Raw genomic sequence first — 57,529 nt, 5'->3', positions numbered from 1 at the left:
CTTGATCCTCTCGTTGCAACGCGCGCAGGGGTTCGGCGTCCTGCCGGCCCTGTATTCCGAGATGAAGTCGTTGATGACCAGTTCCTGGAAGCGCTGGCGCAGGTCCACCACCTGGAACGGGATACCCAGGCGCTTCGCGACGCGCGCGGCGTCCATGACGTCGGTGAGGGAGCAGCAGGTTTTCCCGCCCGACGGCGTCTGCTCGGGGCGCTCGTAGAGCTGGAGGGAGACACCGATGACGTCGTGCCCCTGTTCTTTCAGAAGAGCGGCGGTCACCGATGAATCGACGCCGCCGCTCATTGCCACAACAACTCGCTTTTTACCTGACATCGTCTTCTTTCCGTCGATCCGGATGTTTCCGCACTGCGGCCGGATCATTCATAAATCATCTCTCCACACGCCCTCTCCCTCCGGGAGAGGGCGTGGGTGAGGGCGTTGCGGCATGCCGGGATTTCGCTCCGTGGTGTTCCCCTCACCCGCCCTTCGGGCACCCTCTCCCGGTGGGCGAGGGGATGGTGGCGGAGGTGGGGTTTATCCCCCGTAGCCTTGGCGCAGGGGAAAGGGGGCGGGCTACTCCGCCCCCTTTTCCAGCGTGAGCACGTAGTAGCCGTCCTTTTCCTGCAGGCCGAGCAGCTTGTGCCCCTCGTCCTTCAAGCTCCTGGGGACGTTCTTGACCGGCTCGCCGTCGTCCAGGAGGAACTCGACGGTGGTTCCCGCCTCGATGTCCTCGAGTTCCAGCTTGGCCATCACGAAGTTGGTGGGGCAGGTGACCCCCCTGAGATCGATGCTTTGCATGGTATTCCCTCGTTTTCTTCTTTAAGCCTGCTGGCCGGGAAGCGGCAGCTGGGTCTGGATGATTTGCGGGGCGATGGTTTCCTGCACCACGTACTCCGGGAAGTCTGCGCGCAGGCGCTCAAGGAGCGACTGCCAACCCTCCCGGATGATGATGTCGCCCAGGCGCACGCGCCCGGCTCCCTCCGCCTTCTCCTGGTACCAGGCGAGCACCACCGCGATGAAGTCTACCACGCGCTCCTCCGGGACAAAGGTGGCGTAGAGCGTTCCCACTAATGGCTGGCGCCCCCACTTGCCGCCGATCCTTACCGTGTACCCTTTCTTCTCGGCGCTCCAGGCGCCGGTCGGACAGACCTTGATGCAGTCACCGCAGTAGATACACTTGGCTGCGTCGAAGACCGGCTTGTTGTCGGTGCCCATGGAGAGGGCCCCCTCGGTGCAGGACTTGGCGCACAGACCGCAGCTGATGCAGCCGTCCGCGTCCAGCTTTGGCCACACCGCTCCCTGGAAGCCGACGTCGTTGATGGCGGACTTGGGGCAGTCGAAGGGGCAGCCGGCGAAACAGACCTTGAACTTGTGGTGCCCGGTGGCGGTGCCGAACAGCTTCTGATCCACCTCCAGCGCGGACTTCTGGGTGTCGACCAGCCCGTTGGGATTGTACTCGCAGCCGCCGCAGGCGGTGGGGACGCGCACGCGGGCGCCGCAGGAGGCGACCTTCTGCTGCTCCTCGCCCAGTTCGGCGACCACCGCGTCGAAATCGGAGAAGTTGATGTTGATCAGCTCGATGGACTGGCGCACCGACAGGTGCACGTACCCTTTGCCATATTTCTGCGCCACCGCCGCGATCTTGGACAGCCGGTCCACCGACATCCTGCCGCCAGGTACGCGCAGGCGCACCGTAAAGAGGTCCTTGCCACGCTCCTTGATGAAGCCGCCGGCCTTCAAGTTTTTCAGATCGATCTTCGGTTCTGCCACGTTTTCTCTCCTAGGTTCAAAAGCAGTTACTGGGATAAAGGGGATACAAGGGTTAAAAGCCTTTCGGTACCGGGTGTTGCCGTTATCCCCTGTATCCCTTTTATCCCTGTTGAATGATGTTGATGTCCACCGCTTCAACCACGCCCGCTGCGATCCTAAACGCCTTGGCCACCGGCAGTTCCCGATTTTCGAGCGACACGATCAGGTGGCAGACGTTGGGGGTCAGGGCGAGGCGGATATCCTCCTGCGAGGGGCGGGCGGGGGACTCCGGGTGGGAGTGATAGATGACCAGCATCTCCTCGCCGGCGGCGCGCATCGCCTTCACCGCCGCGAACTGTTCCTTCGGGTCCATCATGAAGTGCTCGTTGCTCGCATCCGTGTTGGTCATCGGGTAGCGGGAGGCCACGCGGTGCGCCGTACCTCCCATAAGGCCGCACACCTCCAGAGGAAACCCTTCCTGCGCCTGGGCGATTACCGCGTCCAGTATCTCCTTCGGGATCTCCAGCATCTCAGTGTCCGAGGTCGCAGACGGTCATGGCGTCGAGCTCGTCCTTCACTTCGGTGATGGTCGGGTTGTCGCCGCAGATCGGGCACTTCGGGTTTTTCCTGAGGGGGACCTCGCGAAAGCGCATGCGCAGGGCGCTGTAGGTGAGCAGGCGCCCGTGCAGCAGGTCGCCGGCGCCGAGCAGGAACTTGATCGCCTCGGTGGCCTGCAGCGTGCCGATGACGCCGGGGAGGACGCCGATCACGCCGGCGCGCGAGCAGGTCGGGATGACGTCCTTCGGCGGAGGCTCCGGGAACACGCAGCGGTAGCACGGGGACTGCCCCGGGGCCACGGTGAAGGTCTGTCCGTCGAACTGCAGGATGCCGCCGTGGGAGTAGGGCTTGCCCGCCAGGACGCAGGCGTCGTTGATCAGGAACTTCGCCGCGAAGTTGTCGGTGCCGTCGATGATGAAGTCGTAGTCGGCGATCATCGGCAGGATGTTGGCGGCGTTGACCCAGGTCTCGTAGGTGACCACGTTCAGCTCGGGGTTGATGGCCAGCATCTTCTCCTTCGCCGAAAGCACCTTGGCCTTACCCACGTCGGGGGTGCTGTGAATGATCTGGCGCTGCAGGTTGGAGAGGTCCACCTGGTCGGCGTCCGCGATGCCGATGGTGCCTACCCCGGCAGCGGCGAGGTACAGCGCGATAGGCGAACCGAGACCGCCGGCGCCGATCACGAGCACCTTGCCGTTGATCAGCTTGAGCTGCCCTTTGCCGCCGACTTCCTTGAGAAGGATGTGCCGCGAGTAACGGTTAATCTGCTCTTCGGTGAGCTTCACGATCTACCTCCACCCATGAAATAGAGAAATTCGATGTTGTCGCCGTCCTTGACCGTGGTCGCCTCGAAGTCGCCGCGATCCATGATGTCGCCGTTGAGTTCCACGGTGACGTACTCGCGCTGCTCGACCTTGAGGGCCTCGAGCAGGTGGTTGAGGGAGACGGGCGTCTCCTCGGCGATGGTGGCGGGCTTGCCGTTCACAGTCAAATTCATTAGATGTGCTCCTCGTTTAGTAGCATAGATGCTGGGTAAAAAACAGTCTTAAACCCGTTCCAGGGCGGCACGGAAGTCCTCGATGATGTCGGCGGGGTCCTCGATGCCGGCGGAGACCCTGACCAGTTCCTCGCCCACGCCCATGAGCGCCTTCACCTCCGGCGTGTAGTCGGCGCAGATGGTGCTGGCGGGATGGATCACCAGGGTCTTGGTGTCCCCGATGTTGGCGAGGTTCTTGGCGAGCCTCAGGCCGTTGATCAGCCGGAAGGCCGCCGGCTTGTCGGCCAGGCCGAAGGTGAGCAGTCCGCCGAAGCGACCGCCGAACTGGCGCCCGGCAACTTCGTGGAACGGCGAATCCGGCAGGCCCGGGTAGTTGACCCACGCGACTTTCGGGTGCGCCTGGAGAAATCGCGCCAGCTCGAGGGCGTTGGAGCAGTGGCGCTCCATCCTGAGGGCGAGCGTCTCAAGCCCCTCGCCGGACAAAAAGGCGTTGAGCGGCGCGGCACAGGCGCCGAAGTCCTTGTGGATCAGTTTCCTGACCCGCGCGGTGAACGCGAAGTTGCGGTACAAGCGGTGAAACTGCTCGAAGTGGGGGAACTTGTCGCTGCGCCAGTCGAAGCTTCCCGCGTCGATGATCGCGCCGCCGATGGAGTTGGCGGTCCCGTTTATATATTTACTGGTCGAGTGGATGATGAGGTCGGCCCCGAGCTCCCGCATCCGGGCGAGATAGGGTGTGGAGACCGTGGCATCGACCATGAGCGGGATGCCGTGCCTGCGGGCGATGGCTGAAAAGGCCTCGATGTCGGGAACATCCATCTTCGGGTTGCCGATGGTCTCCACGAAGATGAGACGCGTGCTCTCGTTGATCCCTGCTGCCAGGGCCCCAAGGTCGGTCGGGTCGAAAAAGTGGGTCGTGATGCCGTAGTTGGCCAGGGTGTCGTGAAAGAGCGAATAGGTGCCCCCGAACAGGGATGCCGAGGAGAGAATCTCGTCCCCGCTGCGCACAACGGCCATCACCGCGGTGGTGATGGCGGACATCCCGGAGGAGGTGACCACAGCCGCGATGCCGTCCTCTATCACCGCCAGCCGTTTCTCCAGTCCCTCCAGTGTCGGGTTCCCGATCCTCGTGTAGACCGGGCCGACTGCCCGCCCTTTGAAGACGTCCTCCAGTTCTTCAGCGGTCTGGTAGGCGAAGGCCGAGGCCTGTACGATTGGAGGCTTGGTGGCCCCGGACGGACCGAGGCAGGTTCCGCCGTGGATCAGTTTTGTGTCGAATTTCAGTTCCTGTACCGCCTCTGCCACATCTCCTCCGTTTTGCCGATGACCGGTGCGTTGGGCGCCCGCCGATACTGTTGCCGCCCGATGACTGCGGGGGAGATTAATTTTTAAAAGTTACTTTGTCAAGAAATAAATAGTGATTGTCGCAGTTGATTGGTGTTGTTTTTGTTGCGCATTTGTTGTCTCTGATAGCACTTCTGGTCAGGCCGACACTGTAGAGGGTGCCCCAGGGGGCGAGACAGGTGTATGCCGGGCAAAGTGACGGTGTCTCAGGGCGTTGTGCTTTTTTGTTTACTGTAAGGGTATGGTGGGGTTGCCAATGTTCTCTGACATATTTGACGGGGTAGTGCGAGAATTCGATGATGTGGCGGGGGGCGTGGTTCTCTCGCAGGGGCGGGTGTCAACGGCGACAGGTCACAGCGGAAGGGTGTCGATTTTGACAAAACACATCGCCTGGATCAAGTACCGAAATAAAATAGTTGACAATGTTGCAGGTTAAATATAAGAATGTCCAAAACGCACAGAGATTGCACACCATTGCACGGATGATACAGTTGGCCAGGCCAGCGAAGGTAACCACCCGAAAGGAGAACAACCACCATGTCCCGTATCTACCAAGATAACTCCCAATCCATTGGCAACACACCGTTGGTGAGGCTGAACCATCTGACCAAGGGGGCCAAGGCCACCGTCCTCGTCAAGGTCGAGGGGCGCAACCCCGCTTATTCGGTGAAGTGCCGTATCGGCGCCAACATGATCTGGGACGCCGAGGAACGTGGCGTGTTGAAACCCGGGGTCGAGATCGTCGAGCCGACCAGCGGCAACACCGGCATCGCTCTCGCCTATGTCGCCGCCGCGCGCGGCTACAAGCTGACACTGACCATGCCGGAAACCATGAGCATCGAGCGTCGCAGGGTCCTGGCCGCTCTTGGCGCCAACCTGATCCTCACCCCCGGTTCCGCAGGTATGAAGGGCGCCGTCGCCAAGGCCGAGGAGATTGCGGCTTCCGATCCCGCCCGCTACTTCCTGCCGCAGCAGTTCAAGAATCCCGCTAACCCGGCCATTCACGAGAAAACCACCGGGCCAGAGATCTGGAACGATACCGACGGCGCCGTCGATGTCATCGTTTCCGGCGTTGGAACCGGCGGCACCATCACCGGTATTTCCCGCTATCTGAAGCAAACCAAGGGGAAACCGGTCGTTTCCGTCGCGGTCGAGCCGAAGGAAAGCCCGGTCATCACCCAGAAGCTGGCCGGCCAGGAACTCAAGCCCGGTCCGCACAAGATCCAGGGCATCGGCGCGGGATTCATACCGGAAACCCTCGACCTTTCCCTCATCGACCGCGTCGAGCAGGTCGACAGCAGCGAGGCGCTCGAGTTTGCCAAGCGCCTGACCAAGGAGGAAGGACTCCTGGTCGGTATCTCCAGCGGCGCCGCCGTCGCCGCCGCAGTGCGTCTGGCCAACTTGGACGAATTCGCCGGCAAGACCATCGTGGTCATCCTCCCGGACCTCGCCGAGCGTTATCTCTCCACCGCGCTCTTCGAAGAAGCGTAGCCGCAACAACCTCACGTCTGTCCCTCGCCCCGTGTTCCCCCCGGGGCTTTTTTTTGCCTCCCGCTTGCAGAGTGTTCCTCGGGGCAATCGAACTCCCTGCCGGATCGTGGCGGAGTTGGCCGCGAATCACTTAAGATGCCCAATAGTTCCCCCCTTTGCGAAGGGGGGCAGGGGGGATTTGCTTTTTGGACTCATGATTCCCCCCAACACCAAATCCCCTCTGTCTCCCCTTCGTAAAGGCGAGGACGCGGATTCTCAGGTGACACTTCGTGGCGAGCAGATACGACTTGCCCAGAGTTCCCAGTGAACCTGCTAAGGGGAGGGCAGATCTGGATGTAATGATGCCGGTATACGCAACTGTTGACAGCTGCCCCTCTCACCCCGTACACTTGCCACGCTTCATTAGCGTAAGGCGGCAGGGACAGAGATGATCGGTCACAGCACACGCCCCGGTGGCAACGGAAATATCTTCACGAAATCGTTCTTCGTGCTGTCGTCCCTGTCCCTGGTCGGCCTTTTCTTCACCGCGGTCCGCTTCACCAAGGGGATCGGTGCCGTTTCCAACCTCAGCGACGGCTATCCCTGGGGCATCTGGGTCGCCTACGACGTCGCCATCGGTACCGCCGTCACCTGCGGCGGCTACACCGTCGCGTTGTTGAGCTACATCATCAATCGGGGCCAGTACCACACCCTGGTGAAGTCGGCCATCCTCACCAGCCTGTTCGGCTCCTTTCTCGCCGCCTCCTCCATCGTCGTCGAAATTGGCCGCCCCTGGAACGCCCACGGTCTCCTCTCCGCCACCAGCTGGCAGCCACGCTCCGCCTTCTTCGAACTCATGCTCTGCCTCTTTGGCTACCTGGTCGCGCTCAGCCTGGAATACCTCCCCAACCTGCTCGCCTTGATGGGGCGCGGCACGCCGACCGCACTGCGCACCCTGGCGCTGAACGTCCTTCTGCGCAGGGGGCTCGTGTCCTGGCAGCAGGCCGGGGAGGGGAGCACGCCGGTCGCCTCGCGCAGGCTCGGCACCATCATCAACCGGGTCCTGATCTGCTCCGCCGTGGCGGGCATCATCCTCCCCACCATGCACCAGTCCGCGCTTGGCTCGCTGATGCTGATCGCCTCAACCAAGCTGCACCCGCTGTGGCACAGCCCGTTTCTCCCCCTGCTGTTCCTCATCAACTGCATCTACTTCGGCTACGCGATCGTCATCTTCGTCTCCATCCTCTCCTCATTCGTCTTGGGGCGGGGCTTTTACGACGAGGAACTGGCCACTGTCGGCCGGGTCATCCCCTGGCTCACCATGGCGTGGCTCGTGATACGCATCGGCGACGTCATGCGGCGGGACCAGGTGCCCGCGGTCTTTCACGGCGATTTCTACTCCATCTTCTTCCTGGCCGAGTGCTTCCTGATGGGGATCGGCGCCATCCCGCTCTTCCGGGTCGGCAGCAAACATTCGCCGCGCCGACTGTTTCTGGCCGCCGTCGTGATGCTTCTAGGAGGCGGGTTGTATCGCTTCAACGTCTACCTGATCGGTTTCAACCCCGGCACCGGCTGGCACTATTTCCCTTCCTTCGCCGAGGTGATGATCGCCGTCGGCATAGTATCCGTGGAAATACTTGCGTACCAGTTGCTGATCAAGCTTCTTCCGCCACTTCCCGCGCAACGGGCGCGCTATTGAGCATTGCTTTGCCTATTTTCTTTTGCTACCATGGCGCACGGATTCGCAATCAACCGGTCGTGACGGTGGGAGGGGGGGTGTAGTTGAAAAAAGCCGGCTGTTTATTGGCGCTATGGTCGTGCCTGCTTCTTGTCGTTGTTCCGGCCCATGCCCAGAACGACCCGCACCATTCAGGTCACATGATCGAAGGACTGGTGGTCGGGGTCAGCGAAGGCGACCGCCTCACCGTCAACTCCTATGGCACCGAGATTCCGGTACGGCTCTACGGCATCGCGGCACCGCAAACCGCCAAGATCGACAAGTTCACCGGCTGGTACCGGCCGGGCCAGCCTTACGCGGAGGACGCCTTCCGCGCCCTCTCCCTCAAGGTGTTGCACCAGGTGGTGCGCATCGATATCCGCGAGACGCTGGTCTTTAAGACGGAACCCACCCAGGTCGCCGTGGCCGTGGTCTATCTGGACGGCCGCAACATAAATCTCGAGATGATCAACGACGGCTGGGCCTGGGCCTACCGCAGGATCCTCAGCAGGGCCGATCATCCGCACTACATGGGCACGGAACGGATGGCGCGCGCCAAGCGCAACGGCCTCTGGGTCCAGGAAAGTCCCCAGCCGCCGTGGGAGTTCAAGCCGCAACTCAAGGTGAAGGCCAAGCAGAACTGATCTCCAAACAGCCGCCCCCTTCCTGAAGCCACATCGTCGTCCCCGGTCGATCGGCCATCCCCCTGTTTACACTTGAATAGAATGCGCGCCCCCCACCGCCCGCGTCGATACCGCATTTATCCGCCCCAGCGCCGCAAACTCCCATTCCCGCGAGGCTTTCTCCACGCACCTGCCGCGTCCGATGCAGGCACTCAATCCGCACTGGTACAAAATAGTACGATTTTTGTGTTCCAAAAGATGACGGTTGTTAGATATAGTGACACTGTCACCGTTTGGTGCGGCGCGGTGTTCCAAATCGAGTCGCTTTTTTTTGCAGATCGTAAAAAGCCGTCTCATTGTTTTGTATTCAACGGATTACCCGTCTTCCTCATTAAATATTCCGGCGCCGCGCACCCCGCTGGGGGCGGCTTGGTATCGATCTTGCCTGTGTATACGTTGTCCAAGGGCGCAGCCGCGCCCCAAGCAGAGCACGTTTCAGGAGTCACAGCGAAATGGAAATCAGCAAGTTCGTAGCACCGGAAATTATCTTCGGCAGGGGATCCCTGAGCCAGATCGGGGAAAGCGTCGTACGCCTTGGCGTCTCCAAGGTTTTCCTGGTAAGTGACGACGACGTCATCTCGGCCGGTTGGGTCGACGCCGCGGTCGAGTACCTGCGCGCGGTCGGGCTCGATACCGTCATCTTCTCCAGCCTGACCACCAACCCCAAGGATTGCGAGGTCACCGAGGGGGCCGCCAAGTATCTCGCCTCCGGCTGCGACGGCATCGTTTCGGTCGGCGGCGGCAGTCCTACCGACGTCGCCAAGGCCATCGCCACCCTCGCTTCCAACGGCGGACGCCTGAAGGATTACGAGGGGATCAACAAGATCTCCACGCCGCTTCCTCCCATGGTCATCGTACCGTCGACGGCGGGGGCGGGGTCCGAGGTGAGCCAGTTCACCATCATCGTGGATACCGACCGCAAGCTGAAGATGTCCATCATCTCCCGTTCCCTCATCCCGGATATCGCCATCGTCGACCCGGAACTGCTCAAGACCAAGGACGCCAAACTCGCCGCGGCGACCGGTGTCGACGCGCTCACCCACGGCATCGAATCATACGTCTCGCTGGCCGCGACGCCGCTCACCGATATCCACGCCCTGAAGGCGATCCAGCTCATCTCCAGGAACCTGAGAAGGGCGGTCGCGGAGCGCGGCGACATGGAGGCCAACACCAACATGGCCATGGCGAGTCTCACCGCCGGCCTCGCCTTCTCCAATGCCATCCTCGGGGCCGCCCACGCCATGACCCACCAGGTCGACGGCCTGCTCGACCAGCACCACGGTGAAACCAACGCCTCCATCCTCCCGCACGTGATGCGCTTCAACCTGCAGGCCTGCCCGGAGCGGTTCCGTGACATCGCCGTCGCCATGGGGGAGGACGTTTCCGGCCTCGACCTCACCGCCGCCGCCGAGCGTTCCATCGATGCGGTGCAGCGCCTCATCGAAGACATCGGTCTCGCCAAGGGGCTCTCCGAACTCGGGCTCAAGGAGGAATTCATCCCGCTCTTGAGCGAGAACGCCACAAAGGATGCCTGCCTGGTCACCAACCCGCGCTACGCAACCCGCGAGCAGATCGCGCAGATCTACCGCAACGCCATGTAGGCCTGGAGCCGCAAAGGAAATGCCGTGAAAAACAGGGGCAAACTCCTCGAACAGCTGACGGGTGTCGACTCCTCCAAGCTCAACTACTACGTCGAGCTCAAGAAGAGGAACCAGGACGTGCTGAAGCAAAACAGCCGCCTGGAGATACTGCAGCAGCTCACCCGCGACATCAACATCGACATGTCCATCGGCGACATCATCGAGAGGGCTTTTCGCAAGCTCCCGGAGGCGCTCCCCTGCGACTTCCTGGCACTGGCCAAGCTCACCGAGGGGAAGCTCAAGCTGATCGCCGTGACCCCGCGCGACTTCACCGATCTCGGCTACATCCCGAAGCAGTCCATCCTCTGGAACGCCTTCAGGGCCAAGGGGGCCACCAGCTACAATCCGATGCTCGACCCGCTCTGCCTGGCCCAGGTGACCAGGAAGCACACCGAACCGCTGCGCTCCCTGGCGGCGGCGCCCCTGTTCGAGCGCTCCTCGGTGACCGGCCTGCTCCTATTGGGAAGCACCATCGATGCCGCCTACGCGCGGGCGGAATTGAACTTCGTGCAGCACCTGGCCGACCAGCTCGCCATCAGCATGCAGAACGCGCGGCTTTACAAGCAGGTCTCCCGCGCCAAGAAGGAGTGGGAGGCCACCTTCCGCGCCGTGACCGATCCCATCTTCCTGATCGACACGGACTACAACGTGTTGCTGCATAACGGTCAGCTCCCCCCGGGCATGAGCGACGCCTTCAATCAGGCCATCAGCAACAAGTGCTTCGCCAAGTTGAGGGGCGGGACCGAGCCATGCCAGAACTGCCCGATCCAGGAGATCAAGGAGACCGGCAAGCCGGTGTTCCAGCAGTGGAACACCCCGGAGGGGGAGTTCCTGGAGCTTTCCTACTACCCCGTCTTCAACGAGGATAAGCAGCTCGCCGCGGTCACCATCATCATGAAGGACGTGACCAAGAAGCTTAAGATGGAGGCGCAGCTGGTGCAGTCCGCCAAGATGGTGGCGCTTGGCGTCATGGCCGCCGGGGTCGCGCACGAGCTGAACAGCCCCATGACCGTGATCATCGGTACCGCCCAGATGCTCGCCCGCGACCTGCAGGGGGAGGATGATTCCGAGCACGGCGAGGCGCTCTCCGACATCATCAACTGCGGTCTGCGCTGCAAGCGCATCATCCAGAATCTGCTCACCTTCTCGCGCCAGGACCAGGCCCCCTTCTCGCCGGTGGACCTGAACGCCGAGGCCGAGCGGGTGCTCGACATGATCCAGTACCAGATCAACCGCAGCCAGATAGCGATCTTCGAGCACTTCGACCGCGACCTCCCCAAGATCAACGCCAACGGGCCCCAGATCCAGCAGGTGCTGACCAACTTCCTGATCAACGCCCGCGACGCGCTGACCGAGGTGGACGGCAAGGAGAAGGTGATCGAGGTGTCGACCTCGCTGCGGGTGGACGGCACGCGGCGCTGGGCCGTGCTGAGTGTCAGCGACAACGGCATCGGCATCGCACCCGAGAACGTCTCCAAGATCTTCACGCCGTTTTACACCAGCAAGGAGGCCAGCAAGGGGACCGGACTCGGTCTCTCGGTCAGTCTGGGCATCGCCGAATCGCACCACGGCGACATCGAGGTGGAGAGCACCTTGGGGCAGGGGAGCCGTTTCAGCCTCGTACTGCCGGTAGATGAACGCAACGACTAATAGTTGGGAGCAGGCCGTGACAGAATCTCAAATGCAAATCCTGATAATCGATGACGAGAGGGACGTGTGCACCTTCTTCCGCCGCCTGCTGACGCGCAAGGGGTACCAGGTGGTCACCGCGGCCAACGAGCCCGAGGCCCTGGCCGCGCTGGAGGCGGGACGTTTCAGCGTCGCCCTGGTCGACCTGAAGCTCCCTGACACGGACGGCATCACCCTTCTCGAAATCATCAAGTCGAGGCAGCCCTCCTGCGAGGTCATCATCATGACCGGGTACTCGACGGTGAAAACCGCGGTCACCGCCATGCAGCTTGGCGCCTACGAGTACCTGGAGAAGCCCTTCGACGACATCGACCAGATCGAGCGGATGATCGAGCGGGCGGCGGGGGCGGGGACCGTGCACGGCAGGGGGCTTGCCGCTGCCGACGAGTGGGCCGAGGTTGCCCAGGGGGTCGGTTTCCGGGTCGGCGTCTCCGCGCCGATGAAGCGCATGGTGTCCCTGGCCTACAAGGTGGCGGGCAAGGACATTTCCGTGCTGATCCAGGGGAAGACGGGGACCGGCAAGGAGGTGCTGGCGCGTTTCATTCACGCCGCCTCCGCGCGCGCCGGCCAGCCCTTTATCCCGGTCAACTGCGGCGCACTTCCCGAGAACCTTTTGGAAAGTGAACTCTTCGGTCACGAGAAGGGCGCCTTCACCGGCGCCAACCAGACCCGGCGCGGCATCTTCGAGCTTGCCAACAACGGCACCCTGCTTCTGGACGAGATCGGCGACGCCACGCCGCAGATCCAGGTGAAGCTGTTGCGGGTGCTGGAAACCGGCGAGTTCATGAGGGTGGGGGGGGAGCGTCCCATCAAGACCGATGTCCGGGTCATCGCCGCCACCAACGTCGACCTGGAGCAGGCCATCAGGGAGAAGACCTTCCGCGAGGATCTCTTTTACCGGCTCAACGTGGTGCGGCTGGAGATACCGACACTCGCCGAGCGTTACGAGGACATCCCGCTTCTGGCCGAGCACTTCGTACAGCAGTTGAACCGTGACCTGCGGCTTTCCCCCAGCACCGTGCGTCTGCTGCAGGGGTACTCCTGGCCGGGGAACATCCGCGAGCTTGCCAACGTGATGCGCCGGGCTGTGGTGATCTGTAACGGCGACACCATCCTTCCCGAGCACTTGGGGGGGACCTTTCTGGCGGGGCCTTCGGCGCCGGTGCGTTCGGCCAACCAGCCGTCATTGCGCGCCGCCGAGCCGGAATCGGTTCCTGCGGGTGGCGACCTCATCGAGCAATGCCGAAGTTGCGACTGTCTGGAGCGGTTGGGGGCCGACGAGTTGAACGGGATGCTCACCTCCCTGCGCCAAGCCCAGTCCAACCTGCTGGCGGTGATGCGCAAGAAGAAGATTGTCCCGCCGCTACACGCACTGAAAGATTCCGAGGCCGAGACCATCAAGGAGGCGCTGGCCCAGTACGACGGCAATATCACCGAAGCCGCCAAGGCCCTCGGCATCGCCCGCAACACTCTCTACAGGAAGATGAAGGAGCTGGAGCTTCCCGGGCGGTAGGGCGACCAACCATTCGCCCTTGCCCTGGCCCGTTCCGGATGCACGGACCAGGGGTGGTTGGTGACTGACACCGTCCACTCCACCCTTTTGTTGCCGCCCGAGGCCTGTCCTGGCTTCGTCACTTCGCCTCACATCGGCGACGTTGCATCGATCACCATTGCCGGGCGAATGATTATTCGCCCCTACAGCCCGCAACCTTGGCAATCTCCACGTCTCTCCGGTTGCAACAAACTCCCTGTTTCATGTATAGATGAAGCCGTACCGGCGGCTGTCTGCCGGAACCCCTCTGAAGGAGTGCGGCCTTGCAGGCAAACCAATTGAAACGCTTTGACGCCCTTGCCGGCTCGCTGCTGGTCCGTCTCATGCCGCGCCGGCGCAAGTTCGCTCCGGCGGAAGCGCCTCGTTCCGCCCTGGTGATTCGTCCCGGCGGCATCGGCGACGCCGTGCTGCTCATCCCCGCGCTGCGCGCCCTCATGGCCGCCTATCCCGCGTGCCGCATCGACATCCTCGCCGAATACAGAAACGCCGCGGCCTTCGACTTTTGCCCCGGGGTGAACGCCGTGCATCACTACGACGAGCCGGGCGAGCTGCGCGCCGTCCTGAAGAGCCGCTACGACCTCGTCATCGACACCGAACAGTGGTACCGGCTTTCCGCGCTGGTCTCCCGCCTGGTGCGCGCCCGCCGCTCCATCGGCTTCGCCACCAACGAGCGCAAGCGGCTCTTCACCGATGCCGCCCCCTACGACATGGGGGAGTACGAGCCCTTTTCCTTCTTCCGGCTGCTGGCCCCGTTGGGGATCGAAGCGCCGGCCGAGCTTCCGGTCCCTTTCCTGGAGCTGCCGCCCGCGGCGCTGGAGCACGCGGCTCGCCTTGTGGCCCGCCTGGGCGAGCAACCGTTCGCCGTCATCTTCCCGGGCGCCAGCGTGCCGCGCAAAGAGTGGGGGGGCGTGAAGTTTCGTCAGGTGGCCGCGTCCGTTGCGCTGGCGGGACACGCGACGGTCGTCGTCGGCGGCAAAGAGGACGTTGACGTCGCCGACGCGATCGCCCGGGCCACCGGCGCCATCAACCTGGCCGGCGAGACGAGCCTCGCCGAGACCGCGGCGGTCATCGCCGCCGCCAAGGTGCTCCTGACCGGCGACTCGGGACTCTTGCACATCGCCGCAGGTCTCGGCACGCCGACCTTGGCGCTCTTCGGCCCGAGCGACGCCGTCAAATGGGCGCCCAAGGGGAACGGTCACCGCTATTTCGCCTCGTCGCTTCCCTGCGCCCCCTGCGCCAGGTGGGGCACCATCCCTCCCTGCGCCCACGAGGGGAGCTGCATCGACGCCGATCCCTCAGAGGTGGCGAGGACGCTAATTCAGATGCTTAGGGAGGGATGACCCGGGGGGCGCAACTCTCCAATGAGAAAAATTCATGTGCGTGAAACAAAAGCCTTGACTTTGAAATGGCGAATTGGTACAAAGTCCAAGTTCCACGAAGCAGCAACAAAAACAGGCGCGTAGCTCAGGGGTAGAGCACTAGCTCGACACGCTAGGGGTCGGCGGTTCGAAACCGCCCGCGCCTACCAATCAAAAGAGACCTTCAGTACGAGGTTCGACGGAGGCATCGAGTTTCGATGCCTCTTTCTGTTTTGTCACCAGTTTTTCAAAAAGGGGTCTTGCATGAACGAGATTAAGGTCACGCTCCCGGACGGTTCCCAAAGGCCCTTGCCTGCAGGCTCCTCCATCTTCGATCTGGCCGCTTCCATCGGAGCGGGTCTCGCCAAGGCTGCCATCGCCGGCAAAATCGACGGCAACCTGGTCGATCTCAACACCAAGCTTGCCGACGGCGCCAAGGTCGAGATCATCACCGAGAAGAGCCCCGAGGCCCTCGAGATTATCCGCCATTCCACCTCGCACCTGATGGCGCAGGCGGTGAAGGCCTTGTTCCCCCAGGCCAAGGTGACCATCGGCCCCGCCATCGAGACCGGTTTCTACTACGACTTCGACGTCGATCACCCCTTCACCCCGGAAGACCTCGAGAAGATCGAGGCCAAGATGCGCGACCTCGCCAAGGCCGATCTTAAGATCGAGCGCTCCGAGCTCTCCAGCGCCGAGGCGATCGAGCTGTTCAAGAAGATGGGTGAGGATTACAAGGTCGAGCTGATCGAGGATCTCGGCGCCGACCAGGTTTCCCTGTACACCCAGGGCGACTTCGCCGACCTCTGCCGCGGCCCGCATCTCCCCAAGACCTCCTACTGCAAGGCGTTCAAGCTTACCTCCATCGCCGGCGCCTACTGGCGCGGCGACGAAAAGCGCGCCATGCTGCAGCGCGTCTACGGCACCGCCTTCGCCGACAAGAAGGAGCTGGACGCCTACCTGGAGCGCATCGAGGAAGCCAAGAAGCGCGACCACAGGAAACTCGGCAAGGAACTCGATCTCTTCTCCTTCAACGACGAGGTCGGCGCGGGCCTGGTGATCTGGCACCCCAAAGGAGCCATGCTGCGCACCATCCTCGAGGACTTCGAGCGCAAAGAGCACCTAAAGCGCGGCTATGACATCGTCCTTGGCCCGCAGATCCTGAAGACCGAGCTCTGGCAGCGTTCCGGCCACTACGAAAACTACCGCGAGAACATGTACTTCACCACCGTGGACGAGCAGGGCTACGGCGTCAAGCCGATGAACTGCCTGGCCCACATGATGATCTACCGCTCGCAGCTTCGTTCCTACCGCGACCTGCCGCTGCGCTACTTCGAGCTCGGCACCGTACACCGCCACGAGAGGGCGGGTGTTCTGCACGGTCTTCTGCGCGTGCGCGGCTTCACCCAGGACGACGCACACATCCTGTGCACCCCGGACCAGCTCGATGCCGAGATCAAGGGCGTCATCCAGTTCGTCACCGAGGTGATGGGAATCTTCGGCTTCGAGTTCGAAATGGAGCTTTCCACCCGTCCCGAGAAGTCGATCGGCTCCGACGAGGCGTGGGAAATGGCCACCAGCGCACTCCTGAACGCGCTCAAGGACTCCGGGCGCCCCTACGAAATCAACGAAGGCGACGGCGCATTCTACGGTCCCAAGATCGATATCAAGCTGCGCGACGCACTTGACAGAAGATGGCAATGTGCTACTATCCAGTGCGATTTTACCCTCCCGGAGCGTTTCGACCTCACCTACGTGGACGCGGACGGTGAGAAAAAGCGCCCCGTCATGGTGCACAGGGTCATCCTGGGCGCCATCGAGCGCTTCATCGGTGTCCTCATCGAGCACTTCGCCGGAAACTTCCCGACTTGGCTGGCACCGGTTCAGGCGACCGTTCTCACGGTTACCGACAACCAGATCCCTTACGCGCAGGCCGCGTTCGACAAGCTGCGTGCGGCGGGCGTCAGGGTGCAGAAGGATTTCAGAAACGAAAAGTTGGGCTTCAAGATCCGCGAGGCACAGCTGCAGAAGATACCGTACATGCTGGTGGTGGGCGACAAGGAGGTCGAAGGCGGCCTGCTCGCGCCGCGCTTCCGCGACGGCAAGAACCTCGACGCGATGACTCCCGAGCAGTTCATCGCATTCATAGAGAACGAAGTTAAAACCTACAAATAGGAGGTGGCGTCATAGCTAAACCTACAGTCAACATCAATCAGACCATCAGGGCCAAAGAGGTAAGGGTAGTAGGTGCCGATAGTGAGCAGCTTGGTATTCTTCCGCTTCGCGAGGCTCTGGCGTTGGCTGAGAGTCAGCAATTGGATCTGGTAGAGGTTTCGCCGACAGCCGTTCCCCCTGTCTGCCGTATCATGGATTACGGCAAGTTCAAATATCAGCAGGCCAAGAAGCAGGCTGAGGCGAAGAAGAAACAGGTACAGGTCGAGCTCAAAGAGGTTAAGCTCCGTCCCAAGACCGATACGCACGACCTTGAATTCAAGGTTAAGCACGTTCGCCGCTTCCTGGAAGAAGGGAACAAGGCCAAGATCACCGTCGTTTTCCGCGGGCGTGAAATCACCCACCAGGAACTCGGCATGGCCGCACTGGAAAAAGTAGCCGCCGAACTGGCCGACATCGGCATAGTAGAGGTACGGCAGAAGATGGAAGGGCGCAGCATGTTCATGATCGTCGCCCCCAAAGTAAAAAAATAAACACCACCAACAAAGGAGTAGTAAAACAATGCCTAAAATGAAGACCCATAGGGGCGCCGCCAAGCGTTTCAGCAAGACCGGCACAGGCAAAATCAAGATGGCTCACGCCTTCACCAGCCACATCCTGACCTCCAAGACCAGGAAGACCAAGCGCAACCTCCGCAAGAGCGGCATCGTGGCGGCTTCCGACCACAAGAACATCTGCTGCCTCATCCCCTACAAGTAACCAGGGGCTAGGGACTAGGGACCAGGGGCTAGCGCAAACTAGCGACCGGAACTAGAACCGGAGACAAAAAAACTTATGACCAGGGTACGCGGCGCGGCGGTGCCGGGATGCTTGATTTCACCAGCACCTAGCCCCCAGCCCCTAGTCCCTGGTTTTGCCGAAGTCCGAGAACCGTGAGGAAACGTCTCCCCTTGCGGATCCGGCTAATTTAAAAACCAGAAGGAGTTCGTATGCCAAGAGTAAAGCGCGGTTTTAAAGCGAGACAGAGAAGAAACAAGGTATTGAAACTTGCCAAGGGCTACCGCGGCGCAAGGAGCAAATTGTTCAGGAGCGCCACCGAAGCGGTGGACCGCGCACTGAACTACGCGTTCAGGGACAGAAGGGTGAAAAAGAGGGACTTCAGGGCTCTCTGGATCACCAGGATCAACGCAGCGGCGAGGATCAACGGCCTCTCCTACAGCAAACTGATCCACGGTCTCAAACTCGCCAACGTCGAGATCGACAGGAAAGTGATGGCCGACCTGGCCGTTTCCGATCCCAAGGGTTTCGCAGCTATCGCGGCAGCAGCCAAAGCAAAATTTTAATACATACCGCGGGCATAAAAAGAAATGGGATAGCGATGTCCCATTTCTTTTTTTTATCCGCAATAGGGCGATTGCAATGAAGGAACAACTGGAAGCACTTTTACAAGAGGCACTCGCCGAGCTGGGTCAGGCCTCCACTGAAGAGGGGCTGCAGGAACTGCGGGTCAAGTACCTGGGCAAGAAGGGAGCCGTCACCGGCCTGATGAAGGGGCTGGGCGCCCTCTCGGCCGAGGAGCGTCCCCTGGTGGGCCAGGTGGTGAACACCGTCAAGGCCAAGCTCGAGGAGACCCTGGACGCGCGCAGCGCCGAGATCCGCGCCGCCGTCAAGGCACAGCGCCTGGCCGCCGAGAAGATCGACGTGACCCTGCCGGGCCGCAAGCGCCCCCTGGGCTCCAAGCACCCGATCACCCTGGTCACCGAGGAGATCTGCTCCATCTTCGCCGCGCTCGGCTTCGCCGTTGCCGAAGGCCCCGAGATCGAGCTCGATTTCTACAACTTCGAGGCGCTGAACCTCCCCAAGGACCACCCCGCGCGCGACATGCAGGACACCTTCTACTTCGGCGAGAGCGTGCTGCTGCGGACCCACACCTCCCCGGTGCAGATCCGCACCATGCTGAAGCAGCCGCCGCCGGTGCGCATCATCGCACCCGGCACCGTGTACCGCTGCGACTCCGACGCCACCCATTCGCCCATGTTCCACCAGATCGAGGGGCTCATGGTCGACAAGGGGATCACCTTCGGCGACCTGAAAGGGATCCTGACCCTGTTCATCAGCCAGCTCTTCGGCAAGGACATCGGCGTCAGGCTGCGCCCCTCTTTCTTCCCCTTCACCGAGCCCTCCGCCGAGGTGGACATCGCCTGCGTCATCTGCCGCGGCAAGGGGTGCCGGGTCTGCAAGGAGACCGGCTGGCTCGAGATTCTCGGTTCCGGCATGGTCGACCCCGAGGTGTACCGCCACGTCGGCTACGACTCGGAGCAGTACACCGGGTTCGCCTTCGGCATGGGGATCGAGAGGATCGCGATGCTCAAGTACGGCATCGCCGACATGCGGCTGCTCTTCGAGAACGATCTCAGGTTCCTGAAGCAGTTTTAAAAGGCATTGAACAGGGATAAAAGGGATACGAGGGATGAAAACGGAAATGCCTTCATCGTTTCTGCCGTTATCCCCTGCATCCCCTTTATCCCTGTTAATTGATTTTCCAATTTAAGGAATCGCTATGATAGTTACCTACAACTGGATCAAGGAATTCGTCGATTGCGACCTGCCGGCTGCTGAACTGTCGCACCTGCTCACCATGCTCGGCCTCGAAGTGGAGCGCATGGAAGAGGTGGGCGGCGGCATGGACGACGTGGTGGTGGCCCAGGTGGTCGAGAAGAACCAGCACCCCAACGCCGACAAGCTCTCCCTGTGCAAGGTCGATAACGGCAAGGAGATCCTCGACGTGGTCTGCGGCGCGCAGAACTTCAAGGCCGGCGACAAGGTCGCCCTGGCCCAGATCGGCGCGACCCTACCCGGCGACTTCAAGATCAAGCGCTCCAAGATCCGCGGCGAAGAGTCCTGCGGCATGCTCTGCTCGGAGAAGGAGCTCGCCCTCTCGGCCGAGTCCTCGGGCATCATGATCCTCCCCGAGGAGTTCAAGCTCGGCACGCCGCTCTTCGACGCGCTGGGTACCAAGGACGTCATCTTCGAGATAGGCCTCACCCCCAACCGCGCCGACTGCCTGAGTGTGGTGGGCATCGCCCGCGAGGTCGCCGCGAAACTGGGCAGGAAGGTGCACTACCCGGGCCTCGACGTCGCCGAGACCGGCGCCCCCATCGAGGGGATCGCCAGCGTCGAGATCCTCGCCCCCGAGCTCTGCCCGCGCTACACCGCGCGCCACATCACCGGCTGCACCCTCGCGGATTCCCCCGCATGGCTCGCCAACCGGCTCATGGCGGCCGGGATCCGTTCCATCAACAACATCGTTGACGTGACCAACTACGTGCTGCTCGAATACGGGCACCCGCTGCACGCCTTCGACTTCAAGCTCCTGGCCGGCGGCAAGATCGTGGTCGCCGCAGCGGGCGAAGGCGAGAAGTTCGGCACGCTGGACGGGCAGGAGCGCGAGCTCACCGTCACCGACCTCACCATCCGCGACGGGGAAAAGGCCGTGGCCCTGGCCGGTATCATGGGGGGCGGCAACTCCGAGATAGGGGAGGGGACCACCGAGGTGCTCCTGGAGAGCGCCTACTTCAACCCTTCCGCCATCCGCAAGACCTCCAAGCGCCTGGGCATCCACACCGAGTCCTCGCACCGCTTCGAGCGCGGCGCCGACATCGCCGGCCTCACCCGCGCCCTGGACCGGGCCGCACAGCTGATCGCCGAACTCTCCGGCGGCAAGGTTGCCAAGGGTGTCATCGACGTCTACCCGGCGCCGGTCGAGCCCCGCGTCATCAGCGCGCGTCTCACCCGCATCAACGCGGTCTCCGGGTTGGCGCTCAGCGCCGGTGAGGTGGAAGACATCTTCCGCCGCCTCGAATTCGAGGTGACCCAGACCGAACCGGGCGTATTCCAGGTCAAGGTGCCGCTGTTCCGGGTCGATCTTGAGCGCGAAATCGACCTGGTCGAGGAAGTGGTGCGCGTGAACGGCTTCGAGAAGGTCCCGGCCACCCTGCCGCAGGCCTCGGTCTTCTCCGATCTCCCCTCCGACGCCCAGCGGCTCGCCGCGAAGGTGAAAGAGCTCCTGGTCGCCCATGGCCTCAACGAGGTGATCAACTACAGCTTCGTGGCCCCCTCCTCCTGCGAGAAGATCCTGTTGCCGCACAACGACCCGCGCAGCAACGGCATGGTGCTTTTAAACCCGATCTCCGACGAGCTCTCGGTGATGCGCACCACCATGCTCCCCGGGCTTTTGGACACCGCGGTCAAGAACATCAGCTTCCGCACCCTGAACCTGCGTATCTTCGAGATGCGCCGCATCTACCTCCCGGTGGAAGGGGAGGAACTGCCGCGCGAGCCGCTCTACGTCTCAGCGCTCCTGACCGGCAGGCGCGACCCGGAAGGGTGGAACCAGGGCAAGGAGGAGATCGACTTCTTCGACGTGAAGGGGATCGCAGAGAACATCCTCGCCGAGCTGAAGGTCGGCGGCATCAACTTCAGCACCGACGAGCTTGATCCGTACTACCACCCGGGCAAGGCCTGCCGCATCCTCTCCGGCAAGAAGGTGCTGGGCTCGCTGGGCGAGCTGCACCCGACCGTACAGGAGAACTACGGCATCGCGACGCCGCTGTACTACCTCGAACTGAACTTCGAGGCGCTCATCGCCTGCCGCAAGAAGGAGGGCGCAGCGCAAGTGCCTTCGCGCTTCCCCTCCACCTTCCGCGACATCGCCATGCTGCTCCCCAGGGAGCTGCCGGTCGCCGACGTGATTTCCTGCGTCAACGGCATCAAGGCGCCGGAGCTGGAAGGGGTGGAAATCTTCGACCTCTACATGGGCGGCAACATCGCGTCTCATGAAAAGAGTGTTGCCGTTCGCGTCCGTTACGGTTCCAAGGAACGGACCCTGACCGACGACGAAGTGACCCGTCTGCACCAGAGGGTTATCGATGCGCTGCAGAAAAAATTAAATGTTTCGTTCAGATAAAAACGGTTGCGAAATCGAAAACGCTATGGTATTAGATTAAGCCGCTGTCGAGAACACACTGAAATGTTTCACCTGTTGAGGGGATTATGACCAAAGCGGACATCGTAGAAAAAATTTATGAGAAGGTCGGTTTCTCCAAAAAAGAATCCGCCGAACTCGTTGAGACGGTCTTCGACCTGATTAAGTCCACTCTTGAAGACGGCGACAAGATCAAGATTGCCGGCTTCGGCAATTTCGTAGTGAAAGAGAAGTCTGATCGTCGCGGCAGGAACCCGCAGACCGGCGAGGAGATCACCATCGTGGCTCGCAAGATCCTCACCTTCAAGCCGAGCCAGGTTCTCAAGAGCGCCATCAACAGCCAGTAACCATGATTACCGGGATCCCGGATAAGCACTACCTGAGGATAGGCGAGGTTTCCGCCCTGACGGGACTCCCCACCTCGGTCTTGCGCTTCTGGGAAACCGAGTTCTCCTCGCTGGCACCCAAGAAAAGCAGCAGCGGCCAGAGGCTCTATACCAGGAAGGACGTGGAGCTGGTCGCACAGATCAAAGAACTCCTGTACGCCGAGAAGCTCACCATAGAGGGGGCGAGGCAGCGACTGGAGGGGAAGAAAAAGTACCGAAAATCTGACCTTTCCGGTGAAGCGCTCGCGGCGCTCCTTCACGATGTGAAGCTGGAACTGACCAGTTTGAGGGATCAGTTGTAATTATCAGGTTTAATCGGTGCGTAGCGCAGCCTGGTAGCGCACTAGACTGGGGGTCTAGTGGTCGCTGGTTCGAATCCAGTCGCACCGACCATTTCAATCAGCCGCTTGGGAGACTTCCTGGGCGGCTGATTTAGTTTCAGGCGACAAATGTGGTATGTTTTCATCTGTCATTTTGACTAAAGGGGACTGGCTCCGCCAGGTACCTGTTCCCTTTAAGGCACAGTCCCTTGAACCAGGGAGCTCTTCTCCTGATGGCCGATCGATCCGCACAACTCATCGCCTGCCATGAATGCGACCTGCTGCAGCGCGACATACAGTTGAACCCCGGTTGCTATGCCAGTTGTCCGCGCTGCGGGGCCGTGCTGTACCGAAACGCCACCGACAGCGCCGATCGGACCCTCGCCTACACCCTTGCCGCCGCCATGGTATTCATTGGCGCCAACGTGTTCCCCATCTTCAGCATCGAGGTGCAGGGGGACCGTAGCGCCATCACCCTGTTCGAAGCGGTTCTCTCCCTTTGGGACCAGGAGATGAGGAGCATCTCGCTGCTCGTGTTCCTCACCGCGATGCTGGCTCCGGCCCTGGAGCTCGTCTCCATCACCTACCTCCTGTTGCCGCTCAAACTGGGCAAGGTGCCCCCGAGCTACCCGCTTTTCATGCGGATCCTGCAGTTCATCGAGCCGTGGGGGATGGTGGAGGTGCTCATGTTGGGGGTGCTGGTATCCCTGGTTAAGCTGACCAACAACTTCCGCGTCATCCCGGGGATGGCCCTGTGGTCCTTCGCGGTTCTCACCCTGCTCCTCGCCGCCGCGGCCGCCTCCTTCAACGCACGCGACATCTGGGCGCAACTGGACGCGCGGTGGAAAGAGCAGGTGCCCCGGTGACCGCCGACGCTCCCATCGCGGCGGCCCGCGGCCTGTGCTCCTGCCATGTCTGCCAGCTCGTCTCCCGGCGCACCCGCGGGACCGGCAAGGCGCATTGCCCGCGCTGCGGCGCGCGACTTCATTTCCGCAAGCCGGGAAGCGTGCAGCGCTGCTGGGCCCTGGTGATCGCCTCGTACATACTCTACATCCCGGCCAACGTCCTGGTCATGATGGAGACCGGCTCCCTTATCACCTACCGCAAGGACACCATCGTCAGCGGCGTGGTGCACCTGTGGAAGACCGGCTCCTGGATGATCGCCGTGATCGTGTTCATAGCGAGCGTGGCGATCCCGTTGCTCAAACTGTTTTCACTGACCCTGCTGCTCATTTCCGTGCAGCGGCGCTCGACCTGGAACCCGCGCCAGCGCACCCGCCTGTACCGTCTGGTGGAGGCGGTGGGGCGCTGGTCCATGCTCGACATCTACGTGGTGACCCTGCTGGCCGCGCTGGTGCAACTTGGCACCATGGCCACCGTCAAGGCCGGACCCGCCGCGGTCGCCTTCGGCGCGGTGGTCGTTCTCACCATGTTCGCCACCATGGAGTTCGACCCGCGCCTGATCTGGGACCCGCTGCAGAAAGAGGAGTTTCATGACTGACAGACAAGACGATAGGCAGGACGTGCCGGAAGCCGTCAGCGAACCCAGGCGCCGCTTCTCGGTCCAGCTGGTCTGGATCATCCCCATCGTGGCCGCCATCATCGGCCTTTCCATCGCCGCTAAGGCCTGGATCGACCGCGGCGAGACCATCACCATCTCCTTCAAGACCGGCGAGGGGCTGGAAGCCGGCAAGACCAAGCTGAGGTACAAGGACGTCATGATCGGCGAGGTGAAATCCATCGCCATCTCCAACGACCGCTCCCACGTCGTCGTTACCGCCGAGGTCTCCAAGGACGCCAAGGGGCTCATGGTCAAGGACACCCGCTTCTGGGTGGTGCGCGCCCGCATCTCCGGCGGCAACGTCACCGGCTTGACCACGCTCCTGGGGGGATCCTACATCGGGGTCGAGGCGGGCGCCTCCACCGAGCCGCGCGACCAGTTCGTCGGGCTTGAATCACCGCCGGCGGTCTCCATGGACGTACCGGGGCGCCAGTTCGTGCTGCACACCGACGACGTCGGCTCGCTCTATACCGGATCCCCCGTCTTCTTCAGGAGGATGCAGGTGGGGCAGGTCATCGCCACCGACCTCGACAGCGACGGCAAAGGGGTCTCCGTCAGGGTATTCATCCGCTCGCCCTACGACCGTTTCGTCACTGCCAACACCTTCTTCTGGCACGCCAGCGGTGTCGATCTCACGGTCTCCCCGAACGGGGTGAAACTGAACACCGAATCGATGCTGGCTGTCCTTTTGGGCGGGATATCGTTCGAACAGCGCCCCGACGCGCCGGACGCGCAGTCGGCGCCCCCAAATACCGCCTACACCCTCTACGCCACCCACGACGAGGCGCTGAAAAACTCGGCGACCTCCGAGAAGTTCGCACTCCTGTTCCGCGAGTCGGTGCGGGGGCTCGCCGTGGGCGCACCGGTCGACTTGCGCGGCGTCACCGTGGGCGAGGTCAGTAACATCGACGTGGCGCTAAACAGTTCCCGTTCCGAGTTCTCGGTGACGGTGGAGATCCAGTTTTATCCCGAGCACCTGCTCTCCCACCTGCACCAGGGTAGGGACGGGCAGATGCCCCCCGCCGGCAGCAGGCAGACCAGAAAGCTCCTCGACGACCTGGTGGCGCACGGTTTCCGGGCTCAGATCAAGAGCGGCAGCCTCCTGACCGGCCAGCTTTACGTCGCCCTCGATTTCGTTCCCGGCGCGCGCCCGGCGAAGATCGACTGGAACGCCGCACCGCCGCGTTTCCCGACCGTGCCCGGTTCGATGGAGAAGCTGCAGAAGAACCTGACCGAGATCGTCCAGAAGATCGAGAAGCTGCCGCTGGAGAAGCTTGCCGGCGATGCCGGACACACCCTGCGTACCCTGGACGATACGCTGAAGAGCGCGGACCGGTTGCTGCAGAACATGGACCGTTCCCTGGTGCCGGAGGCCAAGTCGGTGCTGAGCGAAACCAGGACCACCCTCGAGGACGTCAGGAAGACCCTGACCGAGGCGAGAGGCACCCTGGGGGGCGCCAGCCAGGTTCTCTCCGCCGACGCCCCGGTGCAGGTCGATCTGCGCGACACCATGCGCGAGGTGTCCCGCGCCGCCCAGTCCCTGCGCGTGCTCGGCGACTACCTGGAACAGCACCCCGAAGTGCTGATTCGCGGCAAGAAGGAGGATAAGTAACCATGCGCAGGATATTAGCCGCCCTGGCCATCGTCGCCGCCCTGCTCCTTAGCTCCGCCTGCAGCAGGTCGCCCCGGGTCACCTTTTATACCCTGACGCCCGCGACGGCCGCGGGTGCTGTGCAGCAGACCTTCTCCAGTGCCGTCGCCGTCGGCCCGGTTACGATCCCGGAACTGGTGAACCGGCCGCAACTGGTCGTGCGGCTGACGCCCAACCGCGTCGCCGTCCTCGAGTCGCACCGCTGGGGCGAACCGCTCAAAAACGAGATACCGCGCCTTTTGGCGCAGAACCTGGAGCGGCAGCTCGGTTCGAGCCGCGTCTTCGCCTACGACCAGGTCTCCGCCGCTGCGGCGCAGTACCGGGTGCTGGTGGATATCGTGCGTCTGGACACGGTCCCGGGCGAAAGCGTCACCGTCGAGGCCGGCTGGGTGGTGCGCGGCGCCGGAACCGCGAGAAGGGAAGGGCGTGCCGAGGTTCGGGAGAAGGTGACCGGCGCCGATTACGAGGCGGTCGTCGCTGCTATCAGCCGAGCCCTTGCCGGTTTGAGCGCCGAGATGGCCAAGAGCGTCAGGAGCGAGGCTGCCGGCATGAAGTAGCGCCGGCCACGGGCCGTGGTATCCTGAGACGTGGCCGGCGCCGAGCCGGAAGGAGGCGGTATGCTGATTCTGGCAGGAGACGTGGGAGGGACGACGACGCGGCTGGCGTACTTCGAGGCCGATGCCGCCGGGCTTACCGTGCTGGCTCACGGGCAGTACAAAAGCGCCGCACACGGCAGTCTCGCCGAGATGCTGCGCCACTTCTCCCTGCAGCACGGCATCGCGGCCGAGCGCGCCTGCCTCGGCATCGCCGGGCCCATCATCGAGGGGCGCGTCCGCACCCCGAACCTTCCCTGGACCATCGACAGCGCCGATCTTGCCCATACCCTCGGTCTCTCCCAGGTCCGCCTCATCAACGACCTTGAAGCGAACACCTACGGTATCGCGGCGCTGAAACAGGATGACCTTTTCACCCTGAACCCGGGGACTCCCAACCCTGACGGGACCATCGCCGTCGTTTCCGCCGGGACTGGGCTCGGTGAATCGCTGGCCTACTGGGATGGCGGTACGCACCGGCCGCTCCCCTCGGAGGCGGGGCACGCCGATTTCGCGCCGCGCAACGATCTTGAGGCCGAACTGCTGCTGTACCTGCAGGCGAAACACGGCAGGGTGAGTTACGAGCGGGTGCTCTCCGGGCCGGGTCTACACGACATCTACCGCTTTTTGCGTGACCGGCGCTACTACGATGAGCAACCCGCCGTTGCCGAGGCCATGGGGGGGCAGGACCCGCCTGCGGTCATCACCGGGGCCGCCCTGAAAGGAAGCTGCCCCATGTGCGTCAAGGCCGTCGACATGTTCATCGGCGTCTACGGCGCCGAGGCCGGCAACGCGGCGCTCAGGTTTCTCGCCATCGGCGGGGTCTACCTTGGAGGCGGCATCGCTCCCAAGATACTGGACCTGCTCAAAGGTGCCACCTTCATGGTCGCCTTCACGGCCAAGGGAAGACTGAGTCCCCTGGTCCAGTCGATACCGGTGCACGTTATTCTCAACGAGGAAACCGCGCTTCTAGGCGCGGGCCGCGCCGCTTTTTACGCCCCTTGATCTTTTTCGAACTGTTCCCTTCGCAAAATATCCTTCCCGCGATGGATCCGTCATTGTTTACTACAGCGGCACTCCTGATCGTTTCCACGTTACATACAACCTAGCCACCAACGAAAGCGGTTTTGCTTCTTCAGGATGACAATCTATGTAAGAAATAGTGAGTTTAGCCGAACATTATTTGTACTTTATTATTGACAATATTTTTGTCTCTGCTATTAATCACTCAATCATATTACCGAGGAGGATGATTAATGGCGACATTGGTAGAAATAGCGGCACAACTCGTCTCATCGCACGCCTCCAGCACGCCGATGACGTCGGACGAGCTTCTTGCGGAAATAGCCAAGGTTCACGCAGCACTGAAAAACCTCGAAGCCGGACAGGCTATCGAAGGTGTGGAGGAGACACGTTCTTCTGTTTCCGTGAAGGACGCTTTCAAGAAAAACGAGGTGGTTTGCCTTCTGTGCGGCAAGGGGGGCTTCAAGACCCTGGCCCGTCACCTCAGCACCGCCCACGGCATGAAGCCGGGTGCCTACAAGAAACAATTCGGCATCTCCAGCAAGCAGGCCCTTTCCGCCAAGAGCTACTCCGAGGCCCGTCGCAAGATGGCCCAGGACCGCGGCCTCGCCGACAACCTCGCCAAGGCCCGTGAAGTTCGCATGGCCAACATAGAGGCCAAGAAAGAGGGCGCGGCCAAGCCCGCCAAGGCGGCCAAACCCGCAAAGGCTGCACCTAAGGCGCCGGCCAAGACCGCCAAGGCCCCTAAGGCTGCCAAGCCGAAAGCTGTCACCGCCAAAGCCAAGAAGTAAGGCGAAGAGCACCATCATTCAAAACAGCACCTCTACCACGAGGTGCTGTTTTTCATTTAGATGGTTTCACGAAAGCATTGGATGCACGTTGTTTGATAACTGGTATAGTTGTACCTTCGTAAAAAACACTACAGGAGGAGTACTATGAGCAGACTTTTGATTGTTGCATTGGTAGCGCTTTTCGCTTTACCGGCCTATGCGGCCGATGAGAAGAACGCAGACGAGCAGAAGACTTTCTATGCTATCGGGCAGGTCATGGCCCGTCAGCTTGCCGTGTTCGACATGTCCCAGGATGAGATGGACCAGGTGCTCAAGGGTGTGAAGGACGGCGTAGCGAGCAAGACCCCGGGCTTCGATGTCGAGCCGTACAAGGCGAAGATCCAGCAACTGGCCCTGGCGCGTCGCAACGCCCAAGGGGAGAAGCTCGCGGCGAAAACCAAGGAGTTCGTCGAGAAGGCCGCCAAAGAGAAAGGCGCCGTCAAGACCGAGTCCGGTCTCATCTACAAGTCGCTCAAGGAAGGGACCGGCGCCAGTCCGACCGCAACCGACAAGGTGAAAGTCAACTACCGTGGCACCCTGATCGACGGTAAGGAGTTTGACAGCTCCTACACCTCCGGGCGTCCCGTCGAGTTCGGGCTGAACCAGGTGATCAAGTGCTGGACCGAAGGACTGCAGAAGATGAAGGTAGGCGGCAAGGCCCAGCTCATCTGCCCCGCGGATCTCGCCTACGGCGAGCGCGGTTCCGGGCTGATCCCCGCCAACGCGACACTGGTATTCGAGGTTGAGCTTCTGGATATCGTGAAGTAGATAGCATCGTTGTTGTGGTTGATAGAGATGAAAAACTTTTAGCATAGTTTTTTATTGACAAAAAAGACGCTCTAGAATATAAAGGGTGTCTCTTGAGGCGGCGCGAAAGAGTCGTTGAGGGTGTAGTAGGTAGTCGAGATCATTAACAAATTAAGAGCTTGGCGGTGTAGCTCAGCTGGTTAGAGCACACGGCTCATATCCGTGTTGTCCGGGGTTCAAGTCCCTGCACCGCCACCATACAAAAAGAGCCTTTCGGTTATGCCGGAAGGCTCTTTTGCTTTGTCCCCGCAAGCGCCTCCTCCTTCCGCCAGTGCAGTCTCCCCTTGTGTTTTGCAGTTCCTCCCAAACGTCCTGCGCAGAAAATGTTGTCCACGAAGCGGTACCCATGAATCAGAGGCTCCCCCTTTGCGAAGGGGGACAGCAGGGATTTGCCTTGTCCACCACCACAGACCTCTATCCCATCTTTGCTCATTCTTATTGCCGTACCTGTGTTGTCAGCGGTTGAGTCGGAAGTCGGAAAAACCCTTGCTTGTGGAACAGCGCGCATGATTCAGCTTGCTAATGTTGTTTAATGGGACTAACTTGTTCCGTCAATGATATTAGTGTGATAGCTGAAAAAGGAGAGTGCATGTTTCGCAGGGTAGTTGGCTTTTTGATTGGTTTTCTTGGTTCTCTTGTTTTGTTCGCACTGGCTACCGCGGCTTTAAATGTGGCTCCTAGAGGTCCGGGTTGGGTCTTCATCATGATCGGTATAGGTGCTTGGTTTTCGAGGTTATTCTCTAATCCTAAGAAGGTTATTGCCGACTCTGTTGACAAGGTGTCTGGTCCAAGAGAGGCAGTCAGTAATGTCTGGTGGTCTTTCGAACCAAAGCTAAGGCTAGCTCTTGTTGTAAGCGCTGTATGGATTGTTGCATCTTTCAGCATACAAGACGAGTACGAGAGAAATGTTAAAGTAATACTGCTGCCAGCTTTCGCTGTTATAGCTTTTTATTTCGGACATCGTTTTCTGGTTCAGGAAAGATCATAACCGCGTGCAGAAGCGGTAGAGGGACAACCATCAAATTATGCGTTATCCTCTGCCGTAGTCTCTGAAGAAACGCATAAACAGTACAGACGAATATGATGAAGTGAAAAGGCCACGAGAGATCGAGGCCTTTTTTACTACCCGCTGCCTGCTGGGGGGATCACTTTAGTTGACTATCTTTACTACCTCTTCGATTGAAGGGTGCATCTGCTTTCAGCCTTTTTTCCAACTCGGATTGGCAGCTGACACAATACCGAACCCCGGGCATCGCTTTGCGACGCGCCTCAGGAATGGCTGCCTCGCACTCCTCACAATGGGTTCGGCTTTCGCCCGCCGGCAATCTGCTTTTAGCCAACTGGACTGCCGATTCCACTGTCGCATCTATCTGATCCTGTACCGCACCATCGCGGGACCAACCAACTGCCATGATTTATGCCTTATTTCCAGGACGTCATGATTTTCGAACGCCCGCTTTTCTGAACCGCTCCTGGCCCCACATTGAGAGTTCAGTATATCCTTTCCCCGGACAGATTTGGGTTTAATTCCTCCCATTTACAACCTGTGGGGGGAAACCAGGGGCAGGCAGCAAAGTTTGAAGATAGGGCGGATCTGCGGGGCAGGGGGCAGGCTTGCGAAGTTGCAATCTCTGATGCTCTAGCAGTTAAGTTTGCAACATTGCAAGCCTGCCCCAGAATTGATCGGCTGGGATCAGGTTACTACGATATCGAGGGTACCTTCCCATAGACCATGGAGGTTGCAGTGCTGTTTCGCCACCAGGGTCACCTTACCGGTTGGCGCGGCCTCTTTGGGGACCACTACGGTGAAGGCAACTTTCGGTGCCAGGTACCCCCGCGGCTGCAGGTCCACTCTCCCTGCCGGCTCATTGCCAAGGCTGAGCTCGATAAAGCCGATCCAGTGGGCCGGCACCATGCCGTGGAGCACTTCGCCGACCGATACTTCCACGGTGAAAGGCTTGCCGGCCGTTACTGAGGCGGGAGCGGTGATGACTGGCGCATGGCTTCTCTCGATCGGAGTCTTTTTGGCTGGGTCCTTTACCCTGTTGATTGTCTCGAAAAGCTTCATGTCCACTTGGTCCGGAAAATAGCGCTCGGCCGCCGCAACCGTTCCAGCGAAACCAGCGACAAGGGAGCCGGTAACTGTGGTTTTCAGAAAAGCCCGTCTGTTCACCTTGCACCTCCTCTTGGTATTGCCACCCGTTTGTTAACCTCGGTAACTCACCTGAGTCTAATGGCTGATCGAGACAAGTCAACGGGATACCGCTCAAATGGCAAAGCGGGAGGCGCTGTGCAGGGGATACTGACAACCGCCCCACAAAACAAAAAGAGCCTTCCGGTTTAACCCAGACGGCCCTTTTGCTTTGTGTATGGCTAGAGGTAGTTTGATACTTCGATCAAATTACCATCCGGGTCTCTGAAGTAGATGGAATTTATCGGGCCGGTTGCGCCGGTCCTTTTTATGGGACCCTCTATAATGACCACGCCGCATGATGAGATATGCCGTTCCAGTTCCGCTATGGGTACGGTGCTGACCAGGCAAATGTCCTGGGTTGCCGGGGCCGGTGCTTTTGCTTTTGGCTCGAACTCCTTGCCGAACTGGTGCAGGTTTATCTTCTGACGCCCAAAACAGAGGGCCTTGCGCCCCTCACCGAACGTTTCCACCCTCATTCCTAGTACCCGCTCCTAGAATTCGCACGTCTTAGCGACATCAGCCACCGTGAACACCAAATGATCAATCCGGTCAATCATGAAGTGCCTCCTTAAGGTATTGGGCCCCTGCCACAGGTCACGATGCTTATCGATTCAATTAAGGCGCCGCCGGCCTGTTTTATAACTCCCACGACCTCACGTAACAAGGCTGCCGGCTTGGAACGTTTTGCGCCATTCGGTGGGGGTGACGTCGAACTTTGTCTTGAAGTGCTGACGCAGAGACGCGGCGGATTGGAAACCAACCAGCTCGGCTATGGTTTCTATGGAGTGGCTGGTGGTCTCCAGCAGCTCCTGGCTCCGCTGCAGGCGCTCGCTCATGAGCCAGGCGCCGACGGACATGCCGGTGGCTTTCTGGAAGTGCCGCGTGAAGGTGCGGCGGCTCATCAGGCTGTGATCGGCCAACTCGTCCAGGCCGTGCACCTTGTCGAGGTTGTTCCTCAGGTATTCGAGCAGCTTGTTGACGTTGGCGTCGCGGGTGGAAAGGGGGACGGGTCGCTCTATGAACTGCGCCTGCCCACCTTCGCGGTGCGGCGGGATGACCATGCGCCTGGCAACTTTGTTGGCGACGGCCCGGCCATGTGCCCTGTGCACCAGGTAGAGACAGCAATCGAGACCGGCAGCGGTTCCGGCGGAGGTCACCATCCGGTTGTCTTCGACGTAGAGGGCGTTGGTGTCCAACCGCACGTTCGGGAAGCGGGTGAGAAAGTCCTGCTCGAATTCCCAATGCGTGCCGGCCTTAGACCCCTCCAGCAGACCTGCGTAAGCGAGCACGTAGGTGCCAAGGCACAGCCCAACCACCAGGGCCCCACGCCGGTGCGCCGCCACCAGTGCGTCGAGCAATGCCTGGTTCGGCCGCTCCGCGGGATCGCGCCAATAGGGGACGATGACGATGTCCGCCTGTTCCAGCGCTTCCAACCCGAAGGAGGTCTCGATGCTGAAGCCCTGCCGGGAGCGCAAGGCACCTGGCTCTCCCGCGCAGATCTTCAAGTCGAAGAGCTTTTGTCCGGGCAGGATGTCGCCGAAGATGATGCACGGCACCGAGAAGTGAAAGGGGCTGAAGTGGTTGATGGCGACGACTGCTACCGACGGAACCGACATGGTACCTCTTACTCCTTCCGAACTAAGCTTGCCTGGCCCGGCTCACAACACGCAGGACTCGCCGTCCTCCGGGACCAGCACTCGCTGCATCATGCCATTTTCCTTGAGGAAGTCACGCAATTCTTTTCGTGACAGCACCGCGTGGTTCATAGCCTCCATGTGGCTCGCTATGATGGTGGCGCCCGGTGCCGCTTTCCACACTTCATGAACGTCCCGCTTCCCCATGATGATGGACCCGATTCCGATGATCTGGGCATCGCCGCAGTTCAGGATGACAACGCCCGGCGTGTACTCCCGCAGTGCATCGGCCACATGCCGGTTCCAGACCGTGTCGCCGGCGAGATAGAGGGTTTTCTCGTCGGGATGTTGTAAGACCACCCCGCATACCTCTCCCAAACGATCTCCCAGTTTCGCCATGGCCTCGTCGTTGCCGTGCTGACCCGACGTTTTGATCAGGGTGATGCCGGCGAATTCGGTGTGCCCGGTTATAACGGTGACGTCCCTGAATCCCGCCTCCCGGAGTACGGCGGCATCTTTATCGTTCTGCGCGAAGACAGGCATCTCCTTTGGGATCCGGTTCTTGGCAGCTTCGTCCCAGTGGTCGAGGTGGGTGTGGGTGACGATGACGGCGTCCACATCGAGCAGCGTCTCCACGGGAACCGGCAGTTCCACCAGCGGGTTCCGCAGATGGGCGTTGATTGTTCCGGCAAAAGCCGGGTATGCCCCTTTCTTCGCCAGGACCGGGTCGATCAGCAATCTCTTCCCACCATATTCGATCCTGGCTGTCGCATTGCGAACTTGCATGAATATCATATTCAGCCTCCTAGTGTAGGTATGGGGCATTATCGTCTAATGTGCCTCTCGATGCGAGTGGCCCGAAGGACATTTATCGTAAAGATTGGGACAAAGACTAACCGGAAATGGCTATTCCACACAGGATTTTGCTGGCCCACCTGGGCTCTGAATTTACAACCTGCGCGTGCTAACTTGCAACATGCCCGTACCAACTTGAAACATGCGCGTACAATTTGCGTCGTGCGCGTACTTTGCATCGTGCACGTACCAACTTCTTGACAACTCCTCTCCGATTAGCACACTTAAGCTGCTTCTAATCTATCTAGCGGAGGCAGCATGGACAACCTTCTCGCCGCCCGGGCCCTCATGGGTGTATCCTTTGTCTTCCATATCATCTACGCCACCATGGGCATCGGTCTGCCGCTCCTGCTCATGCTCGCCGAAGGACTGGCGCTGAAAACCGGCGATGAGAGCTGGCACCGGATCGCCAGGCGCTGGGTGCTGCCGGCCGGGGTCGTGTTTGCCATCGGCGCGGTTTCCGGGACCATCCTCTCCTTTGAACTTGGTCTGCTCTGGCCTCGCTTCATGGCCTTCAGCGGCGCGATGATCGGCCTCGCCTTTTCCATGGAAGGTTTCGCCTTCTTCACCGAGGCGATCTTTCTCTCCCTGTACTTTTACGGTGAACGACGGCTTTCCAGGCGCGCTCTTTTCCTTTGCACCATACCCCTCACCCTCGCCGCGTCCATCTCCGCCATCTTCGTAATCAGCGCCAACGGTTGGATGAACACACCCTCCGGCTTCCAGATGGTGAACGGTTCGCCATCGGACGTGCTGCCGCTGCGGGCATTCGCCAACGAGGCATGGCCGCACGAGGCGCTGCACGGAACTCTCGCCGCCTACGTCGCCACTTCCTTTGCCATTGCCGGCTACTACGCTGCCATGGTCCTCAAGGGTAGGGGTGCGGTCGAGGCGAAAAAGGCGCTCTCGTTGTCACTTTCGGTGGCGGCGGTGACGGCGCCGCTCATGCTGGTAACGGGCGACTGGGCGGCAGATTCCGTCGCCAAGTTCCAGAAGGCGAAGCTGGCGGCGATGGAGGCGCATTTCAAGACCTCGGCAGCAGCCCCGCTGGTGATAGGCGGGTGGCCGGACCCGGACACGGGGCGGGTCCGGTATGCCGTGCGCATCCCGAAGCTATTGAGTATTCTCGCCCACGACGATCCCAACGCCGTGGTGCAGGGGCTCGACGCCTTCCCGCAAGGGACGACGCCCGACCCGAGGCTGGTGCATCCCTTCTTCGACCTGATGGTCGGATCCTTCTTCGTCATGGGGATCGGCCTGGGCTGGTTCTGGTGGCTGCGCTGGCGCCAAAAAGAGGTGCCGGATCAACCGCGCTTGCTGAAGTATCTCATGTTCGCCTCTCCCTTCGGCATCATCGCGCTTGAGAGCGGATGGCTGGTGACCGAGTTTGGCCGGCAGCCCTGGGTCGTGCAGGGATACCTGCGCACCTCGCAGTCGGTTACTCCCAACGGCGGAGTGGTCTCGGTGTTCATCACCTTCGTCGTGGTCTATCTCTGTCTGACTGCCGGGATGCTGAAACTCCTGTTGCGTCACCAGGGGCGCCACGGGGGGGAAGGGAAGGAGGTGGAACATGCCTGATCCGGTATCGCTGGCCGCGCTGGTGGCAGCTCTGGCCCTGGTGCTGTACGCTCTGTTCGGCGGCGCCGACTTCGGTGGAGGCATCTGGACTGCGCTGGCGTTCGGGCCCCGGGCCCGGGAACAGCGAGAGGCGCTTTTCAATGCCATCGGTCCCGTGTGGGAGACGAATCATGTCTGGCTTATCTTTGTCGTGGTGACGCTGTTTACCGCCTTTCCCGCCGGTTTTGCCGCTTTGTTCATCGCGCTCATGACACCGCTGGTGGTCGCCCTGGTCGGTATCAACTTCCGGGGCGCCGCCTATGCCTTTCGCCACTACGGCAGGGCATCCGGGCGGGAGGTGCCCTTCAGCGCGCGGGTTTTCGAGATCGCCAGCGTGCTCACCCCCTTTGCCTTGGGCATGGCCGTGTCGGCGACTGCTGCCGGCAGCATTACCATTGAGAACGACGTAGTTTCCACCGGAACCGGCATCTGGTTCAACCCCTTCACCGTGATGGGTGGGGTGATCGGGCTCTGCATCTGTGCCTACCTTGCACCGGTGTACATGACGGTCCGGGTGAAGGGCGCGCTCCAGGAGGATTTCCGCAACGCCTCGATAGCCGCCGGCGTGGCCCTCGGTGTGGTGACGGCGGTGATGATCCCGCTGGCCCTGCAGACCGCGCCCGAGTTCTCCCACCGGTTGCTCGGCTCCTGGCCGATGCTCTGCGTGATCCTCGCGGTACTGGCCGGCGTCACCACGCAGCTTTTGCTGCTGTTGAGGCGCTTCCGTCTGGCGCAAGTGATGACCGGCGTTACCGTCGTCCTTACCCTGGCCGGATTCGCGGCCGCGCTCCATCCCGATCTCATCATACAGGAGCTGCCCCTGCGCGCCGCCGCCGCACCTCGCAGTACGCTCATTGCCTATCTCACCGTCCTTCCCGTCGGTGCCGCCGTACTGGTTCCATCCCTGTGGTTCCTGTACTGGACGTTCCGTGGCGAGCCGGCGCCTGAACTCCCCCCGGCGGGTAAGGAGCCCTAGCGAGGATATGATGTGAAAATTTTAACGCTGTGCTATTCTGGTCTGGGCGATGTGCCCGCTACTACGACCAAAGGAGTGCAGCGATGAAAAGGATACTTCTTATTATCAGCATGGTGTTGAGTGCGTTCGCCTCCGGGTGTGCCTCCCGTGAAGGGAGCGCGGTCGGCGGCGCCCTGGGCGGCGCGGCGGTAGGCGTCGGTGCTTATGAATACAGCGCCCATCGGCAGATGGAGCAATTGGACGCTGACTACAGAGCCGGCAGAATCGACAGACGAGAGTACGAGATTCGCAAGAACCAGATCCAAAAAGGATCTCTCTTCCAAAGGTAGCCTCACCCCAAACAGTATAACTGCGCAAAGCCGCCCCCAAAAAGGGTGGCTTTTTGTTTGCCCTGATGAACTTTTTGACTGTCGTATACAAACAGGTATGGCATCCGGATCGGAAAAATAGTAAAGTTGCTGGTCTTGTGACTGGACCAGGCTGAGGGGCGTCATGAAACCTTTTCACACCGAAACAGTTCTGCAGACGACCAGGGAGAGGGTATGGGAACTCCTTAGCGACTTTTCCCTGTACCCGCAGTGGAACCCGCTGTTCCCGAAGCTCACCGGGCCCGGGACGGTAGGGGAGGGGCACGAGATCGTGGTGCATCTCCCCGGCATCGACCCCTTTACCGTGCAGGCGACCCTGGACGGCAACGGGGATGGGGTGCTCTCGTGGCACAGCACCTTTCTGGGATGGCCTTTCCTCGTCTGGGCCTTTTCCTGCCGCATCGAGCCCGTCGCTACCGAGCGCCTTAAGGTGCGGCTGGACTCCGAGTTTCGCGGCATGCTGGCGCCGTTGTTCCGCTTCGCCCTGGCCAGGTCCATGGAAGAGGGGATGGAGCAGTTGCACCAGGCGCTGCGGCGCTGGGGTGAAAAGGGGAACGTGCGCTGCATGAGGTGCTGAGAGCTGAACTGAATCATGATTTTCGCCAGGAGGGATCTATGAACGAGTGTTGCAACGCGGACCATCATGCGTCCGTTCTTAACCTGCCGCCGGTACAGGGACGCTGGCCCGGCTCCTGCTTTGTCTGCTCCGAAGGGCATCCCCACGGCCTCGGGCTTCGCTTCCACCATACCGCTGACGGCGTCGCCTGCCTTACCACCGTCCCCGCGAGTTACTGCGGTTTCGACGGCATGGTGCACGGCGGGATCATCTCGGCGCTGATGGACGAGGCCGCCGCCTACGCGCTTTTCGCCCGCCACGGCAGGCTCGGGGTGACCCGCGAGATCACGGTCCGCTTCTTGAGACCGGTCGCCACCGGCACCGAAATCAAGGTGGTTGGGCAGGTGCTCACCTTCGATCCGCCGGAGGCGGAGGTGGTCATGGCGATCTACGACGCCGCCGGCCAGCGTCTCGCCGAGGGGCGTACCCTGTGGTCCTTCCCGCGCCTGTCCCGCATCGCGGCACTGGCCGGGGTCGAGGAAGGGGTGCTGCAGACGTTCCTTGACGACTGCCAGAAGGTTTAACCATTGCTTCAACGAGGAGGCCATAAATGAGTGATTTGCTGATACCCCGTACCCAGTCCGCGTACGACTACCCGTTGCTGATCAAGAACATGCTGCTCTACCCGGTGGTCGACAACCCGGACCAGGAGATCGTCTACCGCGACCTCTACCGGGGCGACTATCGTCAGCTCAGGGAGAGGGTCGGGCGGGCGGCCAACATGCTGACCCGCCTCGGAGTGCGCCCCGGGCAGACGGTCGCGGTGATGGACTGGGACAGCCATCGCTACCTGGAACTCTTCTTCGCCGTCCCCATGATCGGCGCCGTGCTGCACACCATCAACGTGCGACTTTCCGCGGAACAGATCCTCTACACCATCGACCACGCCGAGGACGACGTGCTGCTGGTGAATGCCGAGTTTCTCCCCATCCTGGAACAGATCCGCGGCAGGATCGACAACGTGCGCACCTATATCCTGATCAGCGACGAGGAGGCGAAGGATGACGACACCGTCCCCTTCGCCGGAGAATACGAGTCGCTCCTGGCAGACTGCTCGCCCGAGTTCGACTTCCCGGACCTGGACGAGAACACCCGCGCGACCACCTTCTACACCACCGGCACCACGGGGATGCCCAAGGGGGTTTATTTCAGCCACCGGCAGCTCGTGCTGCACACCATGGCGCTGATGACCACGCTCGGTACCGCCACCGCGCACGGCTGCCTGCACCGCGACGATGTCTACATGCCGATCACGCCGATGTTCCACGTCCACGCCTGGGGCGTCCCCTACATCGCCACCATGCTGGGGCTCAAGCAGGTCTACCCGGGGCGCTACCTCCCGGAAACCCTGCTGGAACTGAAGGAGAGGGAAGGGGTCACTTTCTCGCACTGCGTGCCGACCATCCTGCACATGCTCCTGAAGCACCCGCACGCGTCACGTATGGATCTCAAGGGGTGGAAGCTCATCATTGGCGGCGCCGCCATGTCGCGCAACCTCTGCGTCGAGGCGCTCAAGGCGGGCATCGACGTCTTTACCGGCTACGGCATGTCCGAGACGTGCCCCATCCTCACCATCTCGCAGCTGACGCCCGAGATGCTGGAACTCTCCCACGAGGAACAGGCGGAAATCCGCTGCAAGACCGGTCTCACCCTGCCGCTCGTGGATCTGCGCGTGGTCGACGCCGAGCTCAACGAGTTGCCGCGCGACGGCGTCAGTGCCGGCAACGTCGTTGTGCGCTCCCCGTGGCTCACCCAGGGCTACCTGAAGGATCACAAGGCCTCGGAGCGCCTCTGGCTGGGAGGCTACCTGCACACCGGCGACGTCGCGGTGCGGGACGAGCTTGGCTACCTGCGCATCACCGACCGGAGCAAGGACGTCATCAAGGTGGCGGGGGAGTGGGTTTCCTCGCTGGAGCTCGAGGACATCATCGCGCACCATCCCGCCGTGGCCGAGGTGGCCGTCATCGGCAGGGCCGACGAGAAATGGGGCGAGCGTCCGTTGGCCCTCGTGGTGCCCAAGCCGGCGGTGAAGATCACCGAGAAGGACATCTCCCACCACGTCAGGCAGTACGCCGACAAGGGGGTAGTCAGCAAGCAGGTCGTGCTGGTCAAGGTGAAGTTCGTCGACGTTATCGACAAGACCAGCGTCGGCAAGATCAACAAGGTGGCGCTCAGGGATAAGTATTTGGGGTAGTCGAACCTGAGATGGTAAGGGTAAAAAGGGGGACCGCCGGCGCGGTCCCCCTTTTTTTTGCAGCAGCTACTGCCGCGCTAGCGGGCGGACAGCTCCGCCATGCAGTCACTCCACACCTGCACCAGGGTGTCGATCTGGGCGTCGGTCGCCATGGGTGGGATGAGCATCATGTTGTGGAACGGGGTGATCAGTATCCCGCGGTTGGCCAGGTAGAGGTGGGTGTAGTAGATGAGCTCCCAGTCGAACTGCGCCTTGGCCTCGGAACCGTTCCTTGGCAGACGCGGCATGAACTGCAGTTCGCAGCGCGCCCCGCTCCTGGTAACGCTCCAGGGGATGTCGTACCGTTTCAAGGCCGCGTCGAGCCCGTCGGAAAGCCGGTTTTGCCCGGCGATCATCCGCTCGAAGGCCTCGTCGGTGGCAACGTGTTTCAGGGTGGCTTCCATGGCACGGATGGCGAACATGTTGCCGGACAGGGTGCCGCCGATTCCCATCGGGTCGGAGACGCTCTTCTTGCCGAACGAGGTGTTGATCCGCTCCGCGATCTCCCTGGTGAACCCGTACACGGCGACGGGGATACCGCCGGCGATGGACTTGCCCAGTGTGACGAAATCGGGCTTGAGGCCGTAGGCCGCGGTGTAGCCGCCGGGCCCCGTCGAGAGGGTGTGGGTCTCGTCGATGATCAGGATGCAGCCGTACCTGGTGCACAGCTCCCTGAGCGCCTCGTGGTACCCTTCCGCCGGGAGCACCATACCGCAGTTGGTCATGACCGGTTCGGCAAGGACACAGGCTACGTCGCCGTGGGCGAGTTCCCGTTCCAGGGCGGGAATGTCGTTGAATTCGACCACGCGGGTGAGCGCGTCCTTGGGGATGCCGGGGTTCATGTCGAAGTCGGAGCGGAGCTCCAGCTTTCCGGTGGGGCCTATGTGTGGCAGGGTTTCGTCGATGGAGCCGTGGTAGCACTCGTTCATGACCAGGACCTTGTGCCTGCCGGTGAGCGCGCGGCAGATCCTCAGGACGTAGCGGTTGGCCTCGGTAGCGGTCATGGCCACCTGCCAGAAGGGGAGGCCGAACCGGCGTCCGAGCTCGCTGCCGATGGCCAGGGCGCTCTCGGAGGGGAGCATGGTGGTGATCCCTTGGCGCACCTGCTCGGCAACAGCGGCGGCGGTCGGCTCCGGGGAGTGGCCGAACATGGCGCCGGTGTCGCCCAGGCAGAAGTCGAGATACTCGTTGCCGTCGATGTCGATGATCCTGTTGCCGCACGCCTGCTTTACGAATATGGGATGGGAGGTGCCCCAGTCACCCATCCACGGCATCGGTACCCCGTTCAGGAGCATTTCGTGTGCGCGCGCGAAGGTCTGTTTGGAAACGGGCGTGCGCCGGGCAAAGAGCTGGTCCTCGCGAGCCCTGAGTTCGACCAGCCGCGTATCGGACACCACACGGTATGCCGTCTTCATTTCTGTGATCATGGTTCCTCCATTAGCTAGTTATAGGTTGCCCGACTGGTTCAGGCGAGGAGCCCTTCCATCTCGGGTTTGAATGCATCCCAGACTCTCATTTTCATCTCGTCGAGGAACTGCTGCGTGACGAAGCAGGGGAGGGCGATGTTCGGGCTCGGGTCGCTGAAGACCTGCTGCGGCAGCGTGTACTCGTCGTCCTGGTATCCCTGGCGCAATTCCAGGGCGAGGCCCCTGAGGTAGGCGCGGCGCACAGCGGCAACGATCTCAGCCGAGGTGACCTCGAGGCCGGTCGCGGCCTTCACTGCCCGCACCACGAAGTCGTGACTCATGCCAAGCCCCACGAATTTGCACAGCCCGATCATGTCGTAGCCGACCTGGAGCAGCCCCATCTGGGTGATGGCACGGACCCAGTCGTCCATGCCGACCTTTCCCTCCCTGGCGAACATCATGTGGGTTCCCATGGACATGTGCCCGCCGGCGATCGCAAAGGCGTAGCCGGGGTTGGTCTCCGGCAGGTAGGCGGGGAGTTCCAGTCCCTTGACCTGCATGGCGTAGGCCGTTTCGCCAAGACGCGTGGAGAGACGCTGCACGCCGTGGCCGATGAGGTCGCAGCTCCCCGCACCGGTCGCGAGCACCAACTCCCGCACCTTGTCGTAGTCACCGAAGGTGGCGCCGTTGAGGATCGCCTGTTCCGGGTGGCGCGCGTTGTAGTCGAGGACGTAGGCGATGGTGGTGCCCAGGGAGATGGCATCCATGGCCAGGTTGTCGCACAGCCTGATCAATTCCGCGACCTTCTCACCCTCGTGGATTCCCAGGTTGGTGCCGAAGAGGTTCAATGGTTCGAAGTCGAACTTGGCGATGAACTCGCCCGGGCTGCCGTCTTCGTTTTTGCGGTAGAGATTGTTGTGGCAGCGGACCCCGCAGCGGAAGCAGGCCTCGCTGCGCACGTGGAGCGACTTCTCCACGTTGTCGCGGTAGAGCCCCTCGATGTCCTTGCCGGCTATGGAGCGGAAATTGTTCTCCGGCACCGCCTTGAACACGTCCAGCACCTCGAGGTTGGCCCAGGTCCCGCCTCCTCCCCCCTGTGCCAAGGGCTGGAACCGGCTGGAACCGCCTGCCTTCACCACGTCACGGTTCACGTCCCTCATCTCGGCGCAGATCGGCGGGAGTCGGTCCTCGCTCTGCGCGACGATGGCGAGCAGGTTCTTGTAACCCATCAGGCTCCCCATGCCGCCACGACCGGCGAAGCGGCACTTGTCCTCGCCCGATTTCAGCTGGTTTTCCGTGCTGAGCGCGACCGCGCCCATCAGCACCTGTTCGTACTTTTCCCCCGCGGGGCCGATGGCCGCGAAATGCGCCCCGGGATACTCCTTTTGCAGGGCCATGATCTTGTCGTGGCTGCTGAGCCCCAGCAGGTGTCCTGCGGGCTTGAGCTCCGCTTCCGGGCCGGTCGCCCCCACGCGGAACACGGCGTAGACAGGCGCGTCGGCACGCCCCTCGAAGACCACCTCGTCGATCCCGGTCCACTTCAGCTTGCTGCCGAACTTGCCGCTTGCCGCGGACCACATGGCGGCGGGGAGGCCTTTGCCGGACTGCTTGAGCGGACTGTAGGCGGAAAAGTAGCTGCGCAGTCCGGTCATCACGTTGCTGCCGGTGAGCAGACCCGTGTTCAAGATGAGCGGGTTCTCCGGTGTGTACGCCTGACGCACCGGCCGACTGGCCAGCAGCTGGAAAGACCTTCCGAAGCCTCCCAGCACCTCCTCGAGGTTGCGGCAGGGAATCTCTTCCATGGTTATGGTTCCGTTCCCCAGGGAGACCGTGCAGCGGTTGTAGAGCACCGCCGACGGATCGCTCCCCGGGGTCGTGGTGTTAAAGCGCATCTTTGCCTCTCTCCTTCGATGTAGTGTGTGCAGCCCGCGTCCGGAGCCGAAGCTGCGGTTCAGCAAAAAAACTTGACCGCTTCTCAGGCGGAGAGCCGCTTCAAGTGGGCCTCTAGGAGTTCCCGGTAACCGTCATTCACCTTTTCACCGCGGTAGACCATGGAGGAGGCGATCTCGCTGGAGAGGATGGCGTACTTGTACTTGGGAGGCAGTCCATTGGTTCGCATCCGGTAGGCGGGCTTGCCGGCGAGCATCCCCGGCAGGTGCGCCAGGATCGCCTTCCGGTACAGCGGCCGGTCACACAGCTGCGGGTTTTTCTGGAAGAAGTTGAACAGTTGGGCGTAGTGAGCGTTGATCTCGGTGCTGATGGCGTCGGAGATCTCGGTGAAGAGCTGAGTGCCTCCTGCCTCGCGGTGGCGGCGGAAGATGAGCCTCGCTTCGTCCTCCGCTCTCTTGTTCAGGATCCGGATCACGTCCCGCACGTAGGGCTCTTTCTGCTCAAGGAATTCCTTCTCGGACAGGAGCAGGTTGGCGATGATCTCGTAGGAGGAGGATATGACTCCGCACTTGTTGGCGGAGGCGTCGCGCATAAGCACGATGCCGCGCCTTTGCAGCTCGACCCGTGCCTTCGGCGTGATGAAGGAGTTGGCTCCCTCAACGATGGCGCGGGTGAGCGGGGTGCCGTCCCCGGTGAAGAAGCGGTCGCAGTCATGCTCCCTGACCGTCTCCGGCCTGCCCCCGGCCGGTATGAAAAGGTCGGCCGCGACGGTGAAGACCAGAGAGTTGTACTCCCGGTAGAACTCGTCATTGGAGACCCAGAGTTCCTTGAGCCCTTCCTGGTCGCGCGCGACCTTGCAGTAGAGCTCCTTCATCCCTTCGCGGCGGGTCCGATTGCGGTAGAGTATGAAGCCGCCCGGATGCAGTGCGCTGGCGTCGAAGGCGTCGATGTCCGCCTGCAGCACGATCTTTCCCAGTGCGTCCCGGTCGGCTCCGGCCGGGTCGTAGAGCGCGCCGGTGCCGTCGATGACGAGCCGGATGGCCACCTTGGGACACCGTTCCAGCAGAAGGCGCATGGAGTTTCCGGCAACGTCGCCGTTGGGGCCGCCGGTGAACTTCACCGAGAACGGGTCGCGGTGCATGTCGATCCCCAGTTCGGCCATAGTGATCTCGGCGAACCGGATCACTCCCGCAGAGGTGACTCCGTATTCCTTGTGGTTGATGCCCACCTTCTTGCTGGACATGATTCCGATGCCCAGGAGATAGCCGCGGCGCACCGACTGGGCGGCCACCAGCTCGACCATGGCGTCGTGCATGTTCTCGTCAGGGCCGAGTTCGATGGGCTCGTCCTCGCCGTAGTAGTCAACCACGCGCGTGTCCTTCGCTTTTCCCTTCTCGGTCACGAAGATGTCCAGGAAGGCGTTGATCAGCGAGTACTGCAGCTTGTACAGGCGCTGGGTGACCAGGTCGCGGTCCTGGATTCCGGCCGCGTCCAGCACGACCACCATCTTGGACCCTCCCTCGTAGATGTCCTTGTTCTTAAGGTGCTGGGTGTGGGCGAGCACGTAGTTTTCTCGGAAGAGCGAGTTGGCGCAGGTCACGTAATCGTCGCGGCCGTTGGTGATCAGCGTGCGCCAGCCGCCGCGGGCGATGTCGGAGAAGCCTATGTGGTAGCCCAGCCCGTAGCGGGCATGGAAATAGGTGATCCTGAACGGGCGCTCGGGGGGGAGGTCCGCCGAGAACTTGGGCTCCAGTTCGGACATGTAGCCGGGGTCGAGGCGAAAGGCGAGGGCGCTCTTCTCCAGCACGTAGAAGTTGGTCTTCAGCGTGTAGCGGATGAAGAGCAGGGCGCAACGGAAGATGGTGCGCCGGAACTCGTCCAGGAAGGCGTGCCCGGTGTTGTAGCTGTCCACGACCCGCGTGGTTTCCGCGAGCACAGCGGCATAGTTGGTCTCCCGGTCCGCGACGGCCGGATCGAAGCGGGCACGGAACAGCTTCACCAACTGCTGGGCGATGTCCGGGTGGTTGTGAAAGGCGCGCATGATTCCTTCCAGGTCGAAGCTGTCGGGATGGGTGTGTGCCAGGTTGGTGTGGCAAAAACCGATCATGGCGTTGACCAGGAGCGCATCCTCGCCGCTCATCACTCCCTTAACCACGAGCTCGGCGTAGGAGGGGGAGGCGGTGGAAAGGATCTGGGTGTTGTAGAGCTCGCTCTGCAGCCGCAGGAAAAGTTCGGATCCTCGGGTCACCTCCGCACCGTCGCGGGTGGTCACGTAGAAATTGCCCAGGAAGTAGGGGTGGAGCTCGTTGCTGATGGTGAGGCAGTAGGCCCTCTTCACGCTGACTTCGAGGCGGTTGAAAACCTCCATGATCTGCTGCAGGAAGTCGCGCTGGGGCGGGTTGCCGACCGCGAACATGAGCCTGGTTTCGCCGGTGTTGGCGGGTTCGGCGTCGAGGTAGACCCCGCCGTTGTTCCTGGTCTGCTGGAACAGCGCGAGCGTACGCGCCACGCGCGTGGCGGGAGAGATGCGGACGTAGTCCTGGTTGTTGATCCAGAGTATGTTGAGGAGGTAGTCGAGCCTCTTGTGGTCGAAACCCGGGTAGTCGCGCCTGAGAGCGGCCGCGATGCGGCGTTTGACGGCCACGGGAGCCTTGTCCGTGCTCGCGGCGACCTCCTGCGGGGTCTTGCGGTCGAATTCGAAGCGTTGCAGTTCCAGGTGGTGCTCCGAGTCTGGGAGCGGTCCGTTGGAGACGGCGAAATGAGCGTAGGATATTTCGCGTTCCTTGAGGGTGCGCAGCGTCTCGTACAGCGACCCGGGGCGATTGAGCACTGCCTGGATAAGCATCCGGTCGCGGTCTGCCAGGATCATGCGTCGGTTGCGGGACAGGTTGTGCAGGCCGCCGGCCAGGATGGCGATGGCGTCAATCTCCTCCTGCATGGTGATGAAGAAATAGGGATGGATTCGGGAGTGAATCCATGCGAGGTTCCGGTCGGCGAGAGAGCGGTTCTGCTTCATGACGCGCTGCACCTTCCCCGAAATGCGGTCATCAACAATATCCATCGGTAACTCCCCTAGTACGGCCCGTGGCCGGGATGAAATGGCAGCTCTGCCACCTTGATGCCTAGCGTTGCAGGACACCTGGAACGGAACCGGAGTGACGTGGTCCCAGGACGCCCGTTTCTGTAAACAGCATAAGGTGTGCCATCGCCGAGATTGAAACGGGGGAGAGATCGCCGTGAAGCCGTGAAGCCGCGGCCGGCGGTAAAATGGCGAAATTTTAAGTGGTTATCCTTTACGCCCGGGAGCGGCGCGGGGGATGCGGCAGCCACGTTGAAGGCGGGGTGCTCAGCATGAGATGCGGTCGTGCATTCCGGAGCACCCCGTGCGGTTTGTTGAGCGGAATGCAGGATGTGTCTCCATGTATTGTCCTGCAAGTGGCCGTATGTTCTGTAGTTTTATTTTTGGTCGATTCATGCCCGGTTGCATCTCCTGATGCGAAGCGGCATTTAGAGATGTGACCCGACAATGACCGCATCCCCTTCCTCCCTTTCGCAAAGGGGGAACTCTCGCTTGCGGGCGCCACATCGTAAGCGCCCCTTTCCGCACACCAGGAATTCATCGACGAACCTTTGCAAAGCTTGGTCAGCGGGAGGTGCAGCGTTTATCGACGTACGTTCCCAAGGCTCCACGCCTTCAGCCGGGAGAAGAACGAAAAAAGGGGCTCCCGTGCGGGAGGCCCTTTTAATTTCTGCCCTTTCCTGCGAACGTGTTACTCGGTTTCGGCGGCTGCGTAGTCCACAGCACAGGTGGTGCGCGGCTTGAAGAGATCGTCAAAACGTACCTTGCTGTGCAGCTTGGCCAGCAACTCGTGATCCACCTTCCTCATCTTGTGGATGATGATCGGCAGGATCAGCAGGGGAACCCCGGCGTAGAAGCCGATGCGCAGGGTCTCGTTGAAGGCGGTGAAAACCAGACAGCCGACCATGCTCCAGATGCCCAGGTGCGCGAGGTAGGGGAAGCCTGGTGCCACGTACTTGAGATCCTTGGTGCTGTAGCCGTTGGCGACCAGGCGCTTGCGGAAGTTCATCTGCGACCAGATGATGGAGATCCAGGCGATGGTCCCGGTGAAGCCGGAGATGGACAAAAGGGCGACGAACACCTTGGAGGCGGAGAAGAAGTAGGAGCCCGCCAGGAAGAACCAGACGCCTGCGATGACGAAGAGGGCGGCGTTGCCAGGTACCTGGTGCTTGTTCAGGGCACCCAGGAATTTCGGCGCCATACCTTCGCGCGCCATGGCCCAGGTAACCCGGACCGTGGAGTACAGGCCGGAATTGGCGCAGGAAAGCGCGGCGGTAAGCACGACGAAGCTGAAGAGGCCGGCGGCCCAGTGCAGGCCGTACTGCTCAAGTGCCGCGGCGAAGACGGAGCCCCCCTCCACGCCGGCATTGGCCCACGGGAAGATGGTCACCAGCAGAAACACCGGGACCATGAACAACATGATGACCCTGATGGTGATGCTGCGCACCGCGGTAGGGATGGTCTTGCTGGGATCTTTCGCCTCGCCTGCGGTAAGTCCGATGATCTCCACCCCCTGGAAGTTGACCAGGAGCATGACCATGGTGGTCAGCAACACGAATCCACCGTTGGGGAAGATGCCTCCGTTGCCGGTGAGGTAGGTCGTGCCGAGGCCGGCCGGATGCTGGTTGGGGATTACATTGAAATAGATGAGGACGGCGACGATGCAGAAGACGACGATGGCCATGACCTTGACGATGGAAAGCCAGAACTCGATCTCGCCGAAGGCCTCGACGTGCGAAATATTGACCACCGTGATGACGATGCCGAAGAGGACGGCCCACATGAATTCGCTGGTGCCTGGCACGAAGGTCTTCATGATGATGCCGCCCGCGATACATTCCGCGGGTATGTAGGCCATCCAGTTGAAGACGTAGCTCCAGCCGACCCCGGCCGCCCAGGAGGGGGAGATGAATTCGGAGGCGTAGGTGACGAAGGAGCCCGAAATGGGAATGGCAACGGCAAGCTCGCCCAGGGCGATCATGACCAGGTAGACGATGAGGCCGCCCAGGGCGTAGGTGATGAAAGCCGAGGGGCCGACGTCCTTGACGATGGAACCGGTGCCGAGGAAGAAAGCTGAGCCGATGATGCCCCCCAGGGCGATCATCATGACGTGGCGGTCCTTGAGCCCGCGCTTCAGGCCGCCGTCGTCGAACGATTCAAATCCAGTTTCCAACAGATGCACTTCTTTGACTTGATCTGTCATTGGCTTCTCCGTTCATTGGAATAAATAACAAAAATGGTTTCCTCTGTATACAAAAAGCCGCGGCGGGAAGGCTCCCTGCCGCGGCAGTAGATCATTGTTCTTTGGCGATGCTCTTGAAGACGTCTTCGAGCCTGACCAGCATCTCGTCGATCAACTCGTAGCTGATGGTGAGTGCGGGCTCGATCCTGATGCTCTTCGCGTTGTTGAAAGTGCCGGCGGTCAGCACGCGGCGGGTGAACATGCCCGAGGCGACCTGCCACCCCATCTCGTCGGTGGAGAAGTCCATGCCGATCAGGAGACCCTTGCCGCGCACTTCCTTCAGCACCTGCGGGTACTTCGCCTTCAGTCCCTCCAGTTTCGAGAGGATGTACTCCCCTTTCTCGGCAGCCTGGCGCGGCAGATTCTCTTCCAGCATCACGTTGATGTAGGCGAGCGCCGCCGCGCAGGCGATCGGGTTGCCGCCGGTGGTGGTGGAGTGCATGAAGGGGTTCGGTTCCATGCATTCCCACACCTTCTTGCTGGCGAAGAAACCGGAGCAGGGGATGACGCCGCCGCCCAGGGCCTTGCCCAGGCAGATGATGTCGGGCACCACGTTCCAGTGGTCCACCCCGAAGAGGGTGCCGGTGCGGCCCAGGCCGGTCTGGACTTCATCGGCGATGAGGAGCACGCCGTACTTGTCGCAGATCTCCCTCAGTTTCGGCCAGTAGTCGTCCGGCGGGATGATGGCGCCCGCCTCCCCCTGGATCGGCTCGGCGATCATGGCGGCGATGCCGTCGCCGACCTGGTGCGCCGACTGTATCGCTTTCTCCACAGCCGCGGCGTCGCCGTAGGGGACGTGGCGCACGTTGCCCAGAAGCGGCAAAAGCGGCTCGCGGTACGTCGCCTTCCCCATAAGGGTGAGCGGGCCGAGGGTCTTGCCGTGGAAGGCGCGCTCGGTGGAGATGAAACCGGCCTTGCCGGTGTAGAGTTTGGCGAGTTTCATGGCGCCGTCCACCGCCTCGGTGCCGGAGTTGATGAAGAAGCCGTACTGGATGTCGCCGGGGAGCAGGTGGGCGAGCACCTTGCCCAGGTGCGCGCGCAGGGGGTCGAGCATCTCCTGGCTGTACTGGGGGCTGCGGTCGAGCTGCGCCTTGGCGGCGGCGACGATCTTGGGATGCCTGATCCCGGCGGAGTAGAGCCCGAAGCCGCCGAGAACGTCGATGAACTCGCGGCCGCGGGTGTCGGTGAGGACGGAACCCTGCCCGGTCCACTCGACGGAGGCGTAGTCGCCCGCCTCGGTCATCGATTTTCTGTACTTGAGCCACCCCTTGTTGATGTGGTTGGCGAAGTTCTCCACGGTCTCCTGCTCGATCTTTTCGCGCTCCGCCGCCGGAACCTCGTGCTCCGGGGTCAGGAGCAGGTTCAGCATCCTCTGGGCCTCGCTTTGTGCGTACGCTACGTCTCTCATCATCACTAAATCTCCTTTGAGCTGCAAAATGCGATGTGATATCGCATTCTAATTTTGCACGTGATATGCCATGCCCAAACGTTAGCAATTGGAGAAGTCGACGGAAAGCCTCCTCGCAACTGCCGAGGGACCCGTCGCTTTTTGGGTATACGGCTGATATAAAACGATATTTCGTATACGTGAATTGCAAAAGGAGGTCCCCCGGTGAATGCGATTTTTTTTCCTCCCCCCCTGGACGAACCCAAGATCGGGGCGACGAACAATTCCCCTGGGCATCGCCTCGGATGCATTGCCGCATCTTTGCTGCGTCTTTGCATCCGAGATCATGAAGCGGGGCATTTGGGGTGCGTAGGAGCTTGCCGGCATGCTGCAGGGAGGGGGACGACAGAGGGTTGCAGGGAGGGGCAGGGGGGGGCGCACCCCCCCTGGGAAATCGGCGGGCGACTTAGAAGGAAAGCATGGCCTTGATGCCGTAGCAGTTTTTCGCACCTATGCCGACGTTTTTGGCGTTGCTGCTCAGGTGATCGGAGAAGGTATAGGAGGGTGTGATGGTCACATTGTCTAACGGCTTGTAGTCGAGGGTGGCGGAGAGTTCGAAGTTGTGCCAGTCGCTGTAGATGCCGCTGCGGGAATCGAGGTCGGTGTAGGCGGCGCTTGGGTTGTGCTGGTTGTAGGAGACCAGCGCGCCCAGGTTCAGGGTCAGCTTCTCGTTGATGAGGGGTACGGGTTGGGCGACCGAGGCGGTATAGAAGAGACCGTCGTTGCGCGCCTCCAGGAAGTCCCAGTAGATCCCGAGGGTCGGGTTGAGGAGGGTGCTGTAGGTGGCACGCGCGTAGAACTCTGCGGTATCCTCAGCCGCATCGAGCGAGAAGTACTGGGCGCCCACGTTGATGGTGACATCCTTCAGAAGCTCCGGGATGGCGTAGTTGACGATGGCGTCGTTCTCGGTGGTCTTCGCCTTGGCATACCCGTTGGCGCGGTTCTGGTTGTTGAACCAGTAGCTGAAGGTGAAGGAGTTGTAGGTAAGATCCATCCCTCCCTGGGTGACGAAGGAACTGTGCGCGTTGAGCTGGTTGCCGCGGAACAGGTATTTGTTCATGACCCCGATGTACGCGTCGCCGTTCACCTTCGGCCCGGGCGGAAGGGCGGGCGCCTCCCCCTTCGCGTGCGGGTCGCCATCCGCCGCCATTACCGCCGAACCTAACATCAGTACCAACGCTGCTGCCAATAGACCGCTTTTGCTCATCTCTTCCTCCTTTGGGTGATACAACAGTTTTTTACGGTTGCTCTGCATGTGTAATTTGCTAATGAGGGACTTTTGGGCGGGATGGTCAGCACGAGGCGTGCCAGATGCGTATACGGATGGCGGGAACCAGGGGAGATTGTCGGCAGGAGCGCGGAAAAAACCACTATTCGCCACCCGGTTGGGCCGCTTCAGGCTGTGAAGGGGGAATCGCAGGGCACTGCGGGGTGACGGGCGAGGGGTGGGGCGGTTGCCGCCAACCCCTGTTTGATGCAAACCGGAATCAAGGATGCGGCGAGGCATCCGCCGCTTTGGGTAGAGGGCTTTGGGGAAGCTAGGAGATGCCGTATTTCTTTAGCTTGCGGGCCACTGTGGACTGGTTGATCCCCAGTGCCTCCGCGATGCGGTACTGGTTGCCGTGCTCTTTCATGGCGTCGCTCAGCAGCGATCGTTCCACGCTCTCCAGGATCTGTTCCAGGGTCATGTCGACGGGCCACACCGGCAGGGTCTGCTCCGACTGCGACAGCGGCTTTTCTTCCGGGCTCCCGAAAAGCTGCTTCGGGAGGTCCTGCAGGTCGATCACCTCGGTCTCTGACATGACCACCAGTCGCTCGCACAGGTTCATCAACTCCCGCACGTTGCCGGGATAGCCGTAGGCGAGCAGGGCGTCGAGGGCGGCGCGCGCCAGCCTCTTTTGCTTGCCGACCTTCTGGCTGAAATAGTCGATATAGTGACGGATGAGCGGTAGCAGGCATTCCTGGCGCTCGCGCAGGGCCGGGATGTAGAGCGGGATCACGTTGAGGCGGTAATAGAGGTCGAGGCGAAAGGTTTTTTCCACCACCATCTTTTCCAGGTCGCGGTGGGTGGCGGCGATGATGCGCACGTCGACTGTCCGCCCGGTGGTCCCGCCAAGCCTCGTTACCCGCCCGTCCTCGAGAAAGCGCAGGAGTTTCACTTGGGAGGCGAGCGGGAGTTCCGCTATCTCGTCCAGGAAGAGGATGCCGTTATCGGCGAGTTCCAGGTAGCCCGGCTTCGCCGTCTGGGCGCCTGTGAAGGCGCCGCGCTCGTGTCCGAAAAGTTCCGACTCGATGAGCGACTCCGGGATGGCGCCACAGTTGAGCTTGATGATGGGCTTGGCGCTGCGGCTCGAGTTCTTGTGGATCAGGTCGGCAAAGAGCCCCTTGCCGACACCGGATTCACCGTGGATCAATACGGTCGAGTCTGCGGAGCTCACCTTGACCGCCTGACGCAGGGCGGTGATCATGCGCGGACTCTTGGCGATGATGGTCTGCGAGGCGAGCTCGGCCTGCTGCTGCTCAAGCATGTGGTGCCAGAATTGCCCCTTGATGGCCTCCTGGTCCTCGAGCTCGCGCTGCAGCTTGTCGATCTCGGTGATGTCTCGCTCCGAGACCACCACCCTGATGATTCCCCCTTCGTCGCCGAAGACCGGCGTGCCGGTGACGATCAGCTTCCGGTTCCCCTCGTTGACCAGCATGTTGACCACGCCCTTGGAGCCAAGCACCTCCAGTGCCGGCGAACGCTCCATGTATCCCTGTTCGATCAGCTCGCGCGCGGTGAGCCCGACTACGACCTCCTTCTTGACGCGGTTGTTGCGCTCGGCGGCCGGGTTGATGCGCAGCACCACGCCGTAGCCGTCGAAAACCCAGAGCCCCTCCGATGAGGAGTCGATGATGGCCGCCAGTTCCTTGGTGAGCTCCCGGAAAGAGCGCAACTGCCGGGTCATGATCTCGAGATCGGTATTTTCCACGAAGACGCAAATCGCGCCGGAGACCTCGTCATCGACCATGACCGGGCTCACGGTGACCAGGAAGCTCGCTTCGCCCCTTTGCACCGACAACTCGAAGCGGGGCCTGCGGTCGCGCATGGTCTCCACCACCTTACTCCACAGGGCAGGGAACTGTTCCCTCAGGGAACTCCCCGGGTAGATGTCGAGGCTTACCCGGCTGACGCGGTCGGACAGCAGCACCGTCCCGGCGGTATCAACCGATATGATGCCGTCGCCCATGGCGTTGTACTGCGCTGCGTTGAAAGCGTCCTGGTGAAGCTGCTCCGCGGTGGGGGCGGATTCGCCCACGAAATCGGCGATAACGGTCATCTGGGTCTCCTGACACGGCGCTTTTGGCCATGATGTGTCAATAAATGCATAGCTGCATCAAAAATGCAAGAAGGAATACGGCGCACGGTAGTATTCACGTTTCGCGCCGGTTCCGTATACGGTCTGCACTGAGGAGCGCAATTCATCCGGGAAGCGCGAAGATTTGCGCCTTTTCAGGCGCAGTTGACGGGCGGGCCTCCCGGCGGAGCTGCGGGTACCCGCCCCGGCCGTGCAGGACTTGCCTGAGAAGAGGCTAACACTGATGCGCGGGGTGATGCCGCTGTGCATCCCGGATGCAACATTACATCACCCGATCACCGCATCCTGGAGGCTTCGTGGGGCGGTCCGGGGGCTGTGCGCTGTAACGCTGGGGAAAACGGTCTAAAGAGGGGGGGGGACTGGGCAGGGGGTGTTTGGTACGTTCCTTGATAACGCTGGTTACCTGGTGCCCGGCGGCATGCACCGGGCGCGCGTGCCATCATCTTTAGTCAAAGGAGTCAGAATCGATGAGAACCAGAGAAGTCTCGCAAGCGTTGCGTAACAAGCATGTTCCACCCGGGGTGAGCGTCCTGTCCCCGTCTTACGTTAAGGAGGCCCGCGGCGCCATTATCGTTGATACCGAGGGGCGTGAACTGATTGACTTCGCCGGTGGGATCGGCGTTGCCAACGTCGGGCACTGCCATCCCAAGGTCGTCGCCGCTGTGAAGGACCAGGCCGAGAAGTTCCTGCACACCTGCTTCCACATCGTTCCCTACGACCTCTACGTCGACCTCGCGGCAAGGCTGAACGAACTGGCGCCCGGCGATGGGGACAAGATGACCATCTTTCTCAACTCCGGGGCGGAGGCGGTGGAGAACGCCATCAAGATCGCCCGCCACGCCACCGGGCGCCCCTCGGTTATCGCTTTCGAGAACGGTTTCCACGGACGCACCAACCTCACCATGACCCTTACCAGCAAGGTGAAGCCGTATAAGCTCGGTTTCGGGCCCTTCGCGCCGGAAGTGTACCGGATGCCCTACGCCTACTGCTACCGCTGCCCCTTCGGGCTCAAGCACCCCAGCTGCAACACGGCCTGCGCCGAGCACCTGGAAGAATTCTTCATAAGCCACGTCGCCGCCGAGAAGACTGCGGCGGTCATCGCCGAACCTATCCAGGGGGAGGGGGGCTTCGTCACGCCGCCGCCCGAATACTTCCCCAGGCTGCGCCAGATCTGCGACAAACACGGCATCATGCTGATCATCGATGAGGTGCAGACCGGAATGGGGCGCACCGGCAAGCTGTTCGCCATCGACCACTGGGGTGTCGTTCCTGACTTGGTCACCACTGCCAAGAGTCTCGGGGGCGGTCTCCCCATCTCCGCGGTGACCGGACGGGCCGAGGTGATGAGCGCGCCTCACGTGGGGGGGCTCGGAGGGACCTACGGCGGGAACCCAATCGCCCTGGCCGCGGCCCAGGCGGTGCTGGAGATTTTCACCGAGGATGGCCTGCTGGAACGGGCCGAGGAGCTCGGCGTGAAGATGCGCGCCCGCTTCGACGAAATGCAAAAGCGCTACGAGATCATCGGAGAGGTGCGCGGCAAGGGGCCGATGCTGGCGCTGGAGCTGGTGCGCGACCGTGAGACCAGGGAGCCGGCGGCGGCCGAGGCGAAGAAGCTGGTAAGCCTTTGCTACGACAAGGGCCTGGTGGTCCTTTCCTGCGGCAACCACGGCAACGTCATCCGTACCCTGATGCCGCTGGTTATCACCGACGCCGAGTTGGAACGCGGCATGTCCATCCTTGAGGAATCCCTGCAGGAGCTGAGGGGATAGTCCCGCACGCGGTCGGCGGGGACCTCCTGCCGGCCGCGCCGCTTCAGCATCGGGAGGGTGCATGAAAGTAACCATCAAGCTTTTCGCTCACTACCGCATCGGAAGGTTCAAGGTGGCCGTGCGCGAGTATGCTCCCGGCACCTCGGTGCGGGCAGGCATCGCTGACCTCAGGTTCAACGAGCCCGGACCGGGCGTAATCCTGGTCAACGGCGCACCAGTTCCTCTGGACCACGTACTGCAGGAGGGCGACACCATCGCCCTGCTCCCGCAGATCTCGGGGGGATAACCCCCCCTTGTCCCACCTCGACTTCAGGTTAAAAGTGCGATCGCAGCCAGGGCCGTCGCAATCCCCCCCATCTGCAGCCGCGAAACCCTTTCCTTCAGTATCAGCCAGGCTAAAAAGACGGTGGCCCCCGGGAAGAGGGAACTCAGTACCGCTGCAACGTCCATCCTCCCCGACTGCCCCGCCACGATGTAAAACCCGTTGCCGGCAACGTCGAGAAAGCCGTTGAGAAGGACCAACCGCCAGGGGAGCGCGCCCCACTCGCCGACGCCCTGTTTCCCGACAGCCAGAAACAGCAGCAGCACCAGGACACCACCGCAGCGGACCGCTACCATCGGCCAGAGCACCGCGCCGCCGCTCGCGCTATGCATGAGGACCAGGAAAAGCCCCAGGCAGCTTCCGGAAAGCAGCGGCAGCCAGACGTGGATCGGCTTGAGCGGTTCTACCGGCCCCTCCGTCTTTTCCCGGCAAAGAAACCACACCGCAACAAGGGCAAGCGCCAGCCCGGCCAACACCTTCCCGTCGGGAACACCCTGGGTGGCCATACCGACCATGACCGGCAGGGCCGCCGCGGTGAGCGCGGACAATGGAGCGGCGAGGCTCAGGCGGCCAATGGTCATGGATCGGTACAAAAGCAGGATGCCGAGTGCGTCGAAACCGCCGGCAAGCATGCACAGCGCCCAGCCCGATGCCGTGGCGGGAGGTTCCGGCACCAGAAGGGCCGCCGGGACCAGCAGGGTGAGACCGGTGGCGATGGTGGCCAAGGTCATGGCAAAGGCTCCGGCACGGCGGCTGCTGGTGCCGCCTATGAAGTCGCAGGTCCCCCAGCAAAAGGCCGTGGCGAGACCGCAGAGTACGGAGATCATGGTGGTTCACCTTTGAGGCAGAGGTTGAAGTTTATGGCGGCAAAGTGGCCATTACCGAAGAAGGGGGCGCGCATTAGCGACACCCCCTTTTACTGGTTCATACGGGATTTCCATTGTATCTGCTATTCGTCGGCCGTAGAGCACTTCCCCCCCTTCGCAAAAAGGGGGGGGGAAGAGTTCTACGGCATCCTTCGTGGCCGACTCAGCCCTGGTCCCACCCTGCTTCCGCTCCGGCTCTTCCCGGGCGCTGCGGGCTAGAGTTCGCTTTCGATGCTCCTGAAGACGTCTTCGAGCCTGACCAGCATCTCGTCGATCAACTCGTAGCTGATGGTGAGGGCAGGCTCGATCCTGATGCTCTTCGCGTTGTTGAAAGTGCCGGCGGTCAGCACGCGGCGGGTGAACATGCCCGAGGCGACCTGCCACCCCATCTCGTCGGTGGAGAAGTCCATGCCGATCAGGAGACCCTTGCCGCGCACTTCCTTCAGCACCTGCGGGTACTTCGCCTTCAGTCCCTCCAGTTTCGAGAGGATGTACTCCCCTTTCTCGGCAGCCTGGCGCGGCAGATTCTCTTCCAGCATCACGTTGATGTAGGCGAGCGCCGCCGCGCAGGCGATCGGGTTGCCGCCGGTGGTGGTGGAGTGCATGAAGGGGTTCGGTTCCATGCATTCCCACACCTTCTTGCTGGCGAAGAAACCGGAGCAGGGGATGACGCCGCCGCCCAGGGCCTTGCCCAGGCAGATGATGTCGGGCACCACGTTCCAGTGGTCCACCCCGAAGAGGGTGCCGGTGCGGCCCAGGCCGGTCTGGACTTCATCGGCGATGAGGAGCACGCCGTACTTGTCGCAGATCTCCCTCAGTTTCGGCCAGTAGTCGTCCGGCGGGATGATGGCGCCCGCCTCCCCCTGGATCGGCTCGGCGATCATGGCGGCGATGCCGTCGCCGACCTGGTGCGCCGACTGTATCGCTTTCTCCACAGCCGCGGCGTCGCCGTAGGGGACGTGGCGCACGTTGCCCAGAAGCGGCAAAAGCGGCTCGCGGTACGTCGCCTTCCCCATAAGGGTGAGCGGGCCGAGGGTCTTGCCGTGGAAGGCGCGCTCGGTGGAGATGAAACCGGCCTTGCCGGTGTAGAGTTTGGCGAGTTTCATGGCGCCGTCCACCGCCTCGGTGCCGGAGTTGATGAAGAAGCCGTACTGGATGTCGCCGGGGAGCAGGTGGGCGAGCACCTTGCCCAGGTGCGCGCGCAGGGGGTCGAGCATCTCCTGGCTGTACTGGGGGCTGCGGTCGAGCTGCGCCTTGGCGGCGGCGACGATCTTGGGATGCCTGATCCCGGCGGAGTAGAGCCCGAAGCCGCCGAGAACGTCGATGAACTCGCGGCCGCGGGTGTCGGTGAGGACGGAACCCTGCCCGGTCCACTCGACGGAGGCGTAGTCGCCCGCCTCGGTCATCGATTTTCTGTACTTGAGCCACCCCTTGTTGATGTGGTTGGCGAAGTTCTCCACGGTCTCCTGCTCGATCTTTTCGCGCTCCGCCGCCGGAACCTCGTGCTCCGGGGTCAGGAGCAGGTTCAGCATCCTCTGGGCCTCGCTTTGTGCGTACGCTACGTCTCTCATCATCACT

General features: G+C 61.6%; 52 protein-coding genes and 3 tRNA genes (1 of these 55 cut by a window edge). 34 read left to right on the top strand and 21 right to left on the bottom strand.

The genetic code is table 11. The features are described 5' to 3' along the window. The 7 genes from mnmA to KOL99_RS05295 all read right to left on the bottom strand — a co-directional run. On the bottom strand, positions 1-330 hold the 5' end (the start) of the coding sequence (gene mnmA / locus KOL99_RS05325; protein ID WP_216509452.1) for a tRNA 2-thiouridine(34) synthase MnmA. Its footprint begins 741 nt before the window's first position; only the first 330 of its 1,071 coding nucleotides appear in the window; its start codon is at positions 328-330; the stop codon falls past the left edge of the window. Between the two features lie 240 nt (positions 331-570). After that, entirely contained in the window at positions 571-795 is a 225-nt protein-coding gene (locus KOL99_RS05320) for a sulfurtransferase TusA family protein (protein ID WP_216509451.1), read from the bottom strand. A 21-nt stretch (positions 796-816) separates the two neighbouring features. Next, the gene (locus KOL99_RS05315; protein ID WP_216509450.1) at positions 817-1,767 is read right to left on the bottom strand and encodes a 4Fe-4S dicluster domain-containing protein; all 951 of its coding nucleotides are present in this window, start codon (positions 1,765-1,767) and stop codon (positions 817-819) included. Between the two features lie 100 nt (positions 1,768-1,867). Beyond that, a complete protein-coding gene (locus KOL99_RS05310) occupies positions 1,868-2,275 on the bottom strand; it encodes a M67 family metallopeptidase (RefSeq protein WP_216509449.1) in 408 nt (135 codons plus the stop codon). A gap of 1 nt (position 2,276) precedes the next feature. Next, entirely contained in the window at positions 2,277-3,089 is an 813-nt protein-coding gene (locus KOL99_RS05305; protein ID WP_216509448.1) for a HesA/MoeB/ThiF family protein, read from the bottom strand. Continuing rightward, positions 3,086-3,301 (bottom strand): sulfur carrier protein ThiS, encoded by a 216-nt coding sequence (gene thiS, locus KOL99_RS05300; protein ID WP_216509447.1) that lies wholly within the window; start codon positions 3,299-3,301, stop codon positions 3,086-3,088. Before thiS ends, KOL99_RS05305 begins: the two co-directional genes overlap by 4 nt. A gap of 48 nt (positions 3,302-3,349) precedes the next feature. Continuing rightward, positions 3,350-4,603 carry an O-acetylhomoserine aminocarboxypropyltransferase/cysteine synthase family protein gene (locus KOL99_RS05295; RefSeq protein ID WP_216509446.1) on the bottom strand — a complete coding sequence of 418 codons (1,254 nt, stop codon included), beginning with the start codon at positions 4,601-4,603 and terminating at the stop codon, positions 3,350-3,352. Between the two features lie 576 nt (positions 4,604-5,179). Here KOL99_RS05295 and cysK point away from each other — a divergent pair. From cysK to KOL99_RS05165, 26 genes are all read left to right on the top strand, one after another. Then, positions 5,180-6,133 carry a cysteine synthase A gene (gene cysK, locus KOL99_RS05290; protein WP_216509445.1) on the top strand — a complete coding sequence of 318 codons (954 nt, stop codon included), beginning with the start codon at positions 5,180-5,182 and terminating at the stop codon, positions 6,131-6,133. 427 nt (positions 6,134-6,560) lie between these two features. Beyond that, entirely contained in the window at positions 6,561-7,811 is a 1,251-nt protein-coding gene (gene hybB, locus KOL99_RS05285) for a Ni/Fe-hydrogenase cytochrome b subunit (RefSeq protein WP_216509444.1), read from the top strand. 179 nt (positions 7,812-7,990) lie between these two features. Next, positions 7,991-8,473, top strand: coding sequence for a thermonuclease family protein (locus KOL99_RS05280; protein WP_236025827.1), 483 nt, complete (start codon positions 7,991-7,993; stop codon positions 8,471-8,473). A gap of 491 nt (positions 8,474-8,964) precedes the next feature. After that, complete coding sequence (locus tag KOL99_RS05275) at positions 8,965-10,113, top strand: iron-containing alcohol dehydrogenase (RefSeq protein WP_216509442.1); 1,149 nt, start codon at positions 8,965-8,967, stop codon at positions 10,111-10,113. 24 nt (positions 10,114-10,137) lie between these two features. Continuing rightward, positions 10,138-11,802, top strand: a complete 1,665-nt coding sequence (locus KOL99_RS05270) for an ATP-binding protein (RefSeq protein ID WP_216509441.1) — start codon at positions 10,138-10,140, stop codon at positions 11,800-11,802. A 31-nt stretch (positions 11,803-11,833) separates the two neighbouring features. Next, a complete protein-coding gene (locus tag KOL99_RS05265; RefSeq protein WP_236025826.1) occupies positions 11,834-13,354 on the top strand; it encodes a sigma-54-dependent transcriptional regulator in 1,521 nt (506 codons plus the stop codon). 302 nt (positions 13,355-13,656) lie between these two features. Beyond that, on the top strand, positions 13,657-14,733 hold the full coding sequence (locus tag KOL99_RS05260) for a glycosyltransferase family 9 protein (RefSeq protein WP_216509439.1): 1,077 nt from the start codon (positions 13,657-13,659) through the stop codon (positions 14,731-14,733). A 113-nt stretch (positions 14,734-14,846) separates the two neighbouring features. Next, positions 14,847-14,921: transfer RNA gene (locus tag KOL99_RS05255), tRNA-Val, on the top strand. 94 nt (positions 14,922-15,015) lie between these two features. Further along, positions 15,016-16,926: a threonine--tRNA ligase gene (thrS, locus tag KOL99_RS05250; RefSeq protein WP_216509438.1), complete on the top strand. Its 1,911-nt coding sequence runs from the start codon at positions 15,016-15,018 to the stop codon at positions 16,924-16,926. An 11-nt stretch (positions 16,927-16,937) separates the two neighbouring features. Beyond that, positions 16,938-17,456, top strand: coding sequence for a translation initiation factor IF-3 (gene infC, locus KOL99_RS05245; protein WP_216510266.1), 519 nt, complete (start codon positions 16,938-16,940; stop codon positions 17,454-17,456). A 28-nt stretch (positions 17,457-17,484) separates the two neighbouring features. Beyond that, positions 17,485-17,682, top strand: coding sequence for a 50S ribosomal protein L35 (rpmI, locus tag KOL99_RS05240; protein ID WP_129128247.1), 198 nt, complete (start codon positions 17,485-17,487; stop codon positions 17,680-17,682). Between the two features lie 230 nt (positions 17,683-17,912). Continuing rightward, positions 17,913-18,266 (top strand): 50S ribosomal protein L20, encoded by a 354-nt coding sequence (gene rplT, locus KOL99_RS05235; RefSeq protein WP_015720525.1) that lies wholly within the window; start codon positions 17,913-17,915, stop codon positions 18,264-18,266. 76 nt (positions 18,267-18,342) lie between these two features. Then, positions 18,343-19,359, top strand: a complete 1,017-nt coding sequence (gene pheS, locus KOL99_RS05230) for a phenylalanine--tRNA ligase subunit alpha (RefSeq protein WP_216509437.1) — start codon at positions 18,343-18,345, stop codon at positions 19,357-19,359. A gap of 124 nt (positions 19,360-19,483) precedes the next feature. After that, complete coding sequence (gene pheT / locus KOL99_RS05225) at positions 19,484-21,889, top strand: phenylalanine--tRNA ligase subunit beta (protein ID WP_216509436.1); 2,406 nt, start codon at positions 19,484-19,486, stop codon at positions 21,887-21,889. Positions 21,890-21,975: 86 nt separating this feature from the next. Next, positions 21,976-22,254, top strand: a complete 279-nt coding sequence (locus tag KOL99_RS05220; protein WP_015720522.1) for an integration host factor subunit alpha — start codon at positions 21,976-21,978, stop codon at positions 22,252-22,254. 2 nt (positions 22,255-22,256) lie between these two features. Further along, positions 22,257-22,595, top strand: a complete 339-nt coding sequence (locus tag KOL99_RS05215) for a MerR family transcriptional regulator (protein ID WP_216509435.1) — start codon at positions 22,257-22,259, stop codon at positions 22,593-22,595. Between the two features lie 14 nt (positions 22,596-22,609). Beyond that, positions 22,610-22,686, top strand: a tRNA-Pro gene (locus KOL99_RS05210). A 160-nt stretch (positions 22,687-22,846) separates the two neighbouring features. Then, positions 22,847-23,479: a paraquat-inducible protein A gene (locus KOL99_RS05205; protein WP_216509434.1), complete on the top strand. Its 633-nt coding sequence runs from the start codon at positions 22,847-22,849 to the stop codon at positions 23,477-23,479. Continuing rightward, positions 23,455-24,114, top strand: coding sequence for a paraquat-inducible protein A (locus KOL99_RS05200; protein ID WP_328759752.1), 660 nt, complete (start codon positions 23,455-23,457; stop codon positions 24,112-24,114). The genes KOL99_RS05205 and KOL99_RS05200 overlap by 25 nt, the downstream gene beginning before the upstream one ends. Further along, entirely contained in the window at positions 24,107-25,786 is a 1,680-nt protein-coding gene (locus KOL99_RS05195) for a PqiB family protein (protein WP_216509433.1), read from the top strand. Before KOL99_RS05200 ends, KOL99_RS05195 begins: the two co-directional genes overlap by 8 nt. 2 nt (positions 25,787-25,788) lie before the next feature. Further along, the gene (locus tag KOL99_RS05190; protein WP_216509432.1) at positions 25,789-26,382 is read left to right on the top strand and encodes a PqiC family protein; all 594 of its coding nucleotides are present in this window, start codon (positions 25,789-25,791) and stop codon (positions 26,380-26,382) included. Positions 26,383-26,442: 60 nt separating this feature from the next. Continuing rightward, on the top strand, positions 26,443-27,423 hold the full coding sequence (gene glk / locus KOL99_RS05185; protein WP_216509431.1) for a glucokinase: 981 nt from the start codon (positions 26,443-26,445) through the stop codon (positions 27,421-27,423). A gap of 251 nt (positions 27,424-27,674) precedes the next feature. Further along, a complete protein-coding gene (locus tag KOL99_RS05180) occupies positions 27,675-28,232 on the top strand; it encodes a MucR family transcriptional regulator (RefSeq protein WP_216509430.1) in 558 nt (185 codons plus the stop codon). A gap of 144 nt (positions 28,233-28,376) precedes the next feature. Beyond that, on the top strand, positions 28,377-29,039 hold the full coding sequence (locus tag KOL99_RS05175; protein WP_216509429.1) for an FKBP-type peptidyl-prolyl cis-trans isomerase: 663 nt from the start codon (positions 28,377-28,379) through the stop codon (positions 29,037-29,039). A gap of 160 nt (positions 29,040-29,199) precedes the next feature. Beyond that, positions 29,200-29,276 (top strand) — tRNA-Met (locus KOL99_RS05170). Between the two features lie 391 nt (positions 29,277-29,667). Beyond that, the gene (locus KOL99_RS05165) at positions 29,668-30,066 is read left to right on the top strand and encodes a hypothetical protein (RefSeq protein WP_216509428.1); all 399 of its coding nucleotides are present in this window, start codon (positions 29,668-29,670) and stop codon (positions 30,064-30,066) included. 157 nt (positions 30,067-30,223) lie between these two features. Here the strand turns inward: KOL99_RS05165 and KOL99_RS05160 are convergent, their stop codons facing one another. From KOL99_RS05160 to KOL99_RS05140, 5 genes are all read right to left on the bottom strand, one after another. Beyond that, positions 30,224-30,490 (bottom strand): DksA/TraR family C4-type zinc finger protein, encoded by a 267-nt coding sequence (locus KOL99_RS05160; RefSeq protein ID WP_216509427.1) that lies wholly within the window; start codon positions 30,488-30,490, stop codon positions 30,224-30,226. Between the two features lie 281 nt (positions 30,491-30,771). Continuing rightward, positions 30,772-31,251 (bottom strand): desulfoferrodoxin family protein, encoded by a 480-nt coding sequence (locus KOL99_RS05155; protein WP_216509426.1) that lies wholly within the window; start codon positions 31,249-31,251, stop codon positions 30,772-30,774. A 200-nt stretch (positions 31,252-31,451) separates the two neighbouring features. Next, entirely contained in the window at positions 31,452-31,748 is a 297-nt protein-coding gene (locus KOL99_RS05150; protein WP_236025825.1) for a VOC family protein, read from the bottom strand. A 177-nt stretch (positions 31,749-31,925) separates the two neighbouring features. After that, complete coding sequence (locus tag KOL99_RS05145; RefSeq protein WP_216509425.1) at positions 31,926-32,888, bottom strand: GlxA family transcriptional regulator; 963 nt, start codon at positions 32,886-32,888, stop codon at positions 31,926-31,928. Positions 32,889-32,930: 42 nt separating this feature from the next. Then, positions 32,931-33,701, bottom strand: a complete 771-nt coding sequence (locus KOL99_RS05140) for an MBL fold metallo-hydrolase (RefSeq protein ID WP_216509424.1) — start codon at positions 33,699-33,701, stop codon at positions 32,931-32,933. Positions 33,702-34,019: 318 nt separating this feature from the next. Between KOL99_RS05140 and KOL99_RS05135 the strand changes: the two genes are divergently transcribed. The 6 genes from KOL99_RS05135 to KOL99_RS05110 all read left to right on the top strand — a co-directional run bounded on the left by KOL99_RS05135 (position 34,020) and on the right by KOL99_RS05110 (position 39,532). Further along, positions 34,020-35,339, top strand: a complete 1,320-nt coding sequence (locus KOL99_RS05135; protein WP_216509423.1) for a cytochrome ubiquinol oxidase subunit I — start codon at positions 34,020-34,022, stop codon at positions 35,337-35,339. Then, a complete protein-coding gene (locus KOL99_RS05130) occupies positions 35,332-36,354 on the top strand; it encodes a cytochrome d ubiquinol oxidase subunit II (protein ID WP_216509422.1) in 1,023 nt (340 codons plus the stop codon). The genes KOL99_RS05135 and KOL99_RS05130 overlap by 8 nt, the downstream gene beginning before the upstream one ends. A gap of 83 nt (positions 36,355-36,437) precedes the next feature. Then, positions 36,438-36,683 (top strand): hypothetical protein, encoded by a 246-nt coding sequence (locus tag KOL99_RS05125; protein ID WP_216509421.1) that lies wholly within the window; start codon positions 36,438-36,440, stop codon positions 36,681-36,683. 163 nt (positions 36,684-36,846) lie between these two features. Beyond that, the gene (locus KOL99_RS05120; RefSeq protein ID WP_216509420.1) at positions 36,847-37,299 is read left to right on the top strand and encodes an SRPBCC domain-containing protein; all 453 of its coding nucleotides are present in this window, start codon (positions 36,847-36,849) and stop codon (positions 37,297-37,299) included. A 38-nt stretch (positions 37,300-37,337) separates the two neighbouring features. Beyond that, positions 37,338-37,862 (top strand): PaaI family thioesterase, encoded by a 525-nt coding sequence (locus KOL99_RS05115; protein WP_216509419.1) that lies wholly within the window; start codon positions 37,338-37,340, stop codon positions 37,860-37,862. A 26-nt stretch (positions 37,863-37,888) separates the two neighbouring features. Then, positions 37,889-39,532, top strand: a complete 1,644-nt coding sequence (locus KOL99_RS05110) for a fatty acid--CoA ligase (protein WP_216509418.1) — start codon at positions 37,889-37,891, stop codon at positions 39,530-39,532. 77 nt (positions 39,533-39,609) lie between these two features. Here KOL99_RS05110 and KOL99_RS05105 read toward each other — a convergent pair whose 3' ends face one another. From KOL99_RS05105 to KOL99_RS05075, 7 genes are all read right to left on the bottom strand, one after another. After that, positions 39,610-40,998 (bottom strand): aspartate aminotransferase family protein, encoded by a 1,389-nt coding sequence (locus KOL99_RS05105; RefSeq protein ID WP_216509417.1) that lies wholly within the window; start codon positions 40,996-40,998, stop codon positions 39,610-39,612. Positions 40,999-41,036: 38 nt separating this feature from the next. Further along, positions 41,037-42,869 (bottom strand): aldehyde ferredoxin oxidoreductase C-terminal domain-containing protein, encoded by a 1,833-nt coding sequence (locus KOL99_RS05100; protein WP_216509416.1) that lies wholly within the window; start codon positions 42,867-42,869, stop codon positions 41,037-41,039. An 83-nt stretch (positions 42,870-42,952) separates the two neighbouring features. Continuing rightward, entirely contained in the window at positions 42,953-45,883 is a 2,931-nt protein-coding gene (locus tag KOL99_RS05095) for an NAD-glutamate dehydrogenase domain-containing protein (protein WP_236025919.1), read from the bottom strand. Between the two features lie 754 nt (positions 45,884-46,637). Then, positions 46,638-48,149, bottom strand: a complete 1,512-nt coding sequence (locus tag KOL99_RS05090) for an amino acid permease (RefSeq protein WP_216509414.1) — start codon at positions 48,147-48,149, stop codon at positions 46,638-46,640. 91 nt (positions 48,150-48,240) lie between these two features. Continuing rightward, entirely contained in the window at positions 48,241-49,599 is a 1,359-nt protein-coding gene (locus tag KOL99_RS05085) for a putrescine aminotransferase (protein ID WP_216509413.1), read from the bottom strand. Positions 49,600-50,041: 442 nt separating this feature from the next. Beyond that, entirely contained in the window at positions 50,042-50,842 is an 801-nt protein-coding gene (locus KOL99_RS05080) for a TonB-dependent receptor (RefSeq protein ID WP_216509412.1), read from the bottom strand. A gap of 331 nt (positions 50,843-51,173) precedes the next feature. Next, positions 51,174-52,955 carry a sigma 54-interacting transcriptional regulator gene (locus KOL99_RS05075; protein ID WP_216509411.1) on the bottom strand — a complete coding sequence of 594 codons (1,782 nt, stop codon included), beginning with the start codon at positions 52,953-52,955 and terminating at the stop codon, positions 51,174-51,176. A 506-nt stretch (positions 52,956-53,461) separates the two neighbouring features. Between KOL99_RS05075 and gabT the strand changes: the two genes are divergently transcribed. Next, the gene (gene gabT, locus KOL99_RS05070; RefSeq protein WP_216509410.1) at positions 53,462-54,763 is read left to right on the top strand and encodes a 4-aminobutyrate--2-oxoglutarate transaminase; all 1,302 of its coding nucleotides are present in this window, start codon (positions 53,462-53,464) and stop codon (positions 54,761-54,763) included. A gap of 61 nt (positions 54,764-54,824) precedes the next feature. Beyond that, positions 54,825-55,049, top strand: a complete 225-nt coding sequence (locus KOL99_RS05065) for a MoaD/ThiS family protein (RefSeq protein ID WP_216509409.1) — start codon at positions 54,825-54,827, stop codon at positions 55,047-55,049. A gap of 23 nt (positions 55,050-55,072) precedes the next feature. Here KOL99_RS05065 and KOL99_RS05060 read toward each other — a convergent pair whose 3' ends face one another. Together KOL99_RS05060 and KOL99_RS05055 are read right to left on the bottom strand one after the other, a co-directional pair. Continuing rightward, complete coding sequence (locus KOL99_RS05060; protein ID WP_216509408.1) at positions 55,073-55,912, bottom strand: EamA family transporter; 840 nt, start codon at positions 55,910-55,912, stop codon at positions 55,073-55,075. 254 nt (positions 55,913-56,166) lie between these two features. Continuing rightward, on the bottom strand, positions 56,167-57,529 hold a 1,363-nt coding region (locus tag KOL99_RS05055; RefSeq protein WP_216509407.1), incomplete at its 5' end, for a putrescine aminotransferase.

Source organism: Geomonas azotofigens, assembly GCF_018919395.1.
In the GTDB taxonomy this organism is placed as follows: domain Bacteria; phylum Desulfobacterota; class Desulfuromonadia; order Geobacterales; family Geobacteraceae; genus Geomonas; species Geomonas azotofigens.
Note: the sequence above shows the minus strand (reverse complement) of the source record. Positions and strands in the feature narration are given on the sequence as shown.

What these genes read in the sequence shown, in the direction of transcription:
- KOL99_RS05320 (WP_216509451.1), bottom strand. Translation starts at nt 795, where the DNA reads ATGCAAAGCATCGATCTCAGGGGGGTCACCTGCCCCACCAACTTCGTG.
- KOL99_RS05310 (WP_216509449.1), bottom strand. Translation starts at nt 2,275, where the DNA reads ATGCTGGAGATCCCGAAGGAGATACTGGACGCGGTAATCGCCCAGGCG.
- thiS (WP_216509447.1), bottom strand. Translation starts at nt 3,301, where the DNA reads ATGAATTTGACTGTGAACGGCAAGCCCGCCACCATCGCCGAGGAGACG.
- cysK (WP_216509445.1), top strand. Translation starts at nt 5,180, where the DNA reads ATGTCCCGTATCTACCAAGATAACTCCCAATCCATTGGCAACACACCG.
- hybB (WP_216509444.1), top strand. Translation starts at nt 6,561, where the DNA reads ATGATCGGTCACAGCACACGCCCCGGTGGCAACGGAAATATCTTCACG.
- KOL99_RS05280 (WP_236025827.1), top strand. Translation starts at nt 7,991, where the DNA reads ATGATCGAAGGACTGGTGGTCGGGGTCAGCGAAGGCGACCGCCTCACC.
- KOL99_RS05275 (WP_216509442.1), top strand. Translation starts at nt 8,965, where the DNA reads ATGGAAATCAGCAAGTTCGTAGCACCGGAAATTATCTTCGGCAGGGGA.
- KOL99_RS05265 (WP_236025826.1), top strand. Translation starts at nt 11,834, where the DNA reads ATGCAAATCCTGATAATCGATGACGAGAGGGACGTGTGCACCTTCTTC.
- thrS (WP_216509438.1), top strand. Translation starts at nt 15,016, where the DNA reads ATGAACGAGATTAAGGTCACGCTCCCGGACGGTTCCCAAAGGCCCTTG.
- rpmI (WP_129128247.1), top strand. Translation starts at nt 17,485, where the DNA reads ATGCCTAAAATGAAGACCCATAGGGGCGCCGCCAAGCGTTTCAGCAAG.
- rplT (WP_015720525.1), top strand. Translation starts at nt 17,913, where the DNA reads ATGCCAAGAGTAAAGCGCGGTTTTAAAGCGAGACAGAGAAGAAACAAG.
- pheS (WP_216509437.1), top strand. Translation starts at nt 18,343, where the DNA reads ATGAAGGAACAACTGGAAGCACTTTTACAAGAGGCACTCGCCGAGCTG.
- pheT (WP_216509436.1), top strand. Translation starts at nt 19,484, where the DNA reads ATGATAGTTACCTACAACTGGATCAAGGAATTCGTCGATTGCGACCTG.
- KOL99_RS05220 (WP_015720522.1), top strand. Translation starts at nt 21,976, where the DNA reads ATGACCAAAGCGGACATCGTAGAAAAAATTTATGAGAAGGTCGGTTTC.
- KOL99_RS05215 (WP_216509435.1), top strand. Translation starts at nt 22,257, where the DNA reads ATGATTACCGGGATCCCGGATAAGCACTACCTGAGGATAGGCGAGGTT.
- KOL99_RS05205 (WP_216509434.1), top strand. Translation starts at nt 22,847, where the DNA reads ATGGCCGATCGATCCGCACAACTCATCGCCTGCCATGAATGCGACCTG.
- KOL99_RS05195 (WP_216509433.1), top strand. Translation starts at nt 24,107, where the DNA reads ATGACTGACAGACAAGACGATAGGCAGGACGTGCCGGAAGCCGTCAGC.
- KOL99_RS05190 (WP_216509432.1), top strand. Translation starts at nt 25,789, where the DNA reads ATGCGCAGGATATTAGCCGCCCTGGCCATCGTCGCCGCCCTGCTCCTT.
- glk (WP_216509431.1), top strand. Translation starts at nt 26,443, where the DNA reads ATGCTGATTCTGGCAGGAGACGTGGGAGGGACGACGACGCGGCTGGCG.
- KOL99_RS05180 (WP_216509430.1), top strand. Translation starts at nt 27,675, where the DNA reads ATGGCGACATTGGTAGAAATAGCGGCACAACTCGTCTCATCGCACGCC.
- KOL99_RS05175 (WP_216509429.1), top strand. Translation starts at nt 28,377, where the DNA reads ATGAGCAGACTTTTGATTGTTGCATTGGTAGCGCTTTTCGCTTTACCG.
- KOL99_RS05165 (WP_216509428.1), top strand. Translation starts at nt 29,668, where the DNA reads ATGTTTCGCAGGGTAGTTGGCTTTTTGATTGGTTTTCTTGGTTCTCTT.
- KOL99_RS05160 (WP_216509427.1), bottom strand. Translation starts at nt 30,490, where the DNA reads ATGGCAGTTGGTTGGTCCCGCGATGGTGCGGTACAGGATCAGATAGAT.
- KOL99_RS05150 (WP_236025825.1), bottom strand. Translation starts at nt 31,748, where the DNA reads ATGAGGGTGGAAACGTTCGGTGAGGGGCGCAAGGCCCTCTGTTTTGGG.
- KOL99_RS05145 (WP_216509425.1), bottom strand. Translation starts at nt 32,888, where the DNA reads ATGTCGGTTCCGTCGGTAGCAGTCGTCGCCATCAACCACTTCAGCCCC.
- KOL99_RS05140 (WP_216509424.1), bottom strand. Translation starts at nt 33,701, where the DNA reads ATGATATTCATGCAAGTTCGCAATGCGACAGCCAGGATCGAATATGGT.
- KOL99_RS05135 (WP_216509423.1), top strand. Translation starts at nt 34,020, where the DNA reads ATGGACAACCTTCTCGCCGCCCGGGCCCTCATGGGTGTATCCTTTGTC.
- KOL99_RS05130 (WP_216509422.1), top strand. Translation starts at nt 35,332, where the DNA reads ATGCCTGATCCGGTATCGCTGGCCGCGCTGGTGGCAGCTCTGGCCCTG.
- KOL99_RS05125 (WP_216509421.1), top strand. Translation starts at nt 36,438, where the DNA reads ATGAAAAGGATACTTCTTATTATCAGCATGGTGTTGAGTGCGTTCGCC.
- KOL99_RS05120 (WP_216509420.1), top strand. Translation starts at nt 36,847, where the DNA reads ATGAAACCTTTTCACACCGAAACAGTTCTGCAGACGACCAGGGAGAGG.
- KOL99_RS05115 (WP_216509419.1), top strand. Translation starts at nt 37,338, where the DNA reads ATGAACGAGTGTTGCAACGCGGACCATCATGCGTCCGTTCTTAACCTG.
- KOL99_RS05110 (WP_216509418.1), top strand. Translation starts at nt 37,889, where the DNA reads ATGAGTGATTTGCTGATACCCCGTACCCAGTCCGCGTACGACTACCCG.
- KOL99_RS05105 (WP_216509417.1), bottom strand. Translation starts at nt 40,998, where the DNA reads ATGATCACAGAAATGAAGACGGCATACCGTGTGGTGTCCGATACGCGG.
- KOL99_RS05100 (WP_216509416.1), bottom strand. Translation starts at nt 42,869, where the DNA reads ATGCGCTTTAACACCACGACCCCGGGGAGCGATCCGTCGGCGGTGCTC.
- KOL99_RS05095 (WP_236025919.1), bottom strand. Translation starts at nt 45,883, where the DNA reads ATGAAGCAGAACCGCTCTCTCGCCGACCGGAACCTCGCATGGATTCAC.
- KOL99_RS05090 (WP_216509414.1), bottom strand. Translation starts at nt 48,149, where the DNA reads ATGACAGATCAAGTCAAAGAAGTGCATCTGTTGGAAACTGGATTTGAA.
- KOL99_RS05085 (WP_216509413.1), bottom strand. Translation starts at nt 49,599, where the DNA reads ATGATGAGAGACGTAGCGTACGCACAAAGCGAGGCCCAGAGGATGCTG.
- KOL99_RS05080 (WP_216509412.1), bottom strand. Translation starts at nt 50,842, where the DNA reads ATGAGCAAAAGCGGTCTATTGGCAGCAGCGTTGGTACTGATGTTAGGT.
- KOL99_RS05075 (WP_216509411.1), bottom strand. Translation starts at nt 52,955, where the DNA reads ATGACCGTTATCGCCGATTTCGTGGGCGAATCCGCCCCCACCGCGGAG.
- gabT (WP_216509410.1), top strand. Translation starts at nt 53,462, where the DNA reads ATGAGAACCAGAGAAGTCTCGCAAGCGTTGCGTAACAAGCATGTTCCA.
- KOL99_RS05065 (WP_216509409.1), top strand. Translation starts at nt 54,825, where the DNA reads ATGAAAGTAACCATCAAGCTTTTCGCTCACTACCGCATCGGAAGGTTC.
- KOL99_RS05060 (WP_216509408.1), bottom strand. Translation starts at nt 55,912, where the DNA reads ATGATCTCCGTACTCTGCGGTCTCGCCACGGCCTTTTGCTGGGGGACC.